The following is a 57,671-nucleotide window of genomic DNA, read 5'->3' as shown; positions in this document are numbered from 1 at the left end:
TTGCTTTTTTTGTTTTATCTCAAATAAATAAATTAATCTAAAATAGCAGAATATAAAAATACTCTTTTGGTGCTAAATTAGATTAATTTGATATGTTATTTAAAAGTGGTAAGCGACACGTAACATAGGGCTACTCGCGGTCGCTCCTGAACCAGCAACACCAGATGCATCATTACCATATTTATTTTTCCAGTATTGATAAGCAATCCCAGCTTTCAATTTTGGTTGATTGGCAGATTTATCTTTAAGTAAAGAATACATTAAAGACATGTCTACAAAGATTTCACTGGCGGTAGGCTCACCAAAAGGATCTTTCCCTTTGGTACTCATCCAAACACCTATGCCTTGATAATTCCAATTCGATTGCATAATAGGAAAATCCCAAAGCACTTGAAGTGCTAAGTAAGGATCATAGGTATATTTTTTACTCAGTACATTAGCATCATTGCTCTCATAATAGCCTAGCAAACTGAGATTAAGATAGCCTGGTGTATTTAATGTAACACTTGGACCAGCAACATACATTTGTCGATTTGAACCATAATCATCATTCTTTGTATTCCAGTCAAAACCTACTGTAAAACCATATGTCTTGAACCAACTAGAATCATTCAGTTTGTGTTGCGTGATACTTGGGATATCTAAGGTATGACGATAAATTGCATATGCCTCTTGAGCTCCTCGTCCAGAAGCTTTGTTTGCATTTGGTTCAGCTGAGGATTGATGCATATTGAGTTGAAAAAAATTGGTGCCATATTTATAGCCGCTTAGGTGTACAAGACTAAAAATATATTTGTCAAAATCACCGTCTTTAAATGGTTCTGAGAAATCTTGACCATAACTGACAGCCAGTGAAGTATCACTCCAATTTGCCGCTTGAACTGCAGTGCCTAATGCAAAGCAGATTGATCCAGTGAATAACCCCTTTAAAATATAATTCACAGCTAAATTCCCTCTTAAAATAAATAAGCCGACAGTGAAACTGTCGGCTTAAGTGGTGGATTAACGAATATTATGCTTTTCCAAAATTGGTAAAACATGATCACGGAAATACGGAAATTCGCGGCTATAATCGAGGAATGAAAGTGTCGTTCCTCTAAAACCAGCTTCATTTAAATCTAAAATACCTTGCGCAACTTGTTCAGGTGTACCGACTAATGGAAAGCCACCATGGCCTACACTCATTGCATCACGTATCGATTGTTGAACCTCTTTTGGGAAACTTTGAGCATGTGCAAACATTAAGCTCATCAGATTGTCAACGGCAACAGTATCAGCATTGTTTAATTGACGATCCCATTCTGCTTTGGCTTCCTCTTGTGTAGGTCTGCAAATGACATGGGAGAAGGTCATCACATTGACTTCTCTGTTTACGTCGCGAGCTGCTTGTTTAAGCTCATCAATTTCAATCTTGCTTCTGCCCAAGTCTGAAGCTGGTGTAAAAAGAAAGTCCGCATTATTAACGGCAAATTCACGTCCATTTTTTGAACCAGCAGCATTGAAGATAGGCGGATGTACAAGTGGTTTTGGTTTTCCATAAGTTCCTTTGGTTTTGAAAAACTTACTTTCAAAATCAAATTTTTCTTCACTGGTCCATACTTTTTTAATCAGGTCATACCAGTCTTGTGCATAACCATAACGAGTTTCGTGATCATCAGGTAAATGTAGACCGAGTGCTTCATATTCAGGTTTATTCCAGCCTGCAACAATGTTGAGTCCAATACGACCTTGACTAATCTCAGATAGCGTTGCAATCTGCTTGGCAACTACAACTGGATGATTGGGGACAGTCTGAATTGTCGCAAAAACTGTAATGTCTTTGGTTAAAGCCAATAATGCGGCCGCCCAAGTCATGGTCTCTAAAATTGTTCCCTGAAAGTCTGTTTCACCGCCATAGCCTGTAAAGCGAGCAATCGGTAACATGAAGTCGATACCAGCTTCATCTAGCATTTTTCCAAGTTCGAGATTCTTTTCCCAGCTCGCACTCCATCGATCTTCAAGAGTTGAAATGGTCATTCCACCTGAGCAGTTAGAAGCAAATGAGCCGAGTAGAAAGCGATTATCATTGAAAAAGTGATGTTGATTCATTTTAAAAAATCCTTAAATTTCGTGAATTCGCTATACACCAGCAAATGCTTGATGAAGATTTGCTTGTTTATATTGCCCGTTATGGAACACCAATGGATTTCCAAGCTGATTACGGCAGGCTTCAATTTGTCCCACAATAATGTAGTGATCCCCAGCTTCATGAAGCTCATACTGACGACAAACAAAAGTGGTTAAGGATTTATTTAGAATGGGGATGCCCATATACTCATCAACGTCATCTAAGCCTTCGAATTTGTCATCAGAAGATTTTGAGAAATGCTTAGACTCTTGATACTGATCTTCACTCAAGATATTGATGGTAAAATATTCTGCCTGTTTGAAATCTTCGAAATGTGTCGCAGATTTTGCGATGTTCCATAAAATTAAAGGTGGATCAAGCGATACAGAAGTAAATGAGTTCGCTGTCATTCCAATTTTTTTATGATTTGAATCTAATGCAGTTACTACTGTAATCCCAGTTGCATACTGACCTAAGAGTTGGCGTAACGAGCGTTGCTCCAACTGTATTACAGGTGTCATTTCATTTAACATGATCATAATCCTTCATCTTAATTCTGATTGTCAGAATGAGTTCCTTTATTCGCCAATCGGTTTATTTTCACTGGATGGCCAAGTTGGCATCAGTTCATTTGAGGGTAAAGTTTCATCTAAAAGTTTCTTGGCAGTTTCAACACCTGCAACAGGTAGTCCAGTTGGATCTAATACGCCAATTTGCACCAGTAAACTTGCCTGATCCCAATAGATATGCTCATGACATAGTTTCGGTCCACGGAACTTAATAATGCCAAGCATTGGAATCTCTACATATTTTCCCGTCGGTTTAATTCCAGGAATTAACCAATCAATTTCCTCATCATGAGTAAAACTCATAATGAATTCATCAACGACTTGAGTTGCGCCTACAGTTCGTGAAATAGGCGTCAGTTTCATATCTTTTGGATTGTTATGAACAAAATGGTATTGATAGAAGCGAGCTAATTGTTTGTAGCCGACGCCACCTGTCAATGTTGGAATGTGATTGACATAAGGCTCTGCCACCATTGTTGCCATCGTGTCTGGAACATTTCGAGTGTCAAATTCAAATCGAACATGCTCTTCCCATAGCGCAGCAAGGTCGTAATTTGGTCCTATTGCTTTGCGTAAAGCTGTAATGGTTCTTTCATGTGCCATGAGTGCACTAGGCTTGTGATAATGCATACTCTGTGGGCGAGCAAAGGCATGATCGACATCTGGATAAATATATGTTTCGACTTTTGAGTTGTTTTGTAGAGCAAGTAGGATTTGATCACGAGTGTTAGAATCACAGAACTGATCTTGTTCAGCAAAATGAAGAACCAGTTTGGATTGAATGTTGACTGCTTCTTCTAGGTTTTGCTCGATTCCTACACCGTAGTAAGAAACAGAACACTTTAAATCTGGAATGCGGCAAGCTGCGAGATATGCCAATTTACCGCCTAGGCAGTATCCGACCAATCCAGTACCTGCATCTTGATCAACTGTTTCAAGGGATTTGAGTGTTTCAATTGTAGATTTGATATCCTCAATACCCAGATCTTGATTAAATTGAGTATATAAGTCATATGCTTTTTGAAAGTCTTCTTCGGTATAACCGAGTTCTACATTAGGTTGAATACGCCAAAATAAATCAGGAACAATAACGGTATAACCTTCTTCAGCCAAAAAGTCTGCCTTTTGACGCATAACTTCATTAACACCGAAAATTTCCTGACATAACACAAGACCAGGACCTTTACCTGCTTCAGGTACTGAAAGATATGCTTTAAACGAACCTGCTGATGAATGTACATCAATATATGAACCAGCCATCTCGATAATCTCCTTTACTGTTGAACTTATCATCGGCATCAGCAGGATTTTTGACTATCCAAATAGAGTTCAAGTTTTATCCGTTTTAGGTCCCTTCATCGATATGCATCTGTTAAAAAAGCTACCACTTGCTTACTTTTAAGCAGCTTGAGTCGTGGAGAAGGTGCTAAAATATAGTAGGCATATGAGGATCGATTCAGTGGATATTTTTCCAATTTCATTAAAATTGCAGCAGCAACCTTGTTTGATTGTCGGTGGAGGGCATATTGCATATCGCAAAGCACTGTTACTGCAAAAATCAGGAGCAGAAATTTCGGTTATTTCACCTGAGATTGAGGCGCAACTTTTAGAGATTGTCGAGAAAAGCTCTGGTCAATACATTCAAGCTCATTTTGAAAATCACGATTTAAAATTAAACGATTACCGTTTAGTGATTGCTGCCACAGATCAGCCTTTAGTGAATCAACAAGTTTTTGAAGAATGTGAAAACTTAAATGTATTGGTGAATAGTGTTGATGATCCACCACATTGCCGATTTATGGTCCCTGCAATTGTTGATCGCTCTCCACTTGTTATTTCAATTGCGAGTAATGGGACATCCCCAGTATTGTCCAGACAGATTAGAACTCAACTTGAGACTGTAATCCCGCATGGAATCGGAACATTAGCTAAAATCTCTGGTGAATGGCGACAACGTGTAAAACAAAAAATTGAAAATCCTGATGAACGCCGTATCTTTTGGGAAGAGCTGTATGCTGGACCTTTCAAAGAGCGTGTATTTAATAATAATCTGGCTGAAGCAGAAAAAATTATTCATCAGTCTTTAATAGAATGGAACAAACCCAAAGGTGAAGTTTATTTAGTTGGGGCAGGTCCAGGTGATCCCGAGCTTCTAACACTCAAAGCTTTAAGGTTGATGCAACAAGCAGATGTTGTGATTTATGACCGTTTAGTTTCTGGTGCTATTATGGAGTTATGCCGCCGGGATGCTGAAAAAATCTATGTGGGTAAAGCAAGGTCAAATCATGCTGTTCCACAAGAAGGTATTAATGCTTTACTCGTGAAATATGCGAATGAAGGCAAACGTGTCTGCCGTTTAAAAGGAGGAGATCCTTTTATTTTTGGGCGAGGTGGTGAGGAAATTCAAGAACTCTATGAGGCAGGAATTTCATTTCAGGTCGTTCCCGGAATTACCGCAGCATCAGGGTGTTCAGCATATGCGGGTATCCCTTTAACTCATCGTGATTACGCACAAAGTGTTCGCTTCTTGACTGGACATTTGAAGGAAGGTTCTCCTGAACTTCCGTGGAATGAACTCGTGTATGAACACCAAACATTGGTACTGTACATGGGGCTTGTTGGATTAGAAAAAATCTGTGAAAAGCTTATTCAACATGGTCAACGAGCAGACATGCCTGTTGCTTTAATTTCTAAAGGTACGACACCAGAACAAAAAGTTGTTGTGGGGACTTTGGCAGATATCGCTTCGAAAGTGTTAGAAAATCAAATTCAGGCGCCAACTTTGACCATTATTGGTGAGGTGGTGAAATTAAGAGAACAGTTGAAATGGCAAGACGAACTGTAAAAGTCTGCTATAAAGTTGAGAAATTATTGTGATTCATGTTGTTTTATACGAACCAGAAATTCCTGCAAATACAGGAAACATTATCCGTTTATGTGCAAATACAGGAGCACAATTACATTTGGTCAAACCGCTAGGTTTTGAGCTGGATGATAAGAAGTTAAAGCGTGCTGGATTAGATTACCATGAATGGGCTCGCATGCAGATTTGGGATAATATCGAAGCTTGTCTGGAAAATCTAGCAAGTCAAGGTGTCGATCAAGATTCGATTTATCCTTTAACGACCAAAGGTACCGAAACACCACATACCTCGAATCTTAATAGACCCGTTGCTTTACTCATGGGGCCTGAAACGCGCGGACTACCTGAACATGTCCGTATGATGTTCCCAAAGCAACATTGGATTCGTTTGCCCATGGCGCCAAATTCTAGAAGCTTAAATTTATCTAATGCTACGGCAGTGATTGTTTATGAAGCATGGCGACAACAAGGATTTAAAGATTTAACTTAAGTCAGTAAGGTCATCGAAAGGTGACCTTTTTTAATGCATAAAAGTTTAGTAAAACTTGGCTCATATGATGAAATATTCATTAAGAATAAAATTAAAATAATGATTTTAAATACGATTTGATTTTATATTTCGGGAATTCAATTTTTTTGAGTAAAAGTCTAAAAAATATACAAAACGGTCAAATTTTTTCATTTGTTAATGAAGTTAATATTTATATAAAACAGAGTGTTAGGTTTGATTTTTGTTGATCTTAAACTAGCTGTCATCCAAATGAGATATTAGAAATTCGACCAATTGGTATATTTGTTGCTTAGTTAAAGTGAATATATGGTTCCGATAAATTTGATAGACGAACTGTGATTTGTACTTAAACGAAATGAATTTATCATTGTACAGCCAATGTCTAAAGATGTTCGACATTGGCTCACATTACCAATGGGGTGGTATGTGATGAAAGAGAATTGGTTTTCCAAATTTACTCCTTTTCAAGGAGATATTGAAAAAACTCCCGTTGCCATGAACGAGTACTTGCCTGCAGGACAAAGTATTGTACTTGGACTTCAACATACATTTGCCATGTTTGGTGCAACAGTGTTGGCACCGCTGCTCATGGGGTTTGATCCTAGTCTAACGATCCTGTTATCTGGTATTGGCACGATATTATTTTTCCTTATCACAGGTGGGAGAGTGCCAAGCTATCTTGGGGGTAGTTTTGCTTTTATTGGTGCTGTGATTGCTGTAACAGGCTATACCGGTTCAGGGTTAAATCCAAATATTGGGATTGCCTTAGGTGCAATAGTGGTATGTGGTATTTTCTATGCCTTGATGGGTTTGCTTGTAATGAAAACGGGTTCTCAATGGATGGAGAATCTTTTACCACCAGTTGTTGCTGGTGCAATCATTATGATAGTTGGATTAAATTTAGCACCTGGGGCGATTAAAGCTGTATCAGGTAATGAGTTTGATACATGGATGGCTTTGTTAACCGCAATGTGTATTGGTGGTGTCGCAGTATTTACAAGAGGAATGTTGAGACGATTATTGCTATTGGTGGGTTTGATAGTTTCGTATCTTGTATATTTTGTTTTAGCTAACATGATGGGAATGGGTAAACCAATCGATTTTAGCTCGGTTTCAAATGCGGCATGGTTTGGTTTACCAACTTTATATCAACCTGAATTTCAAATGAATGAAATTCTGCTGATTCTACCTATCGCATTTATTCTTATTGCTGAAAATCTTGCGCATTTCAAAGTTGTAAGTGAAATGACAGGCAAAAATATTACGCCTTATATGGGTAGAGCATTTTTGGCAGATGGGGTATGTACCTCTATGTCTGGTGCTATAGGAGGAACTGGATTAACTACATATGCAGAGAATATTGGGGTCATGGCGGCAACGCGTATTTACTCTACAGTGGTTTTTGTAATTGCGGGTATTGTCGCCATTATTCTGGGATTATCACCAAAATTTGGAGCACTCATTAGCACATTACCTGTCGCAATTTTGACAGGGACTTCAATGATTGTTTTCGGCTTAATTGTAATCGCTGGTGCGAAAATCTGGATCGAAAATAAAGTCGATTTTACTCAAAACGGCAACATTATTGTGGCATCAGTGACTGTGATTATGGGCGCAGGGAACTATTCGATTATGGTTGGTGGACTTGATCTCGGCGGCATTACAACGGCGACATTTGCTGGAATTATTCTAAATCTGATTTTTAATCGAGCTAAGCAAAAGCAGAATCAAATAGTAGCAGACGTTGTACCAGAAAAAACTTAAGTTTGAGACTTAGCTTTTAAGACAAATTTTAGTCAATCCTAAATTGTCGAAAGTTTCAGCAAGATAATGAAAACGTAAAAGATGTATACCTGATACAAGGGGATAAAAATGGGAATACCAGTAATTGATTTAGCAGGCGTAGATATAAACAAACCAGAAAGTGAGGCGACTAAACGTGCAGTTGCTGAACTGAGAAAAGCTGCGATGCATTCAGGTTTTTTCTATATGAAGAATCATACAGTTCCTTTAGAAATGATGACGCGACAGTTTGCATTAGCAAAAGAATTATTGGCGCTTCCAGAAGACGTTAAGCAAAAATATGATGTACGTAATTTTTTTGGATTCCGTGGTTTTGATAAACTAAATGGTCAGCAATTAGACCCTTACGGCAAGCCAGATTATAAAGAAGGGTTTTATTGTGGTCGTAATTATCCTCAAGATCATCCTTTTGCAATCGCTAAATATCAAAACTATGGTCCAAATCAGTGGCCTGAAGAATTACCTCAATGTGAATTGATTTGTCAGGAGTACATCGATGAAATGTATAAACTGGCAAATTTTCTGATGCAACTTTTGGCATTAACGTTAAATCTGCCATCGAACTATTTTGATGCTTCTAGTAAAGATCCTATGGGAACATTACGTATGTTGCGTTATCCACCTACACCTAGAGATGATGATGAAACATATGGCGTTGGCGCGCATACAGATTGGGGGTCAGTCACCATTTTGGCACAAGATCAAATAGGCGGATTAGAAGTGTGCATGCCTGACGGAGAGTGGGTTGCAGCACCACCAATTGAAGGAACATTTGTAGTTAATCTAGGTGATATGATTCCAAAATGGACCAATGGTCTATATCACTCCAATCCACATCGAGTAAAAAATAGTTTTTCAAATGGTGCTTATCGTTACTCAATTCCATTTTTTTATGAACCAGACTATCACGCTGTGATTGAGCCAGTTCCAGGAACATTGAAAGAAGGTGAATTACCTTTATATGCACCATGTACAGTAGGGGAGCATTTAGAAGAAATGTATAATCGTTCGTATAAAAAAGCGGAAGAGAATGCGGTAGCTTAAATATCGCGATACAAAAAAAGCATTATCAATATAATGCTTTTTTTAATTATTTTAATGATTTATGAGCGATATTGATTGATAAAGTCCTCAGAACTTAGTCCTTTTTTAGCATGATGAATTGATGCTCTTTCCGCATATATTTGTCTGATATAGCGTGCTACTTCGCAGCTATCTGCAAACATATTATATTTCCAACCCAAACCATAGGACCATAAATTAATATTATCCACGGTCATGATTTCAATATTTGTATCCTCATGATCTAAATAATGGTCAATCATCTTGCGAATGACCTCTTTGGTACAGCTTAATTTATATGCATGCCACTCATCATGAGGACACGCATTTTTTGGTGGCTGCCTAAATGGGTATTGAATGCCTCTTCCAGGGCGATTAAGACCGTGACCTTCCCATGGGCTGTATTCTTGGGACCATGTATTTAATGGCCCGTTTGGAACCGCAGGACGTATTTGCCCCCAATGCACCAAATTTTGATTTAACCAATCATCTGCAAAACTATCGCAGTTGAAAGGATCAAGTTTTCTAATCGCTTCTTGGTCATGTTGAAATGAGATATAAGATTCGATTGGATTTTCGATTTTGAAAATACAGTGGCTATAGTCCATCGCCATTTTAAATGGAATACCTTGATGATTGACTAAAGCTGCAACTCTTTCTACCCGGCGATAATCTTCAGACCAATTATCTACGTGATTTTCGAAGGTAATGGTTATACCCTTATTTAGGGCATACTCATAAAAATATAAATAGGCATCAGCAACTTGTTGATCATTAAGATAGTTGAATTTACTGTCTTTTGCTGCAAGCATAATGTTGTGGTATTTGGCGCCTACGGCACATGTAAGCTCGATATTTTCTTTGAATATTTTTTCATGTTCTCCCCAAATATAGCATCCGTAACCTGAATAAACTGAGATATTGTATTTTTGACTCCCTTTAATGTAATCATCAATCATTTCACGATGAGTCGGAATGTGATCGATAAAATCCCACACGCTCGATTCTGCAAGTAGGTCGAATTTTTCCATTATTGATGGTTCTTCAAGAGATACTGGATGCTCAAATGATGAGGCTTGTATGCCTAGTCCAGCACAGCCTAATGGAAACATTTTTTTCATAAATTCAATACCAAAAATATATAATTAAATCAGTGAATTGATAATGCAAAAAAAATGCCTTAATCCTTTAATATTTCAATCTATTACATTATTAAAATGGCTTTTTTAAAATATCAGTTGTCTAATACGAGCATAAATTTATCGAAATAAATTAGATACGGGGATGTATGATTAAAAACATTAAAAAATACAGCTATGGAATTATAGTAATCATCTGTGCAGGAATGACGACCTCTAAAGTAATGTCACAAAATGAAAATAAAGAACAAGCGGATTTAAATAATATTAATCCATTGACTCAACAAGAAATCGATCAAGCATTAGCTCAGATGAAAGTAAAAATGTTCAAAAATTTGGAAAATTGGAGTACGGCGTTAAAACGAAATGATTTCGAGCGGACAGGAAAAAATTTGGTGTTAAAAAGTAAGAAACAGCTTGAATTATGTCATATATATCAAGCTTCTGTAGATGAAACATATTCTTTAGCGCAAAAAAATCGCCATCGTATGTCTATAGATGAACAGAAAATTGTGGATGATCGAAACAGGTTTATTGAGTATTTGGGATTCAAAGATAATCAAATTGATACTAAATTAGGTTTTAGTTGTCGATTAATTTAAAAAAAAGCACGGATGAAAAATCCGTGCTTTTTAAACTCTAGAAACGGTAACCAATTTTAAAGCTATATCCAATAGCTGTATTGTCTTTAAAATCTGCATCATAGCGATCGGTTCCGAACCAACTAGCAGATTGAGCTTTTGCATCACCTAACCAAAAATATCGTGCACCCGCTTGAATGAATGTATTTTTATTAAAGCTGTACTGACCACCTAATCCTGCACTCCAAAAACCTTCAGATGGACCTAAGGTAGAAACATATTCACCTGCACCAGAGTCCCATCCTCCGATAATGGTCAATGCGAGTTTTTCATTTAATTTTCTTGCGATACCGAATGTTGCAGATATTTGATCTTTTTCATAAGCGATTAAGTCGAAACCACGAGGTCCTTTACCTTGTCCCTCAGTAATCGAAGAAGTTAAAACTCCAAATTTGTATGGACGGATTTTGAACTCAGACCAATCTACCCAACGTAAATTGATATAAGCTAATGTATCAGCCATGATACCTGATTGGAAATCAAGGTTAACTGATTGTGGAGTTGATGCTGAGGTTTTACCTTCTGCATATTGGTAGTCGGTACCAAGTGCCCCAATTTTATCTACAATATGCCACCCTGGATGTACAATAGGTAATGTATCTGTAATCACTTCAGGCATACTTTCTTCAGCTTGAACTGAATAAGAAATTTTTGATCTGTAGGTTAATGAAGCTCTTAATGCTATTTCAGGAATTTGAAATGCAGCACCCGCTAGCCAACCAAAAGCACCTTCTTCAGGCATACTTGCTTTATAGCCTTGATAATCTTTTCTTGTATCACGACCAAGAAGATCTCTTGAACCTGTACCTTTTTCCTTAAAAGTACTACACAGTGCTACACCACTAGTCTGTGAATTACATAAATAACCACCTAATAGACTGTAAGCAGTTCCTTGTAAACTAAGATCACCTTTTACTGTTTGATAAACTGGGCCTGCATAAAAATTAAGGTGTTCATTAGGTTGGAAGCCTACGACTAGAGATAAACTATTTGTCGATACTTCAGCCTCTGTACTGCCATACTCACTGTGAAATGCACCATATTTTGTCGCAGATTCAAGGTCACCTAATGGCAATCGTCCTGAGCTGTTGACTCTGGAATGTTTTTTATCAGAATTTGAATAAGAGGCTTTTGCTCCGAAAGGTTGGTCATAAATTAAACCTAATGAAATATTGTCAGTCACTTGAAATTTTAAATTAATATTTGCAAATCCGAACGTGTCTGCAATATCACTTAAATTTGAGCCCGCAATTTCCCCACCTGCATTAATATCATCTGCTGTAGGCATATTCCAACCATTCGGGTCTCTTAATCCTGCAGATGCAGGACCCGAAGGTTCAGTTCTCATTGTTCCTGAAAGATCAGCATCCAAAATTGAGTAACTAAAATCTACATAGTTTCCTGGCTGTAAAAAGCCATTCATCGATTGGCCTGAACGATCCATAGCTGCAGCATAAGCGCCCGCGGTTGGAAACATTGCGACCAAAATCGCCCCAGTAAGTGTATTCAAACGCATTATTACATTCCCTGTGTAATGAATATTATTAGAGCTTTTACTCAAATATTTTGCTCTTTATACACATCGTGTAATTTTTGGTCAATGAGTATCCTGACAAATATGTAATTTTTTGCCAATCATTTTTTATTTAATTTCATGTATTTGCGTTTAAATGTGTTATTTGTCTCATTATTTTGAAATAAAGCTGCATATTATGATGTAGAGTTTATTTTTTAAATAATAAATTTTGATTGATGTTTGATCATTTTGGTCAATTTCCATGATAAAAAAAGGCGCCTAAGCGCCTTTTCTAAAAAATCAATTTTTAACGATCATTAAACTCATCATGTTGTGGAGCAGGGTATTTAAAGCCTTTGGTTTTATAACCTAAATACAAAATACCACCAATCGCCCAAATCAAACCATATTTAAGCGATGCTTGATCGACCTCTAACCACAATGCAAATACTGCAATAAAGCCGAGTAATGGTACGATAACGAAATTAATAATTTCTTTCGCTGTTTTAGTACGACCATCGCGTAACGCATAGCGTGAGATAACAGATAAGTTCACAAAGCTAAATGCTGTTAACGCACCGAAGCTAATTAATGAAATGACAAAGTCTAAATCCATAAAACCAGCGGTTAATGCGACTGCACCTACAATCATGATGTTATATGATGGAGTGAAGTTTTTAGGGCTGATGTGACCAAAAATTTTCTTATTGATGACACCATCGCGTCCCATAACATACATAAGGCGTGATACACCTGCATGTGCAGAAATACCTGATGCCATAACAGTAATGATGGCAAATGCAAGCACATAAGACTGGAACAAAGATCCACCAACCAACAACAAAATTTCAGGTTGAGTTTCTGCAATATTCTGGAAGTATGATCCCGGATTATTAGGGAAATAGATCTGCATGAAGTAAGTGCTGACGATAAAGATAATCCCTGCAATTAAAGCAGTTAAGAAAATTGCTTTTGGTAGCGTTTTCTCAGTATCTTTAGTTTCTTCAGCGAGAGAACTGAGTGAGTCAAATCCTGTAAATGAGAAGCAGAGTAATGTTGCACCTGTGATCAAGGCACCCACTGAAGTTAACTCATTCCAAAATGGTTCTAAACTCCAAAGTTGGTAGCGTTGTTCAGCAGAGATTGGACCATCCGCGTTATATCCCATTTGGAGCTTGGTATAGACCATCCATGTAAATACAGCGATCACAATTAATTGTACGAATACAATTAAGCTGTTGAAATTTGCAACAAATCGCGCACCACGAAGGTTAATACCTGTCATAAATGCTGTTAACACAATGACCCAGACCCAATGATTGACATCAGGGAATAAAGCCTCAAGATAAATCACCGCAAGGATGATGTTGACCATGGGGGAGAGCAGGTAATCTAACCATGATGACCAGCCAACCATAAAACCAACGTTAGGGTGGATAGATTTTTGAGCATAGGTATACGCTGAACCTGAAGATGGATATCTACGGATCATATGACCATAACTCAATGAAGTCAGTAGGATTGCAACAAGTGCAAAAATATATGATGTAGGAACGTGGAAATTACTTTCTTCTGATACCAAACCGAAAGTATCAAACAACGTCATTGGCTGAATATAAGCTAAACCGATAATAATGATATGCCAGAGTCCTAGCGTTTTTTGCAGTTTAGCTGCCGATTGAGTCCCAGTTATATTAGTCAACGGCTTTATCCTCTTAATCGTTGATCAAGGATCAGTCAAATCAATTAAGGATCGTTTGAGACGAACGATCCCCCCTAATGTTTTTTCAAAAGTGCGCCAATCTAAACCATATTGGTGCAGTTTGTCAGTAGTTTGTGTGAGTTTTTTAGCAGGATTTATGCCAAAAGTATTGAACTCATGAGTTAAAACAACTAACAAATGAAAAGCCTGATGTCTAAAAAAACATCAGGCTAGTTTTAAGCGTATCTTTACTTATTTTGAGAAATTTACCAAGCTTTTTCTAAGATAGATTTCAAATCTTTTAATGTTGCTTCTTTAGGGTTGAAAATGATTGATCCGTCATTTAACGCTTTTTCGGCAACTTCATCTAATTGAGATTGCGTAACTTTGCCTGTCTCACGTAATGTACGTGGCAGTTTAGTTAAATCATAAATGCGATCACGCATTGTGTTGATAATCGCAATAGCTTTATCTGCACGTTGATTTGCTGGTGTCTGTGCATAGATATCAGTACCTGCAAGCGGTAATAACAGATCAGCAATCTTATCGCCATTCACATCCTTGTTGTAATCGAGCACATAAGGGAGGAATAAGTTCATGCACAAACCATGTGGTAAGTGAGCAACTGCACCTAGAGCGTGTCCAAGAGAGTGAACAATACCGACCATTGCATTTGAGAATGCAATTCCAGCCATGGTTGATGCTTGAGCAAGTTCTAAACGGGCATCAGCATCTTTTGGATTTTCCAAAACTTTAAACAAGTTTTCACTAATTTTTTTAATTGCAGCAGTAGCGTAAGCATCACTGATAGGATTCGCTGCCAAACACGTATAGGCCTCAACTGCATGTGTCATTGCATCCATTCCTGTCATTGCTGTGAGGTGTGGAGGTAATGTTAAAGTCATACGTGGATCTAAAATTGCAGCACTAGGCATTAAATATTTTGAAGCAAATGCCATTTTTTGATTATTCGCTGTATCTGAAACCACAGCAACCATCGTGACTTCAGAACCTGTACCTGATGTTGTTGGGATAACAAAAAAAGGCTTTAATGGGCGAGGTAGGTTGTGAGCTCCTGAATATTTCAGCAGATCATCACCTCCTTCGGAGACGAGAATATTGGCAGCTTTAGCTGTGTCGATGACTGAACCACCACCAATTGCAATGATGGCATCGCATTGATTGTTACGATACATCTCAGTCACGGCTTTTACTGTTTCTAAACTTGAGTCCGGTGGAACTTCATCAAAAATTGAGCCAATTTTTACTTCTGTCGCTGCAAAAGCAGCTTCCACTGGTTCAAGTAGACCATTGGCACGTACGCCTTTGTCTGTGATGATGAGTGGTTTTTTTGAACCCATTGAATCTAGCTCAAATGGAATGTGTTCAAGCGCAGCATTACCAGCAATCACTTTAACTGGACAGAAAAATTCATAATATGGTTTAGCCATGCTTAAGCACTCCCTTTAATATATGACTGAGCAACTTTGAGATAAATATTTGCTGCACCTGTCAATTTTTCTTTTAATGACAGATTGACCGGATATTCTTTGACTGCAAGTTCAGCGACTAATTTTGGAAGAATAAGGGCTTCCATTTTATTCAGACAACGCACTAAACGTATTGCATGACCTAAATCGCCATCAGCAATCATACGGTCATTTGCAAATGCTTGTGCAGTACTTTCTTGGAAAGAAAATACCAAAAAAGCATGATGCATATGTTTAAAGGTAATCGTTAAATCTGGTTTTTTTGATGCATGGTCGATTAAGACAAGTTGATGTTGTGGATTCACTTGTGCAATAAATGCTGCATCACTGTTGAAAACGTCCATTGAAATCGTGAAGCCGACAGGAAATTTAGCAATTTCCTGTTTTATTTCTTCATCGACTTGACTTGCCATCGCTAAGCCTCTGCCAATCACGTCAAGCATGAGTTTGACATAAGCTTGTTCTAGCGCGGGCTTTACAGAGTTAATAGAAATCACTCACTTGTCCCTTATCACATAGTTTTATAATTTAGAGTAAATACTCTAAAATTATATAATGACAAAGTAAAGGAGTTTTAATGATCTTTCACGATAATTTGACTGAACAGGTCACTTTTTTCTAGATAGGCAATGAGGTCTTGAACTAGCGTATCAAAACTTGGGTAGGGATTTATTAAGTCAGAGATTCTGACCATTTCAAGACCTGCATAACCACAAGGATTAATGGTTTGGAAGCCTTCCAAATCACAATCTATATTAAGTGAGAGTCCATGATAGCTGCGACCTTTTCTGATTTTAAAGCCGAGAGATCCAATTTTTCTACCATCAACATAAACACCAGGTGCATCTGGTTTAGCATAGGCTTCGATATCGTATTTTTTTAATAAATCGATCATGACATTTTCTGCATAGCTGACCAAAGTACGGACATTCCAGCCTAATCGATTTAAATCAAACATAAAATATGCAACCAATTGACCTGGACCATGCCAAGTGACTTGTCCACCACGATCAGTTTGAACAACTGGGATATGGCTAGGCACTAATATATGTTCTGGTTTGCCAGCTTGTCCTTGGGTAAGCACAGAATTGTGCCGCAAAATCCAAAATTCATCTGCTGTTTGTTCGTCACGCTGTTCTGTCATCAGCTTCATTTCTTGGAAGCGATCTTCATAAGAAGTGGTTTGGGTATAGTGACGAATAATCAATTGAGGTTTGGTTTTGACATCCACGGAGGTTGAGGCTCACATTCAAAAATAAGTTTTATTATAGACAATATTGTTGAATTAAGTGTGACCTAGGCACATACTTGATGAATAATTAACAAACATAAAAAAAACACGCATGAAGCGTGTTTTTTTATTAAAGTGCAGTTTTAATTAAAGGGCAAGCAGCCAAGTCTGCATAAACTTGATGTACTTGCTCAAGCTCTTCAAAACGAAGTTGCGCAGTAATTGAATGATACTTGCCTGTACGCGATGGTGTAATTGTCATTGCATTACCATCAAAATCAGGGAAGTGTTTAACAAAAATGTCATTCACTGCTTTGCGTAAATCCTCACCTGCAAGACCAATCAATTTAATTGGATAGTCCATCGGAAACATCCAAAGATGCTCTTGTAATTCGCGTGATGGAGTGCGATCGATCATGTCAGTCATAGGACACCTCATTAGTAAAAATACCTGCTATGAGCAGGTATTTAGAATTATTTGCTACACGCTTTATATTATGGGGGAGTGTCCCCCATATTCAAGCCTGTATTATCCTATGGATAGATTAGTCATTCTCAAGGAACGAACGTAAATGTTCAGAACGCGACGGATGACGTAATTTGCGTAACGCTTTTGCTTCAATCTGACGAATACGTTCGCGTGTTACATCAAACTGTTTACCAACTTCTTCCAAAGTGTGGTCTGTCGGCATATCAATACCAAAACGCATCTTCAAGACTTTAGCTTCACGTTCAGTCAGGTTTTCAAGTACCTCACGTGTTGCTTCTTTCAAGCCTTCAGAAGTGGCAGCATCAACTGGTGAAGTGATGTTACCATCTTCAATGAAGTCACCAAGATGAGAGTCTTCATCATCACCGATCGGTGTTTCCATTGAAATCGGTTCTTTAGCGATCTTAAGCACTTTACGAACTTTGACTTCGTCCATTTCAAGGCGTTCACCTAACTCTTCAGGTGTAGGTTCACGTCCCATTTCTTGAAGCAATTGACGAGATACGCGGTTGATCTTGTTAATGGTTTCAATCATATGGACAGGGATACGAATTGTACGTGCTTGGTCAGCAATTGAACGTGTAATCGCCTGACGAATCCACCAAGTTGCATAAGTCGAGAACTTATAACCACGACGGTATTCAAACTTATCTACGGCTTTCATCAAGCCAATGTTACCTTCCTGAATCAGATCGAGGAACTGTAAACCACGGTTGGTATATTTTTTTGCGATGGAGATGACCAAACGTAAGTTCGCCTCAACCATTTCTTTTTTAGCACGACGTGCTTTTGCTTCACCAATCGCCATACGTTTAGAAATATCTTTAATTTCGCGTACAGTAAGGTCGAGATCTTTTTCGATATCAGCGATTTTTTGTTGGAAAGCAAGAACGTCAGGGCGTACTTTCTCTAAGTATGGTTTTTGGTCAGCAGTGGCTTTAGCAATTTGCTCATCTAACCAAGCTGGGTTTGATTCTTGACCAGGGAACGTTGTACGGAATTGAGTACGATCCATACGACCACGACGAACTGCGTAGCGCATTACTTCACGTTCTGCTGTACGAATTTGTTCATGCGTGCCACGAATCATTTCAGAAATGATGTCAAACAAACGTGGTGTGAACTTAAACATCATAAAGACGGTTGCGAGCGACTCAAGAGCTGCTTTACCTTCTTTACTGTTACGACCATGTTTTGCGATCGCATCTTTAGTTGCATTCCACGCAGCTTCTAACTCTGCAAAACGCACTTTTGCGATTTCAGGGTCTGGACCTGAATCACCCTCAGAATCATCATCACTTTCAGACTCTTCTTCATCATCGTCATCAAGTTTTACATCTTTAGTTGGTTTAGTCTCTGTTTCTTCTTCAAGATCAGCATCAACTTCTTCTAAAACTTCTGGAATTTCTTCATCAGACTCTGGATCTAAATAGCCTGAAAGGATATCGGCTAAACGACGCTCGCCAGTTTCGTAATCTTTATATTCTTGTAATACAACTTCAACCGCATTTGGCCAATAAGCAATTGAGTTTAAAATGTCACGAATACCTTCTTCGATACGTTTTGCAATCTGAATTTCGCCTTCACGAGTCAACAGTTCAACTGTTCCCATTTCTCGCATATACATACGAACAGGGTCAGTTGTACGACCAGGCTCATTTTCTACAGATGCTAAAACTGCAGCTGCTTCTTCTTCAGCAACTTCGTCAGTCGTTTCTGCGCTACTACCATCAAACATTGCATCGTCAGATTCTGGCGCACGTTCGTGTACAGGAATACCGACGTCTTGAAGCATCTGAATGATATCTTCAATCTGTTCGCTTTCAGTGATCGAGTCTGGGAGATGATCGTTAACCTCAGCGTAGGTTAAGTAACCTTGTTCTTTGCCTCGGCTAATCAGAGCCGCTACTTGTGAAGTAGGGGAATGCATATCGCTCATCTTTGCTCTCTTCTCGTTGAATCTGTGGCGGGGAAAAACCGTGCATTCTAGCACAATTAACTTATCTTTAGTATCGTATTAACTCAGTATAATTGGTTTTGAAAACCAATGAATTAAGTTGTTTAAGTCAATATTGGGTCAAAATTGTTCATTTCAAGCACATCATGCTTTTTATTTTAAACCAGCAATAAGGATTTGATCCTTGATTAAATAATGACATATTTTTTTGTCCAAAAAAAACTAAAATTTGTATAAATATCAGCGAAAAATAAAATAAAACTTGACAAGTATTCTGAACAAAGATAAATAGCGCCTAGCCCCATTCATTTTTTCACATATGAGGTAGTTTTAGTGTCTTCTACAGATTTTGAACTAGATGATAACTACGGTGATGATGATGTTAGTTTTGATGAAACTACGAGCAAAATTAGCGCCAAAGAATCATTAGAAAAGCGTCGCTTGATTGATGACTTACTTGCACAGCGTCGTTTAGATCGTGAATTGAAAGATCTTGAATATGATTTTGACGATGATGATTTCGACGATGATGAAGACTAAATTAGATTGGGTATCCTGATCTAAAATGTTATTCTACGGAATTAAGATACAACCTTTGGAAATACAATGAGTGCATTAGATTTAGACTTGTTAAGTGACTACTTAGATGGCGACCAAAATGAGCATGGTCTAGATTTTGCTGCAACTCATGGTTTTTTGTGTGCGACAGCTGTAGGTCCTCAATTTGATCGTTGGTTGGATGAGTTATTTGACAATAATCAAAAGAAAGTGCCTACAGAGATCGTAGCTCAAATTAAACTTTGGTTAGAAGATTTACGTCAAAAACTTGCCAATGAAGAAGGTATCGAATTTCCTTTTGAAATTGAAGAAGCAGATGTAGAGTCAAGCCTTGGGGATTGGAGTGTAGGCTTTGTCGATGCAATGTTCTTAAATGAAGATGCATGGTTCACACCTGAGTTTGAAGAGCAATTGGTTGATCTCACTCTGCCAATTATGGTGTTTAGTGGAGTTGACGAAGAAGATCCTCAAATGGAGTCTTTCCGCCGTAACGGTCAATTAATGGATGAGCTTGCAGAAGAAATTCCAGATAACTTGAATGAATTGTATTTGATGTATCATACGCCGAACTAATTAAAAAGCACCGTAAGGTGCTTTTTTATTTTGAGTTCTTTCTTTTTTGTCTACGGTACACAATCCAAATGATTATGCTGATCACAATAGCAATAATTAGATAGCTTACTTGGCTAAATATTTTGTGCATCATTTCAGTATTATTTCCAAAATAATAACCCACATATGCTAAAAAGGTGGTCCATATAACCGTGCCTAAACCACTATAAAACATAAACTTTGCAAAAGGCATTTTGCTCATGCCTGCAGGTATGCTAATCAGAGATCGTACTGCTGGAACCATACGTCCAAAAAAAACGATTCGATGTCCATATCTTTCAAACCATTCTAATGATTTATCAACATCAGCTACTTTAATAAATAAATACTTGCCATATTTCTCAACGAACGCATAGAGCTTTTGATCAGAGATCTTACGTCCTAACCAATACAGCGTAGCGGCAGCTAAGAGCGAACCTATACTTCCTGAAAAAATGACACCGATCAAAAGTAATTGACCCTGAGAAGCGGTATAGCCAGCTGAAGGCATAATAATCTCTGAGGGTATAGGTGGAAACACATTATCGAGAAACATCAATAGAGCAATGCCGAAATAGCCCAATTGCTCCATCACTGAAATGATCCAATCTTTCATAAGTAATTTGTATTTTAAAGTTAAACCTATACTAGATGTTTTTAAGAAAAAATACAGTGAAATTAAGTTAATGCATTAGTTTAGGATGTTGAATTTGTATAAGTGTATGAACATAGACTTCTCGTAGGATATAGCTAACGAGAAGGGGAGCTATGCTGATGATGAAGATAAGACTCATTGAATCTCTCATCTGAAAACCGATTGCCAAAGCAATAATTGCGCCGATACAAGCACCTAATGTTACGATAAAATAATGGGATTGGTTACGTATATGCAATTTAACATCAGAATTATGTGAGTCGATATATATAAATTTTAAATGTGTCGGTACAGCCGATACACGATCTAAATGATTATGGTGAGCAAAATTTCGTTGAACAGGAAGATATTTGAATGGCATTCGATTCATGACTTTCATCCTTGAGCTAAATTTATTTCCTTCGTATTAAATTTATCTGAATGACTTCATGGTTTTGTGTCGTTATAAAATAACTTTGTAATGGTGATATATCAGAATTGAAATTTTGTTTGTTCAATGTAAAAAGCGTCATCTACACTGTAATGTAGACAACGCTTTTGTAAGTTAAATAAAATATTTTTTATTTAGAGGCGTTTACGTTTTGCAGCAATAATCTGAGACTGGCGCATACGGAAACCTTCTTTCTGCTTTTCTGTTGTTTTATCGATACAATAAACACATGATACGCCATGTTCGTAGCTTGGTAATGCTACTTCTTCAGGGGTTAATGGCCAACCACAAGCATGGCACTTCACATTTTGACCTTCTTCCACTCCGTGTGTAACCGCAGTACGACCATCAAAAACAAAGCATTCACCTTCCCATAAACTTTCTTCAGGAGGGGTTTCTTCTAAATATTTAAGAATACCACCTTTGAGGTGATATACCTCTTTAAAGCCTTCTTGAAGAAGAAGTGAAGTTGATTTTTCACAACGAATCCCGCCTGTACAAAACATGGCAATCTTTTTATCTTTATGCTGTTCAAGATTGTTTTTTACATATTCAGGGAATTCGCGGAACGTTTCAGTTTTCGGATCAATTGCCCCTTTGAATGTGCCTGCTTTGTATTCGTAATCATTTCTTGTATCGACTAAGATCACGTCATCACGTGCAATGAGTTCGTTCCATTCTTTAGGGTCTAGATAGTGACCAACCAAGTCGCGTGGTTTCACTGGAACACCTAAAGTCACGATTTCTTTTTTATGTTTGATTTTCATTTTACGGAATGGTTTTTCGTCACTGTGTGACTCTTTATATTCCATGTCATTAAATCCTTCATTTAAAAGGAATTGATGAATGACGTCAATTGCATGACGGTCACCTGCAACTGTTCCGTTAATCCCTTCATGGGCAACAATAAGAGTACCGCATAGGTTGATGGTTTTTACCAACTCAAGTAATTTTTGTTGAAGTGCTAGAGAATCTTCAACTTCTTTAAATTGATAAAGTGCCGCAACAACCCAACCAGTGGTCGCTTGCTGTTCTACAGGTGCAAGCTGTTCTACAGTAGCGTTCATGGAGTACTCCAAATGTATTAATATAGGGATAAAATCAGGCGCGTATTCTAACGCGATTTTTGAAAATATGCGAGAAAGCCATAGAAAATTTATGGTTTTATATGAGGAAAATATTTTGAATACAGCGCGTCGAATCCCTTCATTAACACCATGTGCGGGACGTTGTTCAACAGTGTTTGGTGATGCGGTATGTCGTGGTTGTCGACGTTTTAATCATGAAGTGATTCAATGGAATACTTATAATGAAGAACAACGACTGAGTATTTGGAAGCGTTTAGATCAACAACTGGATCAAATTTTGGTTCCAATGCTTCCTCATGCTGAACTTTCTGAGGTGGAAAAATTCATTGAATCAAAAAGAATTCGAGTTTTAGAGAATGCTTCGAAAGGTCGAAAATTGTATCACGCGCTTAAAATTTGCGAAAAAAACAAGCATTTAGCAGAGCAAAGTGGTTTAGGTATTTCAGCTCCACATGTTAAACCGATCTGGACTGAGTTTGAACGTCGGGTTCTAGCTTTGGCGAATGCCAGTTATGAATTAGCTTGGTTAAGAGCAGATGGGATTAGCCAAAGCTTGCAGTTGGTGGATGAAGAGTAATTCTATGATAATTTGTTATAAAAAAACTCGCTCAAGTAAGCGAGTTTTTAGTCAATCATTAAGCAACTTGGACAGGAATACAATTTGCTGTGTGATTCACAGTGTTATCTGGATTTGCATAAACCAAACGTGGTTTATGTGCATCAGCTTCTGCAACAGTAAAATCACCGAAAGTCGCGATAATAATAATGTCACCTAAATCTGCTTGGTGAGCAGCACCACCATTTACAGAAATAATGCCTGAGTTTTCTTCACCACGGATTGCGTAAGTTGTAAAACGCTTGCCATTAGTTACATTCCAAATATGAATTTCTTCATATTCACGAATACCAGCTAAATCTAGTAATACACCATCAATTGCACATGAACCTTCATAATGAAGTTCAGCTTGTGTTACAACTGCACGGTGGATTTTAGCTTTTAATAAACGAGATAGCATGGGAAGCGTCTCCTGAGTTGTTCTAAGATTGTTTTATTATCTAGAAACAACAGTTTTTTAATTTGGGTGAAGCATTTGAAAGCGCATTTTGCCCTCAAATTTTCATCGTGGCAAGAAAAATTGTTGAACAAAAATTAAATTTATCAACTACGGTTTGTAGGCATTTATTTGATTCATTGCCTGCTGAATTTCACCATTCACTAATAATTTTGTACGACTTAGTGCATGATGAATTGCATCATCAATGAGCGTTTGTTCACTTGAGGGTGCTTTACCTAGAACATGACCTGATACACGGTCTTTTGATCCAGGGTGTCCAATTCCAATACGTAAACGATGGAAGTTGGGACCTGTATGAGGAACAATGTCACGTAAACCGTTATGACCACCATGACCACCACCCGTTTTAAGGCGAATAATGCCTGGGTCCATATCAAGTTCATCGTGAGCAATAAGCATTGCTTCTGGAGAGATTTGGTAGAATTTTGCGAAGGGTACAACACTTTGACCAGAACGGTTCATAAAGGTTGAAGGTAATAAAAGTCGAACGTCTTGTCCTTCCACATTACCACGACCACTTAATCCATTAAATTTAGGGTCATTTTTAAGTGTTATGCCATATTGTTCTGCAAGACGTTCTACATACCAGAAGCCTGCATTATGGCGGGTTTGAGCATACTCTTTACCAGGGTTGCCCAAACCAACAATCAGTGAAATATGAGACACTAATTTACACCATCAACACTTATGCGCGTTTGAAGTCAGCGTGCATTGGAGTGTTTTTAGCTGGGTGACGTTGTAAAGCTTGGATTTTAACGCTTTCAACTTTACCATCAACATCAATTTCGATTACTTCTTCAAAGAAAGCGTTGTCTTCTAAGAATTTAACAAGCTGACGAAGCTCAAGTGTAATTGCTACAGGTGCAGCATCACCACCATAGATGATAGCAGGAACTTTAGATTGAAGACGAAGGCGGCGGCTCGCACCTTTCCCTTGTACTGCTTCTTCACGTGCTACTGCATTTAATACGAAGTTTGCCATGAGAGACATCCTATTTAAGTTAAGTGAACTAGATCTGCGACCGATCTAGTGATAGAAAGCCCTACCAAAAGGCAGGGCTTTAAAATTTTAGCGCTCTATTATAGATAAGAATCAAACATTGCGCTAATAGATTCTTCGTTGTTAATACGACGAATTGTTTCAGCAACCATACTCGCAACTGAAACTTGGCGAATCTTACCAAGAGCTAAAGCTTCTTCTGAAAGCGGAATTGTATCTGTCACAACAAGTTCGTCGATAACAGAGTTTTTCAAATTCTCGATCGCTTTACCAGATAAAACAGGGTGAGTAGCATATGCTACGACACGACGCGCACCAAAAGTCTTCAATGCATCAGCGGCTTTACATAAAGTACCAGCTGTATCAACCATGTCATCAACGATCACGCAGTCGCGATCTTTAACATCACCAATCAAATGCATCACTTGTGATTCATTTGCTTTTTGACGACGTTTGTCGATGATAGCTAAATCGATATCGCCCATTTGTTTCGCAACAGCACGAGCACGAACAACACCACCAACGTCTGGCGAAACAACCATAAGGTTGTCATGAGACTGTTGACGTAAGTCAGCTAAAAGCGCTGGCGTACCGTAAATGTTGTCTACAGGGATGTCGAAGAAACCTTGAATTTGGTCAGCATGAAGATCGATCATCACAACACGGTCAATACCTACAGTTGTTAGCATATCTGCTACTACTTTTGCGGTAATTGGAACACGTGAAGAACGAGGACGACGGTCTTGGCGAGCATAACCGAAATAAGGAATCACAGCAGTGATACGACCAGCACTTGCACGACGCAATGCATCTGCCATCACTAAGATTTCCATAAGGTTATCATTAGTTGGAGCACAAGTAGGCTGAACGATGAATACGTCTTTACCACGGACATTCTCAGTGATTTCGACAGCGATTTCACCATCAGAGAATTGACCTACAGATGCAGCACCTAGAGGGATATGCAAGTGGCTAACGACTTTTTGGGCGAATTGTGGATGCGCAGTTCCACTAAAAACGACAAGATTGGGCATGAAGCACCCTTGGCGGTTGAAATGTATAGAATGAGATGGCAGGGGCGGCTGGATTCGAACCAACGGATGGCGAGATCAAAACCCGCTGCCTTACCACTTGGCGACGCCCCTAATGCGGCAGAACTTTAATGGTTTTATATGGGTTTGTCAAGGTTGTTTGACTCAACTCATGATACCAATGTTCTGTCTTTTTGAACTAAATTGGCAGGGGCGGCTGGATTCGAACCAACGGATGGCGAGATCAAAACCCGCTGCCTTACCACTTGGCGACGCCCCTATCATTTAAACGATGATTTGATTCAATGGTGATTGTTCTAAACTATTCACTAAGTAAGCTTTACAAGGTGAATGAGCAAGAATGTCATCAATGTTCATTTCAGTCGTTACTTCAGTAAAAACACAAGCACCTGTACCTGTAAGTTTTGCAACACCGAACTGATCTAAATATTGCATTGCTTCATCGACTTCAGCATATAGACTTCTTGCCAGAGGTTCAAAGTTATTTCTGAAATCAGATGGCTTTATCTGATAGGCGCAAAATTTAGAGGTCTTCGTGTCTCTTGTCAACGATTTTTGTGAAAAAAGCAGTTGAGTGCTGATAAAACAGTCAGGTTTTAACACAATGTATTGTTTTTGATCTAAGTCTATGAATGTTAAGTGTTCACCAATACCTTCTGCCCATGCATTACGACCATGGATAAAGATGGGAACATCAGCACCCAGTTGTACACCAATTTCTGCTAATTGATCACGATTTAAGCCACATTGCCAAATTTGATTCATGATTAATAATGCGGTAGCCGCATTTGAAGAACCACCACCAAGTCCTGCACCCATCGGTATATTTTTTTCGATGTTGACATGGATGCCTAAATTTTCACTTTTGGCATAAGGTTTCAGCATCATAATTGCACGATAAATCAAATTTTGCTCAAGACTTACTTCTGATAAGCCTGCAATGGAGATAGATTGATTAGAGCTTGGTGTAAATTCCATCCAATCACAAAGATCTATCAACTGAAAAATGGTTTGCAATTCATGGTAACCATTTTCACGGCGCCCCGTAATGTGTAAAAACAAATTCAGTTTTGCAGGGGAGGGTACACGAATCATAAATAATCAAACTTAACGATTTTGAATTACCATTGTAATACGATTTTCAGTTCCATCTTCAAGTTGTTGCTTCAAAATCAAACGGTTTGGTTGTGTAGATTGACCGTTGTAAGATAATTGAATATGCCAACCTTGTTCTTTAATTTCACTGATTCGCATCGATTCGTCTTTTTGAATTTCAGCTTCTTCTGTTGCTTGCTTAGCTTGTACCCAATCGACTAAATAAGTAATTGGTGCTTCCCAACCTGTTGCACGAAACAATAACTCTTCAGGTGAGTTGGCTGTAATTTCACCAGTTTTGGCACTGTTCAGTGTCACTTGACCAGGTTGACCTGAGATTTGAGTTTTACCGACTCCAAGAATTCCGCTTAACTCGATATCAAACTGTTCATCTTTCTGTTGCCAAGTAAAAAAAGCACTGCCTGATTGCTTGGGGGTCTTAACGCCAATTTTACCCTGAAGATTAAATTGATTTGATTGTTCAAGGTTTTGCGTTGTTGGCAGTGATGGTTGAGTTTGAATTGATTGACAGCCAGCTAACCCAAGAAGCGCACTACTTGTGGCAATCAGCAATAAGGATTTTAAATTTAAGATCATACAGTATTAACTCTTTTTGATATTTTGTGGCAACAATAAACTATCGAGTTGATCCAATTGAGGATGATTTGGATGATTTTGATGGAGTTGATGTAACACTTGGCTAAATTCTTCCAGTGAACCCAGCATGTAAAGCGATTTAGCATATCGAATGCCGATATTTGGACTTTGGCTGAGTTGATATGCTTTCGCAAGTACACGGGTGGAAGTGTCAAAATCGTTTTGAAGAAAGCAGATATAGCCTAAGGTATCTAAGATAGATGCTTGCTCTGGGGCATTGTCTAAAGCTTGTTCGGCATATTGTCTCGCCTCATCTAAACGACGATTTTGCAACGCCAGAGTATATGCATACGCATTTAGATAAGTTGGACTATTGGGTTCAATCGTGAGTAATTTTTTAAGTAATTCATCTAATTGATCGCGATCCGTAAATGGATCAAGTAATAAGACTTGAGAATATAAAATTTCAGGGTCATCAGTTAAGTTTTTAGCAGCTTCTTTGAGTAAGCCCAAAGCAGCTTTGTTATTGCCCATTTTTTTGAGTATTTCAGCTTGTGCTTGGTATAAGAAACTCGCATGTTGAGGGTAATTCACTCGCTCCTGAGTCAGAAAGCGCAGCGCATCACTTAAGCGATTTTGTTTGTCATAGATTGAAATTAGATTTCGTCTAGAAACCATATATAAATTACCATCTACGAGTCGATAATAAGCTTTAGCTGTTTCAAAATGTTGTTTTCGTTCAGCATTCAATGCCAAATAAAAATAAGCATCATTTTGATATTGTCCAGATGCACGTAGTTCGACCAAATACTGTTCAGCAAGCTCATACTCTTTGAGATCAATTGAGGTTAGACCTGCGATAAAAAGTGCTTCTTCCGAATCTGGCCATTTTTTTATGATGCATTTTAATTTGCTTAAAGCCTGTTCATTTTTATCCAGTTTAATTAAGTAGCGGATTTCAGCCAGACTGAGCTCTAAATTATTACGATTTTTACGAGCACTTTTTTCAAACCATTTTAGCGTCTCTTCTTCGTTGCCTAAAGCCATGAGTAAGTTGGCTTTAAGTAAGATAAACCCAGTTGATTTGGGGCGTTTTTTTAATGCTTTATTTAAAGTAATTAAGGCATTTTCGATTTCATTATTTTGTGCTTGTAAACTCGCAATCAAGACGAGAATCGAAGGATTGTTACGCGTTTTACTATTATGTAAAGTATTTAATAAATATGCTCGATCCTCAGGTGATTCAGGAGAAATGCCTTCAAGAATTTGTTCTAAATCTGACTCAGGATCTAAATTTAAAATATCATCGAGCACATCCGCAGCAAGTTCATATTCGTGTGACTTTAATGCGATATGCGCAAGATAGAATTTTGCTGGTACATCTTTGGGTTCTTGCACGACCCAATGGGTTGCAATATCTAAAGCGGCTTGTAAGTCGTTTTGTTCGAGTGCGACGTTAAGTGCACGTTGTTTTAAAGCCGTTGAGCTAGTTTGGATCGCAAGTACGGTATAGTTGTGTAAGGCAGTCTGTGTGTCATGTGCCGCTAAAGCAAATTCTGCAACCATCGCCTGTTGTAAAACTTTATGATTTAAATTGGCGTGGTAAAATTCTCCAGATGCTCTAATATGAGCACTGTAAGTCATGCTACTCACCAACAAGAGTGTGGTAGAATACTGTCGAATTGTCATGCCGGTTATGCGGCTCATTGTTTGACGCAATTTTTTTATCCAAGTACTGCTTTTTATGACACCGTTATTGCACAATAGCATAAATTTAGCGAATTGATGATCTGATATGTCTTTCTTTGCATTGGGTGTCAACCATCAAACAGCCTCAGTTGAATTACGAGAGCAAGTTGCTTTTAACCCTGAAAAGTTAAAACTGTTGTTGACTGAACAAAGTCACCATGACCAACTTAACGATATGGTTGTGGTGTCAACCTGTAATCGTACTGAAGTCTACGCCATCGCCGAAAATGCGGACATGGTATTAGATTGGCTCGCTCAAAAAAATGGCATTGATGTAAAACAATTACAAAATCATATTTACCGTTATGAAAATACAGATGCTGTGACACATTTGATGCGTGTGGCATCAGGATTAGATTCACTTATGCTTGGTGAGCCTCAGATTATGGGGCAAGTTAAGTCTGCACTTAATCTAGCAAAAGAGTCTGAAGTTGTTTCACAAAATTTAAATCGTATTTTCGAATATGCATTTTATGCTGCTAAGAAAGTGCGTTCAGAAACAGCGGTCGGTAGTCATGCTGTATCCATGGGTTATGCGGTAGCACAGTTAGCACTACAAGTTTTTAGTAAGCCTGAACAATTAACTGTCATGGTGGTTGCAGCAGGTGAAATGAATAGCTTGGTTGCAAAGCACTTAGCTGAAATGGGCGTTGCTAAAATTTTAATTTGTAACCGTGGTCAGGAACGGGCGGAAATTTTAGCGCAAGAAATATCACATCGCGTTGCGGTTGAAATTATTCCTTTTGCTGATTTAGCTCAAAATTTACATCGCGCTGATGTGATTTCAAGTTGTACAGGAAGTTTACATCAGGTCATTTCCTATCAAGATGTTAAGTCAGCACTCAAAAAACGTCGTTACCGTCAAATGTTGATGGTCGATTTGGCTGTTCCTCGCGATATTGAATCTAAGGTTGAAAGTTTGGATGGTGTTTACCTTTATGGGGTGGACGATCTTCAAGGTGTTATTGATGAAAACTTAGCGCAGCGACGCCAAGCCGCTGTTGAAGCTGAAGTGATGGTCAATCAACTAGCAACACAATTGGTGACTCAGCAGAAAGTTTCACAAGCTGGAGCGACAATTAGTGAGTATCGTGCTCATGGAGATAAAGTTAAAGCATTTGAATTAAATCATGCATTGGATCGTTTAGCCTCTGGCGATGATGCAGCCATTGTCATGCAGGAAATGGCGCATCGTTTGACGCAAAAGCTATTACATCCTACTTCCATCTTACTCAGAGAAGTCGCTAAAGATGAAAATCCTGATGTCTATGAAACGATTAAAGAACATTTAGAAGATATTTTTAGTGCTCAGCGAAAACTAAAAAAATAAAAGCGGTCACTGACCGCTTTTATTTATTCATGTAGTAAGCGTAGTCCAATTTTTTTGGTTAGCTCATTCAGTTGTTGTCTTAAGTTTTTAGACTCGTTTAATGATTTTGCTGCTTTAAATTTGATTCTCAGATATTTTTCTTGAAGTGAAAGCGAGTATTCTGAGGCAAGTTTATCAGCCATTTCAGGGGCTTCAGTGAGTGTTTGAATATTGGTACGTTTTAAAATCTCAGAGAGTTCATGATGAAATGGGCTACATGCACCCAAAATATAATAACTCGCCAACTCTTGGTCATCTGGCAGATCATCAAAAATGACATTAAAGATTTTTAATACTTTTGCAAGCAATTCATCTTCAGGAATCACTGCGCGTAATACTTCAAAATGAATATAAAGAAAAGGATGGTACATTAACATTGCCACTGCGAAATCTTCATCTCGTGTGCGAATATTAAATGATAATGAAGCGTCAAGACTCACTTGAGGCTGCCACTTTTTATTGAATCCTAATTTCTCTTTGAAATATTGACGAATCAAATAGCGATACGAACCTTGCTTAGGCATCAGATTGGTGAGTTGATTTAACTCAGCCATGACCTGACTTTTACCTTCAGGTGTATTGATTTGATATTGTTGACTGAGAAGAGAAAAAGCAAACTCTGATAAGAGTGGTGATTGTTGCCAAAGTCGATTGAAAGTTTCAACACCGTCCTTACGAACTAATGAGTCAGGATCATGCTCCGCAGGTAGAATAAAAAATTTCAGTTCACGACCATCATTTAAGAGGGGAAGTGCAATTTCTAAAGTGCGTCGAGCTGCTTTTTGACCAGCCGAATCACCATCAAAAGCAATAGTTAACTGATTGTTTTGTTTAAATAATAGATTCAAATGATCAGCATTGCTCGCCGTCCCCAAGGTGGCAACTGCGCCAGGAATGCCAGCTTGCTGTAATGCGATGACATCCATGTAACCTTCAACCATTAACCAATGATTGGCTTTGAGCTTACGACCTTCATATAAGCCATAGAGTAGTTGGTTTTTATGGAAAACTTCAGAGTCAGGCGAGTTGATATATTTGGGTTTGATCTCGTCATTCAATGCTCGTCCACCAAATCCGACAACGCGACCTTTTGCATCACGTATAGGAAAAATGACACGTTCTCGTAGTAGATCAAAATCACGACCAGAATCACTGGTTCTGATCAAACCGAGTAGTTTTAATCCTTCAATATCTTGCGGAAATGCTTTTTCAAGATGTTGCCAATCTTCTGGCGCATAACCTAATCGCCAATACTTAATCGTGGTATCACTTAGTCCGCGTCGCTGAAAATACTGTTGCGCAATTTGGCTATTTGGAAGTTGTTTTTCATAAAATAAAGCAACATTTTCAAGAAGATCGTATAAATTACCTTCAGGTGCGACCTCAACTGAATTCAAGTCATCTGAATTAAATTGATACTCATCGAATTCATAGTTTTGAAATGCTTCAAAAGGATCTACATCAAAAGCTGAAGCAGGCGGAGAAATGATTTCTCCTGCATCTGCTTCAATGGGTGCCTGCGGTTGCTTTTCTGGGTTAGGTTTAATAGGTTCTCTCTTGTATGAGAGTTTTTTATTGTCTTGATTCTCTTTAGGTAATTCGATACCGGTTTGGCTTGCCAGGTCTTTAATCACCTCGATGAAATTGCGATTATCAATATCCATCATAAAGCGAATTGCATTTCCATTGGCTTGGCAACCGAAACAGTGGAAATATTGCTTATCACGGTAGACGTGAAAAGAAGGTGTTTTCTCTTGATGAAAAGGACAACAGCCTGAATAGGTACGACCTGACTTTTTTAATTTCACACGTTGGCTAATAAGATCGACGATGTCAGTTCGATCTAAAATTTGATCAATCGTATGTTGTGGAATTGCCATAATTAAAAAGCCAAAAGAATGAGGAATAAAGTGATTGAATTAAGTCTATCCTAAACACTTAAGACGATAAATAAATCCATGCAATAAAAAAGGTGGGTAATCCCACCTTTTTTGATTCATAAGAATGGATTATTGACGCTGTGGGTCGTACATACTTTCATTTGCTGGCGCACTTTCAACATTGTGATCTTTATTACCAAGCAAGCCAAAGCTTAAGCGATTCAATAAACCGGGTTGTGTATTGGTGTTGTCAGATTGCTCTGCTGATACTTCTGCCGTTGTTTGGCTGCGTGCCTCACGACCTAAAATACCCAAGGTTGCACGATTTAACCAACTTCCATCTTTACGTGCTGCGCGTAAATCGACCTCACCATTAGACTTCACAAGATGGGGGTAGTTTAGCTTTAGCACTTCAACGTATTGTTGAGATGTTGCCTTGTCACCGAGTTTATCGTATCCGTAAGCAATCGTTGCAAGCGCTTCTGGTACTTGAGGTGTTTGAGGGAAATGTTCCACAACCCATTGTCCACGCTCAACTGCTGCAAGCCAAGCTTTACGCTTTAAGTTAAAGCGAGCCGCATTCATTTCACTTTCAGCAAGTTCTTGACCAATAAATTTCATGCGCTGAGCAGCATCTACAGCATACTGACTACTTGGGAAACGACGAATGAAATCAACAAAATTTTGATATGCAACTTTTAAATAGCTGACATCACGATGAGCCTGTTGGAGTGATGTATAGCGGATGAGACCATCATAGTTTTGCTCCATATTCGCCACACCACGAACATAGTAAGCATAATCAACATTAGGATGTTGAGGATTTAAACGAATAAAACGGTCTGCTAGCGCAATAACAGCTTCATAGTCTTTTTGTTGAAAACGAGCATATAAAAGATCGAGTTGAGCTTGTTGAGTATATTGACCTGTAGGGTAATAAGTTTCAATTGCTTCTAATGATTGTGCTGCATCGCTATATTGACCACGATCTAATGCTTTTTGTGCTTTATCGAAATAAGATTGTTCGGTTGATTTAGGTCCAGTATCCACAACATCCTTCTTGGGATTACTACTACAGCCCACAAATGTTGCTGCTAAGCCTAGCGATAAAGCAAGCATCGTAACTTTATAACGTGGTAGCGACATAAAAATTCCTCTGTTTATACGGGCAATAGGCTACAATTGCACTATTAAACCACTTTTGTCCGAATGAGCAAATGACTTCAGCACAAACTTCTAATTCTAATTTCCCAGAAATCGACATCAATTTACTTGAAGATTCTGAGGATGCAGATAACCATACTTCAGCCCCAACTGCAACACGTTTATCGTTGCAATTTCAAGTGGATGAGAGTTCTCTTGGTCAGCGAATAGACCAAGTTGCTGCGCTCGCTTGGAACGAATTTTCGCGTGAAAAATTGAAACAATGGTTGAAGGATGGTCATTTGTTGGTAAATGGTCAAGTTGTGAAACCAAAATATAAAAGTGAAGGGAATGAGCTACTCACGCTTAATGTAGAGCTTGAAGCCCAAGTCACCAGTCAACCTGAAAATATCCCTTTAGATATTATTTATGAAGATGATGACATCTTAGTCATTAACAAGCCAGTGGGGATGGTTGTACATCCTGGCGCAGGAAACCCGAATGGTACTTTGGTTAATGCACTTTTATATCATTTTCCAAAATCAGCAGAATTATCTCGAGCTGGTCTAGTACACCGTATCGATAAAGATACTAGTGGTCTCTTGGTTGTAGCTAAAAATTTAGAAGCTCAATTTTCCTTAAGTAAACAGTTGGCGAAAAAATCAGTTTATCGAATTTATGATTTGATTTGTTATGGCAATATTATTGCAGGCGGTAAAATTGATGAACCGATTAAACGTCATCCCGTAGATCGTGTAAAAATGGCGATCTTACCAGGTGGTCGTGATGCCGTGACTCACTATAATGTGAAAGAAAGATTCCAAAATTTCACACGTGTTCAAGCACAATTAGAAACTGGACGTACTCATCAGATTCGTGTTCATTTCACTTATATTGGTTTTCCTTTGGTCGGTGATCCAGTGTATGTCAGTCGTGTCAAAGTACCTGCGGGTGCTTCGGAAAAACTTGCTACTCATTTACGAGAGTTTAGACGTCAAGCACTTCATGCATCAAAATTGGGGTTAGTACATCCACGGACAGGTGAAGAAATGATGTTTGAAGCACCATGGCCTGAAGATTTCACAGCATTACTTGAGACTCTTCGTACGGAAAATAAGGCTTACTAAATTAAAGGAAAGTTTACATGCAAATTGTGCAAGGTTTGCCCAAAGGTGTCGTGGTAGGACAAACAGAATTGAGTCACCCTCACGCACTGAAAACACCACAGACTGATTTAGAAGGTTTTAACTTGGCGTTGCATGTAAATGATCAATCAGAACGTGTTCATCGGCATAGAATGAGCTTGTTAAATGACTTTTCAGTCTATGGGGTGAATCGATTAACTTGGATGAACCAAACGCACAGTACAATCTGTCACGTTGTAAATGATGACATGAGCTTACACGCCCTAAATGGCGATGGTTTAGTGACACAGCAAAAACAACATGCATTAATGATGATGACGGCAGATTGTTTACCGGTGGTTCTCGGTAACAAAGATGGTACTGAAGTCGCTAATTTGCATGCAGGTTGGCGAGGATTGGCAAATGGCATTATTGAAAATACAGTCAATGCCATGAGCACTCAACCCTCTTGGGCGTGGTTAGGTGCGGCAATTAGTCAGCCATGCTTTGAAGTGGGTGAAGAAGTAATGCACACATTCTGCGATAGGATTCCAGAATTAAGTTCAGCATTTCAAAAGGGAGATCTAGAGGGTAAGTATTACGCAGATCTGTATGCGATTGCTCGCCATATATTGAAAAGTTTAGGGGTGGAACAGGTTCTTGGAGGTGAGCGGTGCAGTTACACGGAGGATCAAACATATTATTCTCATCGCCGTAATTCCAAAACTGGTCGCATGGCAACATTCGTATTTATGCACAGTAATCAATAAACTCATTTGATTTTTCAAAGTTTCATACCATGACCAAATTTCGTAAAAGCATCGCTATCGTTTATCACAGCCCATTTGGTCACACTCAGAAAGTCGCCGAACATATCGCCATTGGTGCACAAAAACTCAATATTGAGGTATTGCTCATCAATGTTACAGACGTGAACTGGGAGTTGAGTTGCTTGATCAAGCTGAATCTATTGTATTTGGCTGTCCTACTTATATGGGAAGTCTAACCTCAGCGTTGAAATTATTTATGGAGCAATCTTCAAAGCGTTGGCTAGCGAGAACATAGCAGGGCAAATTGGCAGCTGGTTTCACAAATGGTGGAGGATTAAGTGGATATAAGTTGGCTGTGCTTCAGCATATCAATCTTTTTGCAATGCAACATGGCATGATTTGGTCTGTACTACCGCTAATGTCTACAGGTAGATCGCATCAAGATCTCAATCGTATGTCTAGTTTTTTGGGGACTCATGACGCAGTCTGATAATGCGCCTGTGGAGGTAACACCTCCGAGTGGGGATATTGAAACGGCCACATGGTTTGGTGAACATTTAGCGAATACCGTATTCAGGTTAAATTGCATGGATTAAAAAATCATTTTCATCTAATTTAATTATTTATTGCTCGCTTGAAATGTAATGATGAAATGAAGTGAAGTTAACTAGGTTGTTGAAATTAAATTTATAATTGTTTATTCAGACAAAGAGCTGATCAATTAATTACAAAATAGTGTTAAATATTTCACATTAAATTTTAAAAATAATTATAATTAATCATCGAATAAAAAACGTGCGCCATTGGACTTGGTTGCCTAAAAATTACAAGGTTTGGAGTCATTCATGACCTACACTTCAAAAAATATTGGGTTCAATTCAGCTGTTTTAATGTTTGTTCTCATGTTATCACCACTGGTGCACGCTCAAACAACCATGGAAAAATTGGACGATCGGGAGTTGTCTGACATTTCTGGTCAAGCTTTATTAAGTATGAGTTATATCGATCCCAATGATGGGGCAAACAATATGCGAGGTAAAGGCGTTGGCTTTTATAAACTCGGAATGGAAGCAGATATAGAGCTCAATGCAAATATTAAGCATTTACAACTTGGCTGTGGTGGTATTAATGGAGCAGGTGGATGTGACATTGATATCGAAAATCTGAGTTTGAGTGGTGTGTCAGACACCAGAGAAGGTCGTGCAGGTTCTTCAGCCAAGTTAACCAATCCATTTTTAGAGTTTGCGGTAAAAAATCCAACATCGGCATCAACGCGAGAAGTCGTTGGATTGCGTCTCAGTGCTGAAAAAGTATTAGGTTTGCTGACGCTTGGTGATGAAAACTCTGACAAACCGAATGGCATTAACTCACTCAGTGGTTATTTAAAAATTAATCCGACCCAAGGTATGGCTTATACCAATGCTCGTAATATGTCCTATAGCGATACTAATTTAACGATCGATGGGAGAGTAAAGCCAAACATTTGTATACCAATCTTGGGATGTTTAGGGATTCCATTAGGATTTAAATCTGATGATTACAACCTCGCGTTACAAGAAACCTCAGCTCCATTAACACTGAATGGTGCTGTGATATCTGGCACTCGAATGAACTCTGCAAGGTTAAGTGGTATCGCGCATATCAATCCACTGTACTTTGATGGTGATTTAAAGGCTTCCTTAAATGTATCTCTTGGGTTATTAAATTTACAAAAAGAAGTGACTGGAAATATTACAGGTTTAAAAGCCAATATTACTGTTGATCAAAACCTAGGCTTTATCCATAAAATCATGCTCAACAACCCATTTTCACTTTCTCTACAAAATAGTGAGGTCTGGTGGCCAAATGCTGATGTTGCCGCAAAGCAAGGTTGGTGGATGGCATTTAATGATTCAATTGATATTGGGGATGTTACACCTGAGAAACGTATTGATATTACTAATGATGTATTAAAACAAGTGGTTGGACCTATTGGTGAATACATTACTCGAAATCCCATCGAATGTACTGTCTTGAATTGTCTTTTTGGGGATAAGTTAGGTGTAGGTAATGTCAATTTACCGAATACAAGTGTGAATTTTCCATTAAAAGACTTGCAACTAAAAAATCAAACCTTTGCTCCAAACTGTTATGGAAATTTAAGATTCTGTTAAATAGGTGATGTACTTGAGTTTTTGAGTTCGCATTTCATCGGATAAATGATTATTTACATCACATATTAATACTGTTGATTGTGATTTAAGTCTCTAAAAATATTCAATTTTATTATTATTTCTCTATTTCAATTCGTTAAGTCAAGTTTTGAGCCTCTTTATTTTTTTCATTAATTTATAGATAGTAATGCTGTTGCTTATGGATTAAGCCTGAATAAAAATAATACGGAGACTCTAATGTTGAAGAGTTTACTTGTTTCTATCAAATTGATTTTATCAACATCTTGCTTAGTGTTGATTCCTTTGTCTGCAACTGCTAATAACATTCAGAATGATTTAAAAATGATGACTGATGAAGAGTTATCTGCGACAAACGGTCAAGCTTTATTAAGTATGAGTTATATTGATCCCAATGACGGGGCAAACAATATGCGAGGTAAAGGCGTTGGCTTTTATAAGCTTGGAATGGAAGCAGATATAGAACTCAATGCAAATATTAAGCATTTACAACTTGGCTGTGGTGGTATTAATGGAGCAGGTGGATGTGACATTGATATCGAAAATCTGAGTTTGAGTGGTGTGTCAGACACCAGAGAAGGTCGTGCAGGTTCTTCAGCCAAGTTAACCAATCCATTTTTAGAGTTTGCGGTAAAAAATCCAACATCGGCATCAACTCGAGAAGTTGTGGGTTTGCGTCTCAGTGCTGAAAAAGTATTAGGTTTACTGACGCTTGGTGATGAAAACTCTGATAAACCGAATGGTATTAACTCACTCAGTGGTTATTTAAAAATTAATCCCACTCAGGGTATGGGCTATACTAATGCTCGAAGTATGACCTATGCCGATACTGGTCAAACCATTAATGGAAAAGTGAATGCAAGAATTTGTGTGATTTGTATTATTGCACCTACTCTGACACTCGATTTTAAATCGGATAGTTATAATCTAGCATTACAAGAAACGACAGCACCAATTCAAATCAATGGCACTACGGTCTCTGGTACTCGAATGAGTTCTGCACAGCTGACAGGTGTTGCCAATATTAATCAGTTGAATTTTGGTGGTGATCTCAAGGCTAATATCCAAGTGCTAGGGGTAGGATTGCTGAATTTGCAAAAAGAGGTCAGTGGTAACATTACGGGCTTAAAAGCCAACATTACGGTAGATCAAAATCTAGGTTTAATTCATAAAATCCCTGTAAACAATCCATTCTCACTCTCTGTTCAAAATAGTGAGATCTGGTGGCCAAATGCTGATGTTGCTGCACAGCAAGGTTGGTGGATGGCATTTAATGATTCGATCAATATTGGAGATGTTACACCTGAGAAGCGTATTGATATTACAAATGATGTGTTAAAACAAGTGGTTGGACCAATCAGTGATTATATCAGTCGAAATCCTCCATCTTGTAATGCACTTGATTGTCTGTTTGGTGACAAACTTGGTGTTGGAAATGTTCATTTGCCGAATACCAATGTAAATTTTCCATTAAAAGATCTACAACTTAAAAATCAAACCTTTGCTCCAAACTGTTATGGAAGTTTAAGGTTCTGTTAATAAAAAAACCGCTCATATGAGCGTTTTTTTTATTTATGAAAAATTCTTGCTTTATCACGCTGCCAATCGCGGTCTTTTTCAGTGGCACGTTTGTCGTGTAACTGTTTACCTTTAACAAGCGCAATTTCGAGTTTGACTAAACGACCTTTCCAATAGCACGCCAAAGGTACACATGTGTAACCTTTTTGATTGATCGCCCCTTGGAGTTTCTCGAGTTCACGACGTGAAAGAAGTAGCTTACGAGTACGTGTTGCTTCGGGAACGATATGAGTTGAAGCAGAAAGAAGAGGTTGAATTTGAGCACCAAATAAATAAGCTTCATTATTTTTGAAAATAATATAGCTTTCCGTGATACTCATGCGTCCAGCGCGAAGAGATTTTACTTCCCAACCTTGTAACGCTAAACCAGCTTCAAATTTTTCCTCAATAAAATAATCGTGACGTGCACGTTTATTTAGCGCAATAGTGCCACTATTATTTTTTTTAACTACAATCGATTTCGACATAATACAAATATTCCAAGATTAGGCCTATTTTGCCTCAAACTTGGCTTGAGGTGAAGTCATTTCACTGTCAACAAGTGTGCGTGTGAATTGAGTTTTTGTTAAACTATGCGCCTACATAATAATCTTAGAGTATAAATGGATGTCTAAAACTCGTGTCATCTATCCGGGAACATTCGATCCTATTACCAATGGTCATATTGATCTTGTCTCTCGTGCTGCAAAAATGTTTGATGAAGTTGTAGTTGCGATTGCAATTGGTCATCACAAAAATCCAGTGTTTAGTTTAGATGAGCGAGTTGCGCTTGCAAAATCATCATTAAGCCATTTAGATAACGTAGAATTTGTTGGTTTTGATGGTTTGTTGGTGAATTTTTTTCAAGAGCAAAAGGCAACAGCTGTACTCAGAGGTTTAAGAGCAGTATCTGACTTTGAATATGAGTTTCAACTTGCAAATATGAATCGTCAATTAGATTCAAATTTTGAAGCTGTATTTTTAACGCCGTCAGAGCAATACTCGTTTATTTCATCCACGTTAGTTCGTGAAATTGCACGTTTGAAAGGTGATGTGACGAAATTTGTGCCAAAAGCAGTTGTTGAGGCATTTGAACGTAAGCATCAGCAAGGTTGGTAGAGTGTCTTTAATTATTACGGATGAGTGCATCAATTGTGACGTTTGTGAGCCTGTATGCCCAAATGAAGCGATTTATATGGGTGAACTGATCTATGAAATTGATCCAAACCTATGTACTGAATGTGTTGGTCATCATGACCAACCCCAGTGTTCATTATTCTGCCCAGTAGACTGTATTCCTAAAGATTCTAATCATGTGGAATCTGAGGATGAATTGCTGGAAAAGTATAAAAAACTAATTGCTCAAAAAAGCACGAGCAATTGATCTCAAAGTTTGTTAAGATGCGCCACTTGAAGTGAGCCAGACGATCGCTGCTGTGGAGGTCTTCGTGACTAAAGCAGGGGAGGAAAGTCCGGGCTTCATCGGGCAAGGTGCCAGGTAACGCCTGGGAGGCGTAAGCCTACGGAAAGTGCAGCAGAGAGTAGACCGCCATTTTGCAACTGAACTTCGGTTTAGCCTAGAGAATGGTAAGGGTGAAAGGGTGCGGTAAGAGCGCACCGCATGACTGGTAACAGTTCATGGCATGGTAAACCCCACTTGAAGCAAGACCAAATAGGAATCCTTAAGGTATGGCCCATACTGGATTCGGGTAGGTCGCTTGAGCATATGAGTGATTGTATGCCTAGAGGAATGATCGTTCTAGACAGAACCCGGCTTATCGGCTCACTTCAACAAATTTTGATCAAACAGTGCCGATATTACTTGACGGATACATCAATCAAGTAGATAATGCGGCCACAGTTTACGGCTATGTAGCTCAGTTGGTTAGAGCACCGCACTCATAATGCGGGGGTCACAGGTTCAAGTCCCGTCATAGCCACCATTTTTATAGACCACACTCACTAGTGTGGTCTTTTTTTATGTGTGAAATCTTGAGTTTTCATTGGCACTGAATAAGCTGAGAATCTAGCTTAATTTTTGGAAACTCTTGTTCAAATTGTGCTAAAACGGCTGTCTGATTTACATTTGAAAACACAATATTTTGCAAGCTTTCAATTTTTTGCTCAGACAAATAAAGCTGTGCACAATGAAGAGCAACCGCATTCTCTTTACTCACGGCAAGTTTATGATCTTCAGGAATGACATCAATATGCACGAGCTTTTGTTGAGCACGGCTTAATTGAACTAGAGTTCGTTTTTGTTGCATGGTTATAAAGTTTTGAGCATTGATCCATTGAGCGACATCCATGCGTACACCGTGATAATTCACAAATATGGGATGAAGTTTGGCATCCGCTCACAAGGCTTAAAGAGCATATGAGAATGAAATATTGAGGATTGAGCATGATTTTGATGTCATTGAAACCTTACTATTACAATAAAATCATATAATTATGGATTAATTTTGTTCAAATAAGGTTTATTTGTATAAAGGGTGATCATTAGTGCTTTCGTATGCTTGACGATACAACGATAACTTAAGATAATGCGCACACAGTTTACGGCTATGTAGCTCAGTTGGTTAGAGCACCGCACTCATAATGCGGGGGTCACAGGTTCAAGTCCCGTCATAGCCACCATTTTTATAGACCATGCTCACCGCATGGTCTTTTTTTTATTTCTCAAAATGTTTTGAGATAATATCAAGTGTAGATTGTGCTTGATAAAAAGGCTGAATCAAACTTTGAATTAATTGTTCTAGAACGCCAAAATCATTTAACATGCTGATAAGCTGAGGTGCAAAACGATGTGCTTCGATCACTAAATCTTCTTGAGTTAGTCCAACAGCCGTGAGTAAAGCTTGTAAACTGTAATCACCAAAATATTCATAGAACTCATCAACCACTTCTAAAATGATGGACTGAATCTCAGAGGACTGGCGTAAATTTCTCCAGGTTTCATAGACCAGAATAAAAAAATCTTCGACATCAATGGCTTCAATCTGCTCAAGCTGAGCTGAAATTTTTTGAAATTGGAGATCTGACCAAATATGTTGAATGATTTCATAAAGTTCATTTTGAGGCAGTGTGATAATTTCGCCTAATTGAACCAATATTGCATTTGCAAGTTGGGATTCTAGTTTTAACTCTAATGTGTGTTGCTGATCTTGGAGAAAATTAAAAATCTTTGATTTGACCGTATTATTTTGAACTTTATTTTTTCGAAGCCTATCCAGCCAAGGTGTATATTTTTCTAAAATTTGATTTGCTAATTGAAGACTTACTGCATGCGCCTTCTCATTACTTAAAATTTGTTGTTTTAAACCATAACGTACTTGATCTAATTCAAGAATTTTATTTAGCCATAGCCCAAAATCTTGGTCAGAAATTAAATCTCCGATTAAAGCATTTGAATCCTTTAAATGAAGGTAAATACGTTGTGCAACTGCGCCAATAAACTCTAGTAAATCAGGTCCAAGATTTAATTCAAAAGCATATTTTGAAACAACAGCATGAAGTTGTTCAAGATTTACAATGTCTTTTAGTTTGATTCGATTGAACTGAGCATAAGCCTCTGAAACAAACGTGTCTAGTACAGCATTAGATTCAGCATTTAATAAATACTGTTGCGTAAACCGAATTTGCTCAAGCATAAGTGCTTGAGCAAATTGATTGAGTTGTGTCGAGTTAGACACCTGCTTTCCATCCATTTACGATTGGATAGCGGCGTTCGCGGCTAAATGCACGAGAGGATATACGTGGACCAATTGCACCCTGACGGCGCTTATATTCGTTGCGATCAACCAATCCAATGACTTTAGTCACGATATCTCGATCAAAACCTTTAGAAATAATATCTTCAAGACTCTGATCTTCTTCAATATATGCATATAAAATTGCATCAAGAACATCGTAAGGTGGTAATGAGTCTTGATCTTTTTGATCAGGGCGTAATTCAGCAGAAGGTGGGCGAGTAATCACACGTTCAGGGATTACAGGCGTATCTTCCAAACTATTACGGTATTTTGCTAACTCAAATACAATCGTTTTATAAACATCTTTAAGTACAGCAAAACCACCGACCATATCACCGTACAGTGTGCAGTAACCAACAGAAAATTCAGATTTGTTACCTGTAGATAAAACAAGATTACCAAATTTATTCGACAGACCCATTAATAAGGTGCCGCGTGCGCGAGCTTGTAAATTTTCCTCAGTTGCATCAGCAGGAGAATTGCCGAAGAATGGGTGTAATGTCTGCATAAAGCTGTTGACGATTGGGTGAATTTCCGCAATACCAAAAGTGACTCCCATACGTTTTGCCTGCTCAGTCGCGTCTTCAACGCTGATTTGAGAAGTATATGTATAAGGCATCATAACCGCTTGAACTTTATCTGCTCCAATAGCATCGACAGCGATTGCAAGAGTAAGCGCTGAGTCAATACCACCAGAGAGACCAAGAATGACGCCAGGGAAACCTGAGCGGTGTACATAATCTCGTGTTGCTAAAACCAAAGCTTGGTAAATTTCTGCAATCGTATCTAATGCAGGTGCTTTGATAGTGGCTTTAAAAGATTTAAGCTCTGCTTCATATTCAACATGAAAAAGGTCTTCTTTGAAGCTTGGTGCTTCAAGTACAACTTCACCGTTTGCATTTACAACGAAACTTGTTCCGTCGAAAATGAGATCATCTTGCCCGCCCACTTGGTTGACATAAACAAGATTGAGATTCAATTGTTTAGCTAACTCTTTAAGTGTAACAACACGGTGTTGAGGCTTTCCAACTTCGTATGGTGAGGCATTTAACACAAGAACAGTTTCAACATTTAGTTTGGCAAGTTGTTGAACACTCTCAAGTGTCCAGACATCTTCGCAAATTAATACACCGAATTTATGTCCTAAATATTCAAATACAAGGTGTTGATGACCCTCAGCGAAATATCTCTTTTCATCAAAAACACTATAATTTGGTAAATTTTGCTTGTTATAAATACCTAATACTTGCCCATCTTTCATAACGGCTGCAGAGTTATAGCGTGCACCCGAATCAGCTTGATTAACAAAACCAAATACCATCACAATGTCTTTCACTTCAGCCAGTTTTTCGAAAGCTGATGCTGTACGTTTGCTTAGGCTTGGACGAAGTAGAAGATCCTCTGCAGGATAACCAATGGTCGAAAGTTCAGGAAACACAATGATATTGGCATTTTGCTGTTTGGCTTCGTTAGCGAGTTCAATCATTCGTTGAACATTGGCTTCTAAATTGCCGACAAATGGAGAGAATTGAGCAAGAGAAACTTTAAAACTATTCATTTAAACCAAGTCCTATCCTATAGGTTTATATACAGCACGTGCTGATTTTATTGGAGTAATTATTCAGCTGTGTGTATGTGATATTACATAACTGCCAAATGGCTCAAATTTACATCATTAAAACATGATAAAAGATCTTATTTCTTGCACAGCAAAAACTACGATTCATATGTATTCTATCTAAAATAAAAGTAGATACTAGCTTTTGCCATTGTTTGTACATAAAAAATTAAATCGTAATGGATTTGCGACACAGTAAATCAGATGTCAAAGCTGATATGGTGTTTCTAATTTACAAATCAATAGCTTGAATAAAAAATATTCTTTTAATTTTACAATTTTTATTGATTCAAAATAATATTCGGAATCTTTTTCAAAAATATATCTCTAGCTATATCGCCTTGTTGTTCAATGTTGTAGTCATTGAAATTTTTTTTAGGGTCAAATTTATAGGCATAAGGATTATACTTTTTGAAGGAAATAAAATACGCACTTTGAAGAAAAGCGCCTTTGAGCAAAACATTTTGTCCTTGTTGGTGTTGTAAAATATGAGTCATCTCGTGAATGAAAATTCCTTGATAGATTTTATTTTCTTTCGAATAGTCAGTTTTGAAATGTTTGTTGCGAATATGCAAATAGCCCTTTGGCGCCATAAATACCGCTGAGGGTTGCCACGGTAGAAACGGATGATTCATGATTTTCACCCTGTTATAATCTATAAGATCACCAAAGACACTTTGGCTTAACGTGATTTCACCTTGGGTGAGTGATCTACATCTAAAAGCGTCAAATTTTATCCATTTTAAAATAAGTGGCATCCACAACATCATACTTATTTCTTAATCTACTTAAAGTTTATGTGACACTCAAAATATCACTAATTTGAATCATTACTTGTTAAAAATGGTGTTGACCTTTAATGATAATGAAATGGTATTTACTGATTAAAACTTAATAATTTTGTTAGACAATCTTGATGAATGAGCAATTATGCCATCTCTAAAGATTTATTATGCAAATGGCTATTTCGTCTTTTTATCTTAATTTTTTAGAAACGTCGAAGAATTCACATTATTTGAATTTATTCACTGAGATAAAAGAGAAGGTTCGCCATGTTATTAACTCAGCCACTAAAAAAAATTTCAAAATTTCTAAACGGTTCTAAATTTGATCCTGAGAATCAATCAAAAGCTATTCCAATTCGTCATATGAAATTTGATTTTGATCATCAAAAGATTGATCCAAAATTTTATTTGAATGCGGAATTAGCAAGTGCTTACTTTGCCTCACTTTCAATTTTTTTAACCTATGGTGAGGATCTCGTTATTGATACAGCACGTTATCATCGTGACTTTATTCAAGATCCATTACTGAAGCAAAGAGTGACAGCGCTGATTGGGCAAGAAGCTTTACATTCTAAACTTCATGAAGAATTAAATGACGCTTTTTTAAAGGCAGATTTGCCTGTCAAATTGTTTAGATTTCTGGCGCATCACGTTTTTGAATATGGTTTTAATCGGTTGCCTCAGCCAATGAAATTATCGCTTATGGCTGGGATTGAGCATTTTACCGCAGTGCTTGCTGAATACATGATGAATCATGAGCATATTTTCTTCGAATCTCAAGATGAGAAACAACGCGCAATTTGGATGTGGCATATGCTTGAGGAATCAGAGCATAAAGATATTGCATATGATGTGTTCCAACTTCTTTCGAGTAACTATGCTTTAAGAATAGCAGGCTTTTTCCCAGCGCTTATTACGATTTTAGTGCTGATTTCTGCTGCAGCCTTAATTGTGCCATTTTATCGTAAGCCATCAAATCTAATCAGTTTAAGTTATTACAAAGATATGTACCGAAGTGTAGGTTTGATTTTTGGTCTAAAAGATGGTGTTTATGGCAGTTCGCTCAAACATATTTTTGAATATCTCAAACCAGACTTCCATCCGAATGATCATGATACATCAGCATTTTTAGAGTACTACAAAGAACGTTTATTAAATCCAGTGGATGGTATTTTGACACCATACTTTACGAAGGAATTCATGCCAGCTTTAAAGGTATAAGAATAAGGATAGTTCATGCTTTTTTTTAAGAAGAAAATTAAACCGAGCCATCAGGCTTATGCTGTGGTAACGGGTGCGGGAAGTGGTATTGGACGCAGTTTTGCATTGGAAATTGCAAAACGTGGTGGTCAAGTGGTGTGTGCTGATATTAATTTAGCTGCAGCTGAAGAAACTGTTCAGCTGATTTCTCAGACCACAGGGCAAAAAGCATTTGCTGAATCCTGCGATGTGGGAAAAAAGGAAGATGTTGAGCGAGTGGCGAATCAAGCAGAAAACCTTTTTAATCATCCTGTGACACTTGTTATTAATAATGCTGGCGTGGGGTTAGGTGGTAAGTTTGATGAGATGACACTAGAAGATTGGCAATGGTGTATGCATGTCAACTTATGGGGCGTGATTCATGGTTGCCACTTTTTTGTACCGAAGTTTAAACAACAAGGTTATGGGGCAATTATTAATGTTGCTTCAGCAGCAGGATTTACAGCTGCACCTGAAATGACAGCTTATAACGTGACGAAATCTAGTGTACTTGCATTATCTGAAACGTTATCTGCAGAACTACATCAAGATAATATCCGTGTGAATGTGCTTTGCCCAACTTTAGTACCTACTAATATTATGAAGAATGGGCGATTACCTTCCAATTACTCGGGTTTAGCGGATGATTTATTGCAGAATCATGCATTTGTCACAAGCGATCAAGTTGCACAAAAAACCTTAAACAATTTAGATAAAGGCATTCTTTATACGATTCCACAACCAGACGCGAAATTATTTTGGTTGATGAAGCGTGCTTCACCGACCTTATATACCAAAATGTTAGGTGTAGGTTATCCATGGTTTAAGCGTTTTGTAAAATAATAGAGAGATAAAAGAATGACACTCGATAACGAATTAGAGAGCAATGCAGATTTAAAAATTCAAACTGCTGATCAATCTGAAAAAGCAGAAGTAAAAGTAAAGAAAAAAAATAACGCAGATAAAGAACTTAAAGTCGAACAATCACAAAAGGTGTATGACACGGTTGTTGTTGGTGCAGGTATTTCCGGTATCGCTGCGGCATATAAAATGAATCAGGCAGGATATCGCGACTACATTGTGCTGGAAAAAGCGAACCGAGTTGGTGGTACATGGCGCGATAATAATTATCCAGGATGTGGATGTGATGTTCCTTCAGCCTTATATTCTTTTTCCTTTTCGCCAAGTCACAAATGGAGTCATTTGTTTGCCAAGCAGCCAGAAATCTTAAGTTATCTTGAGGAAGTGGTTGAGAAGCATCAACTGACTGAAAAAATCCAATTTAATCATGAATTAAAAACAGCACGTTGGGATAACGAGAAGGCGCAGTGGTCGTTAGAAACTTCTCAAGGAAAGTATCTAGCAAAAACGGTAATCTTTACAACGGGACCGATTACTGAGCCTTCATTTCCAAAAATTAAGGGCATAGAAAGTTTCAAGGGGGTAATGTTTCATTCTGCAAGATGGAATCATGAGTACGATCTGAAAGGTAAACGTATTGCTGTTATTGGTACAGGTGCTTCAGCGATTCAATTTATTCCTCAGGTTCAGCCATTAGCGAAAGAACTCTTTGTGTTTCAGCGTACAGCACCTTGGGTGTTGCCAAAAGCTGATATGAATTTGAATGATCAAGCGAAATCACTGATCCAGAAATTTCCCGTGATTCAATCCACTTGGCGGAGCAGTATTGCCCAAATTTTAAATGGCATTAACTTTGGTTTGCGTAATCCGAAAGTGCTGAAGCCTGTGAATTTCTTAAGCAAACAATTATTGAAGTTGCAAATTCAAGATGATGAATTAAGAAAAAAAGTCACACCAAATTTTGATATTGGCTGTAAACGTCTTTTATTTGCCAACAATTACTATCCAGCATTGCAACAAGATAATGTGAAACTAATCAATGAGGGGTTGGTTGAGATTGATGGGAATACGGTTGTTGCGGCCAATGGTGAGCGTCATGAAGTAGATGTCATCATTTGGGGTACGGGTTTTGAGGTATCGCATCCGCCAATTGGTAAGCGCATTTATGATATGGATGGGAAGCTCTTAGCGGATCGCTGGAAAAATAGTTCACCAGAAGCTTATTTAGGTGCAAGTATTACCAATGTACCAAATGCATTTTTGGTGTTAGGACCAAATATTCTGGTTTATGACTCATTTATTGGTATTGCTGAAGCTCAATTAGATTATATTCTTGATGGCCTACTAAAGATCAAAAGGCAAAATATTAACAAGCTTGTGATTAAAGACGACGTTGTTAAGCGACATAATCAATTGGTTCAAAAGCATCTTAAAACCACTGTATTTAATGCAGGTGGCTGTAAGAGTTACTATTTGGATGAAAATGGTCGTAACTTTGCAGCATGGCCATGGTCTCTTGCAAAATTAAAACAGCAGTTAAGCTCATTAAACTTGGATCATTATTCACAACACTGATCAAAAAGCCTGATTTAATCAGGCTTTTTTTGTTTGTAGATATTCTATATATACGAGGTTTGTATTTCATCAGGACTGAAAACAATATTTTGTTGTTAATCAGATAATAAAAAACCACCCAAAGGGTGGTTTTTTGACTGTCGACGTAGTTCGAATTAACGAACGATATCGCGTTGAACTTCGCCAGTGTAAAGCTGACGAGGACGTCCGATCTTGTATGGGCCGCTGTGCATTTCTAACCAGTGGCTGATCCAACCAACAGTACGTGCAAGTGCGAAGATTACAGTGAACATTTCTGTTGGGATACCAATCGCTTTAAGGATGATACCTGAATAGAAGTCAACGTTTGGATAAAGGTTACGCTTGATGAAGTATTCATCAGAAAGTGCGATACGCTCCAATTCCATTGCTAAAGCTAACTGTGGATCATTGATACCTAAAGCACCAAGAACTTCATCACAAGTTTCTTTCATTACTTTAGCACGTGGATCGAAGTTTTTATAAACACGGTGACCGAAGCCCATAAGTTTAACTTCTTTAGTCTTCACTTTTTCCATGAAGCCAGCAACGTTTTCTACAGAGCCGATTTCATCAAGCATCTTAAGAACAGCTTCGTTTGCACCACCGTGAGCAGGGCCCCAAAGTGCAGAGATACCAGCAGCGATACATGCATACGGATTAGCACCAGTAGAACCAGCTAAACGTACTGTAGACGTAGAAGCATTTTGTTCATGGTCAGCATGAAGCGTGAAGATACGATCCATTGCTTTTGCAAGAATAGGGTTAACTTTGTAATCACGATCTGCTGGAGTAGCAAACATCATGTACAAGAAGTTTTCTGCATAGCTTAAGTCATTACGTGGGTAAACGAATGGTTGACCAACAGTATACTTGTAGCTCCATGCAGCAAGGGTAGGAATTTTAGCAATCAAACGGATCGCAGTAATTTCACGGTGATCAACATTTTCGATATCAAGGTTGTTGTGATAGAACGCTGATAACGCACCAACAACACCAACCATAATCGCCATAGGGTGTGCATCACGGCGGAAACCGTTATAGAAGCGGCTAACTTGATCGTGAACCATAGTGTGGTTACGAACTTTAGCGTCAAACTCTTCTTTTTGCTCAGCTGTAGGAAGCTCACCATTTAATAATAAGTAGCAAGTTTCTAAATAATCAGCTTTAGTAGCTAGTTGGTCGATTGGATAACCACGGTGTAATAGAACACCTTTATTACCATCGATAAATGTGATTTTAGACTCGCAAGACGCTGTAGCCATAAAACCAGGATCAAAAGTGAAGTGACCTGCGGCCAATACATCTTTAACGTCGATTACATCTGGGCCCAATGTGCCGCTGTAAATTGGTAATTCAATTTCTTTGCCATCAAGCTGTAATACGGCTTTTTTGCCAGTTGCTTCAGACATTCAATAGATCTCCTGTCCTGGTGAATGTTTTATCTAACCCGAAATAATCTGTTGTAATCCGTGAGTTAGACGGTTTCAAAATTTGCTCTAAGCTTAGTGAGTAGTCAAAAATTGTCAATTATACTTATGGATAAAAATGACGACCTAAAGTGACTGATTCTAAACTCAGTTAATCAGTAGGAATTTATCTGCTTTTCACTAGCGCCGCCGTATAATAAGACAATTTCAACGGTAGTGGCATAAAAAAAAAGACAAAAACGTGCATATTTTGATGATTTAAACTAAGTAATGCTTGATTATTAATACCTTTTATCAATATGTTAAAGGTTGTGAAAAGCGATTGTTTATAGAATTTGTCAGTTTTTTTAAGATGATAGACTGAATAAATACACCAAAAATGACAATGAAATATTTTTTTTCACTTTATTTACTAATTGATTAAAAAGTGTCTAATTTATAATGTTTCATTACATTTTAAGTGGTGAGCTCAACATTAGAAAATGAAGTTTATTTTGTAATTAATTTATAAGTGTATATGATTTTTATCCTTTTCTACATTTGAAATTACTCAATTGAATTAGATAAAAAAACAATGACCATGTGAGCAATATTCATTTTTCTAATTAGTTTTAAAAGTACAAATTATTTGAGATTTAATTTTCTTTAAATTTTTGAAAAATAAAATAAATATTATATTTCTTAAAAAAATATATTTTTGTAGTGAGTTGTGCTTTAGTCTAATTAAGACAAATCGAACATTTGAGTTCAGTAACACTAAATTAAAATAAATTGATATAAATATTAATGGCTTAGTGTTTGTATTTAAATAGAGAGATGACTTAACTGTAAGAAAGTAGATGTAAATGATTCTTATTTAAAAATATTTTATGGTTGACGCCTGCTTCGTAGGTTTGTAATTTGAAATTGCACGTTTTATAATTCCGTGTCGTATAAAGGTTTAGACAATTTATTTGTCTAACAAATGCCAGCTTTCCTTCGAATTAATTCCAACAAACTCCGGATGGAGTTTTTAACTACAGGATGCCCGCTGTGAAAAGCAACAGACCTGTCAATTTGTCCATGGGTCAAGTTTTAGACGTAAACTTAAAATCCCCTGTGGCTATTGCATCTATTTTACACCGTCTTTCAGGTGTCATCGTATTTTTACTCGTACCAGTTCTTTTATGGATCTTAGACAAATCATTGTCTTCTCCTGAGGGCTTTGCACAAGTTCAAGCTATTTTTGATAGCTTTATCGTGCGCTTCATCGTATGGGTATTTGTCGCTGGCTTAATCTACCACTTCATCGCAGGTATCAAGCATTTGCTTGCTGATATGGGTATCGCTGAAGAGTTACAAAGTGGTCGTGTAGCAGCAACAATCGCATTAATTTTATCTGCAATTGGTATCGTTGCATCATTTGTATGGATCGTTCTCTAATGAAAAGTGCTACTGGTTTAACGGGTTCAGGTTCTCGCGATTGGTTTATCCAGCGTGTAAGTGCTGTAGTTTTAGCTGTTTATACTGTTGTGGTGTTTGGTTGGATCCTTTGTAATGGTGGTTTCAACTTCGAACAGTGGTACGGCTTTATGATGACATTACCGATGAAGATTTTATCTTTATTGGCAGTCTTATCTCTTGTTGCACACGCATGGATTGGTATGTGGCAAGTATTCACTGACTATGTGACGACTCGTCAAATGGGTCCATCAGCATCAGGTTTACGCCTTGTACTGACTTCAGCAGTTATTATTGCTGTATTTGCATATGCGATCTGGGCAATCCAGATTTTTTGGGCGAATTGATAGGAAACAATCATGGGCGCTATAAACCCTAAAGAAGATTATACAAATATTCCACACGAAACTTTCGATGCTGTCATCGTTGGTGGTGGTGGTTCTGGTATGCGTGCTTCTTACCAACTTGCTCAAGCTGGTTTGAAAGTTGCGGTATTGACTAAAGTATTCCCAACGCGTTCTCACACTGTAGCTGCACAGGGTGGTATTGGTGCTTCTCTTGGTAACATGCAAGAAGATAACTGGCACTACCATTTCTATGACACAGTAAAAGGTTCTGACTGGTTAGGTGACCAAGACGCAATTGAGTTTATGACTCGTGAAGCGCCACAAGTTGTATATGAACTTGAACATCTAGGTATGCCATTTGATCGTAACGCTGACGGCACAATTTACCAACGTCCATTCGGTGGTCACTCTGCGAACTATGGTGAAAAAGCTGTTCCTCGTGCTTGTGCTGCTGCCGACCGTACAGGTCACGCACTTCTTCACACGCTTTATCAAAGCAACGTGAAAATGGGTACACAATTCTTCGTAGAATGGATCGCGCTTGATTTGATCCGTAATGAAGCAGGTGATGTACTTGGTGTTACAGCAATTGACCAAGAAACAGGTAAAATTGCAGTATTCCAAGCGAAAGCAACATTGTTCGCAACGGGTGGTGCTGGTCGTGTTTACCGCGCATCTACAAACGCATATATCAACACTGGTGACGGTCTTGGTATGGCTGCTCGTGCAGGTATTCCATTACAAGATATGGAATTCTGGCAATTCCACCCAACGGGCGTTGCAGGCGCAGGCGTATTGTTAACTGAAGGTTGTCGTGGTGAAGGTGCAATCCTTCGTAACAAAGACGGCGAACCGTTCATGGAGCGTTATGCTCCAACTTTGAAAGACTTGGCACCACGTGACTTCGTATCACGTTCTATGGACCAAGAGATCAAAGAAGGCCGTGGTTGTGGTCCTAAAGGTGATTATATCCTTCTTGATATGACGCACTTGGGTGCTGATACGATCATGAAACGTCTTCCATCTGTATTTGAGATTGGTAAGAAGTTCGCGAACGTTGACATCACAAAAGAGCCAATTCCTGTTGTACCAACAATCCATTACCAAATGGGTGGTATTCCAACTAACATTCATGGTCAAGTTGTTGTTCCTGAATCGCGTGAAACTACTCCGCTAGAAGCACATTACGACAAAGACAGCGATACTTATTCTACCAATGCTGCGGATCGCAATTTCACTAAACCAGTGAAAGGTTTCTATGCGATTGGCGAATGTTCATGTGTGTCTGTACATGGTGCTAACCGTTTAGGTACAAACTCATTGCTTGACTTAGTTGTATTTGGTAAAGCTGCTGGCGAACATATCATTGACTATGTGACTAAGCATCACGGTGATGAATATGCGCCGCTTCCAACAACTGTGCTTCAGCAAACTGTCGAGCGTATCCGTCGCTTAGATGAGTCAACTTCTGGTGAGAATGCGCAAGAAGTGGCTGATGCAATTCGCGATATCGTTCAAGATCATGCAGGTGTATTCCGTACAACTGAACTTCTTGAAAAAGGTGTGAAAGAGATTCTGGCACTTGAGCCTCGTATCCGTAATATCCACTTAAAAGACAAATCAAAAGTATTTAATACTGCGCGTATTGAAGCACTTGAAGTGGAAAACTTATACGAAGTTGCAAAAGCAACCTTAATCTCTGCTGCTGCACGTAAAGAATGTCGTGGTGCGCATACTGTTGTAGATTTTGAAGAATCTCCAGATCATCCAGCATATCCTTACGGCCGTCGTGATGATGAGTGGATGAAGCATACTTTATGGTTCTCTGCTGATAACCGTCTTGAGTACAAGCCAGTACGTTACAAGCCTTTATCAGTTGATGCTATTCCACCTAAACCACGTACATTCTAATTGGGAGAAGTAAGATGAGTAGAGGTACTCGTACATTTAATATCTACCGCTACGATCCTGATAAGGATAAAGCACCGTACATGCAAACATTCAAGCTTGAGTTGACTGATAAGCACCGTATGTTGCTTGATGCGCTACTTGCATTGAAAGTTCAAGACGAAACTTTAACGTTCCGTCGTTCATGCCGTGAAGGTATTTGTGGTTCAGATGGTGTAAACATCAATGGTAAAAATGGTTTAGCGTGTCTTTGGAACCTAAACGATTTGCCAGAAGTAATTACTATTCGTCCATTACCAGGTCTTCCAGTAATCAAAGACTTGGTTGTAGACATGAATCAGTTCTATGATCAGTACGACAAAATTCAACCGTTCTTGATTAATAATCAACCTGCACCACCTAAAGAGCGTTTACAATCTCCAGAAGAGCGTGAGCATCTTGATGGTTTGTATGAATGTATTCTTTGTGCATGTTGTTCAACGTCTTGCCCATCATTCTGGTGGAACCCTGATAAATTCTTGGGTCCTTCAGCATTGTTGAATGCATATCGTTTCATTATTGATTCGCGTGATACTGCTACTCAAGACCGTTTGGCTCGTTTAGACGATCCTTTCAGTTTATTCCGTTGTAAAGGTATCATGAACTGTGTATCAGTATGCCCTAAAGGTCTAAATCCAACAAAAGCGATTGGTCACATTCGTAGCATGTTGTTAGATCAAGCTGGATAATGCTGTTCCAAAAAAAAGCACACTTAGGTGTGCTTTTTTTTTAATCAAAACTTGATGTTAAATTTAGTTTTCGAGATATTTTGGTTGAAGTGGTTAGATTTGCCCCAATCATAAAAAAATATGCACTTTAGGGATAAATGAAAACGTTTTGCATCTGCAAATATCTTTTTAAAATGTTAAGATATCGGTTTTATGATCCAAGTTGCATGTATTTAAATCTATAATTTTAGGCTTTAGTCTAATAATTATGAATTTTAATAGAATTTATCTAAATGCACCTTATATTATCTCAATGGTTTATAGTTGTATTTAGCTAATTTATGAATGGTATGTGTCAATAAAATCAGTTTGAAGTGAAGTTCATGGTAGGATTTGAACAAAATTTTTAGCATGAATATTATTCAATCTGTACATTAAATCAACATTTTGTTGGTTTGGTGTTAAGCTGAAAGCAGGGATAATGAAATTGAAAAGTTGCTTTAGAAAAGACTAATATTTTTATTTTTTTCTAAGTCAATTTGCAAAAATTGCTCGGTAATTTTATCGAGTATAAAGATGAGTGATGATGCCAATGAGGGCGTTATGATTCGTCATTGGTATTAGAAACTCTCTAATGCTATACGCCCCATGGTCTTTTGTACCAGATGGGTGAATGTCAATTTACCGATTTGGCATTATCAATCATGGGCGAGCTTAGAAAGCTCCCTGTAATGTTTTGCAATAGGAAATGGGTCCACAAATGCAAGAAGTTGCTGACGCATTGCGTCTTGACACTGAACTTTCCGCTGACAGTGCAGCGTATATTGAAGAACTTTATGAGCAGTATTTAGTTGCTCCAGAATCAGTCGGTGCTGATTGGCAAGAATACTTTGGTAAGTTCCCAAAAGGGGATCAACCACACAGCAATGTACGTGAGCAATTCCTTTTATTGGGTCGTAACTCAAACCGTATTCAGCCTGTCGTTCAAAGTTCAGTTAGTTCTGAGCACGAGCGTCGTCAGATTGGCGTATTACAATTAATCGCTGCATACCGTAACCGCGGTCATCAAAAAGCAAAATTAGATCCATTAGGTTTGGCAAAACGAGAAGAAGTGCCTGATCTTGATCTAGCGGCTCATGGTTTAACCAAATCTGACTTAGATACTGTATTCAATACAGGTAATCTTGCAATTGGCAAAACTGAAGCAACTTTAGGTGAAATGGTCAATGCGATGGAGGCGACGTATTGCGCTTCTATTGGTGTTGAATATATGCACATTGTTGACACTAAAGAGAAACGTTGGATTCAACAACGTCTTGAAGGTGTGAAAGGTCAATTTGGTTTTTCAGCAGAACAAAAGAAACATGTTCTTGAACGTTTAACTGCAGCTGAAGGCTTAGAGAAATACTTAGGCAATAAGTATGTTGGTGCTAAGCGCTTTGGTGTGGAAGGCGGTGAATCTTTCATTCCGATGGTTGATGCTGTTATTCAACGCGCAGGTTCTGTGGGATGTAAAGAAGTTGTGATCGGTATGCCACACCGTGGTCGTCTCAACTTGCTTGTCAATATCATGGGTAAAAACCCAGCAGATCTTTTCGGTGAATTTGAAGGTAAATCACTTCACAAGAAAGGTTCTGGTGACGTTAAGTATCACCAAGGTTTCTCGTCAAACGTAATGACTCCAGGTGGCGAAGTTCATTTGGCATTGGCATTTAACCCATCACACTTAGAAATCGTAGGGCCTGTAGTTGAAGGTTCAGTACGTGCTCGTCAAGTTCGTCGTAAAGACATTGGTGGTGATGACGTATTACCAGTAATCGTACATGGTGATGCTGCATTTGCTGGTCAAGGTGTGAACCAAGAAACCTTCCAAATGTCACAAACACGTGGTTATACGGTAGGTGGTACAGTTCATATTGTTGTCAATAACCAAGTTGGTTTTACAACATCAGATCCACGTGATGCACGTTCTACTGAATACTGTACTGATATCGCGAAAATGATTCAGGCACCAATCTTCCATGTGAATGGTGATGATCCTGAAGCTGTATTGTTTGTTGCTCAACTTGCACATGATTTCCGTCATACTTTCCGTAAAGACGTTGTTATCGATATGTTCTGTTACCGTCGTCGCGGTCACAATGAAGCAGATGAGCCAGCAGCAACTCAGCCAATGATGTATCAAGTCATTAATAAGAAAACGACGACTCGTGCATTATATGCTGACAAATTAGTACAAGAAGGTGTAATTGATCGTGCGACTGCAGATCAAATGATCGAAGATTACCGTGCTGATTTAGAAGCAGGTAAACATGTTGCGAATGCACTTGTACTTGAACCGAATAAAAAAATGTTCGTTGACTGGACGCCATACTTAGGTCACGAATACACTGACGTTTGGGATACTACTTTCCCTGAAGAGCGTTTAAAAGAACTTGGTCGCAAAATGCGTGAGCTTCCTGAAGGCTTCGTGATGCAGCGTCAAGTTTCTAAGGTGATCGATGATCGTCTTAAAATGCAAACTGGTGAAATGCCATTGAACTGGGGTGCAGCTGAGACTCTAGCTTATGCTTCGTTATTGGACGAGGGTTATCTTGTTCGTTTAACTGGTGAAGATGTTGGTCGTGGTACATTCTCGCATCGTCATGCGAAGCTTCATAACCAAGTAGACGGTTCGACGTATATTCCACTTTGCCATATTAAAGAAAATCAGCCGCGTACAGCGATTTATGACTCATTATTGTCTGAAATGGCAGTATTGGCATTCGAATATGGTTATGCAACAACTCTACCTAAGAGCTTAATTATTTGGGAAGCACAATTTGGTGACTTCGCGAACTGTGCTCAAGTTGTTATTGACCAATTCATTGCTTCTGGTGAGACAAAGTGGGAGCGTGTTTGTGGTTTAACGATGCTTCTTCCACATGGTTTTGAAGGTCAAGGCCCAGAGCACTCATCTGCACGTTTAGAGCGTTTCTTACAGCTATGTGCTGAAGAAAACA

At 38.3% G+C, this 57,671-nt stretch carries 53 protein-coding genes, 4 tRNA genes, 1 other RNA gene and 1 pseudogene (1 of these 59 only partly in view); 27 read left to right on the top strand and 32 right to left on the bottom strand.

Going from position 1 to position 57,671, the window contains the following annotated elements; all coding sequences use genetic code 11:
• Positions 1-99: 99 nt before the first annotated feature.
• From AC1M87_RS04915 to AC1M87_RS04900, 4 genes are read right to left on the bottom strand one after another with little or no spacing between them, the layout of a single operon-like run.
• The gene (locus AC1M87_RS04915; protein WP_257219853.1) at positions 100-942 is read right to left on the bottom strand and encodes a hypothetical protein; all 843 of its coding nucleotides are present in this window, start codon (positions 940-942) and stop codon (positions 100-102) included.
• 60 nt (positions 943-1,002) lie between these two features.
• Positions 1,003-2,088 (bottom strand): LLM class flavin-dependent oxidoreductase, encoded by a 1,086-nt coding sequence (locus tag AC1M87_RS04910; RefSeq protein WP_481593100.1) that lies wholly within the window; start codon positions 2,086-2,088, stop codon positions 1,003-1,005.
• A gap of 30 nt (positions 2,089-2,118) precedes the next feature.
• The gene (locus tag AC1M87_RS04905; protein ID WP_481593099.1) at positions 2,119-2,640 is read right to left on the bottom strand and encodes a flavin reductase family protein; all 522 of its coding nucleotides are present in this window, start codon (positions 2,638-2,640) and stop codon (positions 2,119-2,121) included.
• A 45-nt stretch (positions 2,641-2,685) separates the two neighbouring features.
• Positions 2,686-3,936 (bottom strand): dienelactone hydrolase family protein, encoded by a 1,251-nt coding sequence (locus tag AC1M87_RS04900; RefSeq protein ID WP_035267873.1) that lies wholly within the window; start codon positions 3,934-3,936, stop codon positions 2,686-2,688.
• Positions 3,937-4,135: 199 nt separating this feature from the next.
• Between AC1M87_RS04900 and cysG the strand changes: the two genes are divergently transcribed.
• From cysG to AC1M87_RS04880, 4 genes are all read left to right on the top strand, one after another.
• A complete protein-coding gene (gene cysG / locus AC1M87_RS04895) occupies positions 4,136-5,521 on the top strand; it encodes a siroheme synthase CysG (RefSeq protein WP_481593098.1) in 1,386 nt (461 codons plus the stop codon).
• A gap of 28 nt (positions 5,522-5,549) precedes the next feature.
• Complete coding sequence (locus AC1M87_RS04890; RefSeq protein WP_035267879.1) at positions 5,550-6,029, top strand: tRNA (cytidine(34)-2'-O)-methyltransferase; 480 nt, start codon at positions 5,550-5,552, stop codon at positions 6,027-6,029.
• Positions 6,030-6,479: 450 nt separating this feature from the next.
• Positions 6,480-7,814 carry a solute carrier family 23 protein gene (locus AC1M87_RS04885; protein WP_481593110.1) on the top strand — a complete coding sequence of 445 codons (1,335 nt, stop codon included), beginning with the start codon at positions 6,480-6,482 and terminating at the stop codon, positions 7,812-7,814.
• A gap of 108 nt (positions 7,815-7,922) precedes the next feature.
• Positions 7,923-8,897, top strand: coding sequence for an isopenicillin N synthase family dioxygenase (locus tag AC1M87_RS04880; protein ID WP_481593097.1), 975 nt, complete (start codon positions 7,923-7,925; stop codon positions 8,895-8,897).
• A 59-nt stretch (positions 8,898-8,956) separates the two neighbouring features.
• Here AC1M87_RS04880 and AC1M87_RS04875 read toward each other — a convergent pair whose 3' ends face one another.
• Positions 8,957-10,036, bottom strand: a complete 1,080-nt coding sequence (locus tag AC1M87_RS04875; protein ID WP_481593096.1) for a hypothetical protein — start codon at positions 10,034-10,036, stop codon at positions 8,957-8,959.
• 167 nt (positions 10,037-10,203) lie between these two features.
• Between AC1M87_RS04875 and AC1M87_RS04870 the strand changes: the two genes are divergently transcribed.
• Entirely contained in the window at positions 10,204-10,656 is a 453-nt protein-coding gene (locus tag AC1M87_RS04870; RefSeq protein ID WP_481593095.1) for a hypothetical protein, read from the top strand.
• A gap of 37 nt (positions 10,657-10,693) precedes the next feature.
• On the opposite strand, the gene AC1M87_RS04865 is transcribed toward AC1M87_RS04870, so the two are convergent.
• From AC1M87_RS04865 to rpoD, 7 genes are all read right to left on the bottom strand, one after another.
• Entirely contained in the window at positions 10,694-12,211 is a 1,518-nt protein-coding gene (locus tag AC1M87_RS04865; RefSeq protein WP_035267884.1) for an outer membrane protein transport protein, read from the bottom strand.
• 307 nt (positions 12,212-12,518) lie between these two features.
• Positions 12,519-13,913 (bottom strand): APC family permease, encoded by a 1,395-nt coding sequence (locus tag AC1M87_RS04860; RefSeq protein ID WP_035267885.1) that lies wholly within the window; start codon positions 13,911-13,913, stop codon positions 12,519-12,521.
• Between the two features lie 266 nt (positions 13,914-14,179).
• Positions 14,180-15,364 (bottom strand): iron-containing alcohol dehydrogenase, encoded by a 1,185-nt coding sequence (locus tag AC1M87_RS04855; RefSeq protein WP_481591777.1) that lies wholly within the window; start codon positions 15,362-15,364, stop codon positions 14,180-14,182.
• A 2-nt stretch (positions 15,365-15,366) separates the two neighbouring features.
• Entirely contained in the window at positions 15,367-15,900 is a 534-nt protein-coding gene (locus AC1M87_RS04850) for a hypothetical protein (RefSeq protein WP_035267888.1), read from the bottom strand.
• Between the two features lie 77 nt (positions 15,901-15,977).
• The gene (gene lipB, locus AC1M87_RS04845) at positions 15,978-16,634 is read right to left on the bottom strand and encodes a lipoyl(octanoyl) transferase LipB (protein ID WP_481593094.1); all 657 of its coding nucleotides are present in this window, start codon (positions 16,632-16,634) and stop codon (positions 15,978-15,980) included.
• Positions 16,635-16,764: 130 nt separating this feature from the next.
• On the bottom strand, positions 16,765-17,052 hold the full coding sequence (locus AC1M87_RS04840; RefSeq protein WP_481593109.1) for a YbeD family protein: 288 nt from the start codon (positions 17,050-17,052) through the stop codon (positions 16,765-16,767).
• A gap of 127 nt (positions 17,053-17,179) precedes the next feature.
• Entirely contained in the window at positions 17,180-19,117 is a 1,938-nt protein-coding gene (gene rpoD, locus AC1M87_RS04835) for an RNA polymerase sigma factor RpoD (RefSeq protein WP_481593093.1), read from the bottom strand.
• A 297-nt stretch (positions 19,118-19,414) separates the two neighbouring features.
• On the opposite strand from rpoD, the gene AC1M87_RS04830 reads away from it, so the two are divergent.
• Together AC1M87_RS04830 and AC1M87_RS04825 are read left to right on the top strand one after the other, a co-directional pair.
• The gene (locus tag AC1M87_RS04830; protein WP_092766845.1) at positions 19,415-19,621 is read left to right on the top strand and encodes a PA3496 family putative envelope integrity protein; all 207 of its coding nucleotides are present in this window, start codon (positions 19,415-19,417) and stop codon (positions 19,619-19,621) included.
• Positions 19,622-19,687: 66 nt separating this feature from the next.
• Positions 19,688-20,212 carry a YecA/YgfB family protein gene (locus tag AC1M87_RS04825; protein WP_481593092.1) on the top strand — a complete coding sequence of 175 codons (525 nt, stop codon included), beginning with the start codon at positions 19,688-19,690 and terminating at the stop codon, positions 20,210-20,212.
• Between the two features lie 25 nt (positions 20,213-20,237).
• Here AC1M87_RS04825 and AC1M87_RS04820 read toward each other — a convergent pair whose 3' ends face one another.
• The 3 genes from AC1M87_RS04820 to trhO all read right to left on the bottom strand — a co-directional run bounded on the left by AC1M87_RS04820 (position 20,238) and on the right by trhO (position 22,382).
• Positions 20,238-20,846, bottom strand: coding sequence for a DedA family protein (locus AC1M87_RS04820; protein ID WP_481593091.1), 609 nt, complete (start codon positions 20,844-20,846; stop codon positions 20,238-20,240).
• Between the two features lie 67 nt (positions 20,847-20,913).
• On the bottom strand, positions 20,914-21,255 hold the full coding sequence (locus tag AC1M87_RS04815; protein WP_481593090.1) for a hypothetical protein: 342 nt from the start codon (positions 21,253-21,255) through the stop codon (positions 20,914-20,916).
• Positions 21,256-21,449: 194 nt separating this feature from the next.
• Positions 21,450-22,382 carry an oxygen-dependent tRNA uridine(34) hydroxylase TrhO gene (trhO, locus tag AC1M87_RS04810; RefSeq protein ID WP_035270894.1) on the bottom strand — a complete coding sequence of 311 codons (933 nt, stop codon included), beginning with the start codon at positions 22,380-22,382 and terminating at the stop codon, positions 21,450-21,452.
• Between the two features lie 91 nt (positions 22,383-22,473).
• Between trhO and AC1M87_RS04805 the strand changes: the two genes are divergently transcribed.
• Positions 22,474-22,980: a DUF1289 domain-containing protein gene (locus AC1M87_RS04805; protein ID WP_481593089.1), complete on the top strand. Its 507-nt coding sequence runs from the start codon at positions 22,474-22,476 to the stop codon at positions 22,978-22,980.
• A gap of 58 nt (positions 22,981-23,038) precedes the next feature.
• Here AC1M87_RS04805 and panD read toward each other — a convergent pair whose 3' ends face one another.
• From panD to AC1M87_RS04760, 9 genes are all read right to left on the bottom strand, one after another.
• On the bottom strand, positions 23,039-23,419 hold the full coding sequence (gene panD / locus AC1M87_RS04800; RefSeq protein WP_035269276.1) for an aspartate 1-decarboxylase: 381 nt from the start codon (positions 23,417-23,419) through the stop codon (positions 23,039-23,041).
• A 147-nt stretch (positions 23,420-23,566) separates the two neighbouring features.
• Positions 23,567-24,145: an aminoacyl-tRNA hydrolase gene (gene pth, locus AC1M87_RS04795; RefSeq protein WP_035269278.1), complete on the bottom strand. Its 579-nt coding sequence runs from the start codon at positions 24,143-24,145 to the stop codon at positions 23,567-23,569.
• Between the two features lie 19 nt (positions 24,146-24,164).
• Positions 24,165-24,461 carry a 50S ribosomal protein L25 gene (gene rplY, locus AC1M87_RS04790; protein ID WP_179997745.1) on the bottom strand — a complete coding sequence of 99 codons (297 nt, stop codon included), beginning with the start codon at positions 24,459-24,461 and terminating at the stop codon, positions 24,165-24,167.
• Between the two features lie 98 nt (positions 24,462-24,559).
• Entirely contained in the window at positions 24,560-25,513 is a 954-nt protein-coding gene (locus tag AC1M87_RS04785) for a ribose-phosphate pyrophosphokinase (RefSeq protein WP_035269283.1), read from the bottom strand.
• A gap of 36 nt (positions 25,514-25,549) precedes the next feature.
• Positions 25,550-25,624, bottom strand: a tRNA-Gln gene (locus AC1M87_RS04780).
• Positions 25,625-25,715: 91 nt separating this feature from the next.
• Positions 25,716-25,790 (bottom strand) — tRNA-Gln (locus AC1M87_RS04775).
• A 5-nt stretch (positions 25,791-25,795) separates the two neighbouring features.
• Positions 25,796-26,626 carry a 4-(cytidine 5'-diphospho)-2-C-methyl-D-erythritol kinase gene (ispE, locus tag AC1M87_RS04770; RefSeq protein ID WP_481593088.1) on the bottom strand — a complete coding sequence of 277 codons (831 nt, stop codon included), beginning with the start codon at positions 26,624-26,626 and terminating at the stop codon, positions 25,796-25,798.
• A gap of 12 nt (positions 26,627-26,638) precedes the next feature.
• Positions 26,639-27,223 (bottom strand): lipoprotein insertase outer membrane protein LolB, encoded by a 585-nt coding sequence (gene lolB, locus AC1M87_RS04765; RefSeq protein ID WP_481593087.1) that lies wholly within the window; start codon positions 27,221-27,223, stop codon positions 26,639-26,641.
• A gap of 6 nt (positions 27,224-27,229) precedes the next feature.
• Entirely contained in the window at positions 27,230-28,942 is a 1,713-nt protein-coding gene (locus AC1M87_RS04760; protein ID WP_481593086.1) for a tetratricopeptide repeat protein, read from the bottom strand.
• Positions 28,943-29,018: 76 nt separating this feature from the next.
• On the opposite strand from AC1M87_RS04760, the gene hemA reads away from it, so the two are divergent.
• The gene (gene hemA, locus AC1M87_RS04755; protein WP_481593085.1) at positions 29,019-30,302 is read left to right on the top strand and encodes a glutamyl-tRNA reductase; all 1,284 of its coding nucleotides are present in this window, start codon (positions 29,019-29,021) and stop codon (positions 30,300-30,302) included.
• 23 nt (positions 30,303-30,325) lie between these two features.
• On the opposite strand, the gene AC1M87_RS04750 is transcribed toward hemA, so the two are convergent.
• Together AC1M87_RS04750 and AC1M87_RS04745 are read right to left on the bottom strand one after the other, a co-directional pair.
• The gene (locus AC1M87_RS04750; protein ID WP_481593084.1) at positions 30,326-32,221 is read right to left on the bottom strand and encodes a DNA primase; all 1,896 of its coding nucleotides are present in this window, start codon (positions 32,219-32,221) and stop codon (positions 30,326-30,328) included.
• Between the two features lie 129 nt (positions 32,222-32,350).
• A complete protein-coding gene (locus tag AC1M87_RS04745; RefSeq protein WP_179997751.1) occupies positions 32,351-33,367 on the bottom strand; it encodes an outer membrane protein assembly factor BamD in 1,017 nt (338 codons plus the stop codon).
• Between the two features lie 71 nt (positions 33,368-33,438).
• On the opposite strand from AC1M87_RS04745, the gene rluD reads away from it, so the two are divergent.
• The 5 genes and pseudogenes from rluD to AC1M87_RS04720 all read left to right on the top strand — a co-directional run bounded on the left by rluD (position 33,439) and on the right by AC1M87_RS04720 (position 38,968).
• The gene (gene rluD / locus AC1M87_RS04740) at positions 33,439-34,491 is read left to right on the top strand and encodes a 23S rRNA pseudouridine(1911/1915/1917) synthase RluD (protein WP_481593083.1); all 1,053 of its coding nucleotides are present in this window, start codon (positions 33,439-33,441) and stop codon (positions 34,489-34,491) included.
• Positions 34,492-34,508: 17 nt separating this feature from the next.
• Positions 34,509-35,258: a peptidoglycan editing factor PgeF gene (gene pgeF, locus AC1M87_RS04735; protein WP_481593082.1), complete on the top strand. Its 750-nt coding sequence runs from the start codon at positions 34,509-34,511 to the stop codon at positions 35,256-35,258.
• 29 nt (positions 35,259-35,287) lie between these two features.
• Positions 35,288-35,854: pseudogene (locus tag AC1M87_RS04730) on the top strand (flavodoxin family protein).
• Between the two features lie 294 nt (positions 35,855-36,148).
• Positions 36,149-37,411, top strand: coding sequence for a hypothetical protein (locus AC1M87_RS04725; RefSeq protein WP_228133287.1), 1,263 nt, complete (start codon positions 36,149-36,151; stop codon positions 37,409-37,411).
• Between the two features lie 237 nt (positions 37,412-37,648).
• Positions 37,649-38,968 carry a hypothetical protein gene (locus AC1M87_RS04720; protein ID WP_481593081.1) on the top strand — a complete coding sequence of 440 codons (1,320 nt, stop codon included), beginning with the start codon at positions 37,649-37,651 and terminating at the stop codon, positions 38,966-38,968.
• Positions 38,969-38,997: 29 nt separating this feature from the next.
• Here AC1M87_RS04720 and smpB read toward each other — a convergent pair whose 3' ends face one another.
• Complete coding sequence (gene smpB, locus AC1M87_RS04715) at positions 38,998-39,474, bottom strand: SsrA-binding protein SmpB (protein WP_035269908.1); 477 nt, start codon at positions 39,472-39,474, stop codon at positions 38,998-39,000.
• A gap of 139 nt (positions 39,475-39,613) precedes the next feature.
• On the opposite strand from smpB, the gene coaD reads away from it, so the two are divergent.
• The 4 genes from coaD (at position 39,614) to AC1M87_RS04695 (ending at position 40,929) form a co-directional block, all read left to right on the top strand.
• Positions 39,614-40,105: a pantetheine-phosphate adenylyltransferase gene (coaD, locus tag AC1M87_RS04710; protein ID WP_035269911.1), complete on the top strand. Its 492-nt coding sequence runs from the start codon at positions 39,614-39,616 to the stop codon at positions 40,103-40,105.
• 1 nt (position 40,106) lies between these two features.
• Positions 40,107-40,370, top strand: coding sequence for a YfhL family 4Fe-4S dicluster ferredoxin (locus AC1M87_RS04705; protein ID WP_481593080.1), 264 nt, complete (start codon positions 40,107-40,109; stop codon positions 40,368-40,370).
• Between the two features lie 28 nt (positions 40,371-40,398).
• An RNA gene (gene rnpB / locus AC1M87_RS04700) (RNase P RNA component class A) lies at positions 40,399-40,780 on the top strand.
• Positions 40,781-40,852: 72 nt separating this feature from the next.
• Positions 40,853-40,929: transfer RNA gene (locus AC1M87_RS04695), tRNA-Met, on the top strand.
• A 57-nt stretch (positions 40,930-40,986) separates the two neighbouring features.
• Here the strand turns inward: AC1M87_RS04695 and AC1M87_RS04690 are convergent.
• Entirely contained in the window at positions 40,987-41,295 is a 309-nt protein-coding gene (locus AC1M87_RS04690) for a hypothetical protein (protein WP_228133291.1), read from the bottom strand.
• Positions 41,296-41,549: 254 nt separating this feature from the next.
• Between AC1M87_RS04690 and AC1M87_RS04685 the strand changes: the two genes are divergently transcribed.
• Positions 41,550-41,626: transfer RNA gene (locus AC1M87_RS04685), tRNA-Met, on the top strand.
• 35 nt (positions 41,627-41,661) lie between these two features.
• On the opposite strand, the gene AC1M87_RS04680 is transcribed toward AC1M87_RS04685, so the two are convergent.
• From AC1M87_RS04680 to AC1M87_RS04670, 3 genes are all read right to left on the bottom strand, one after another.
• Positions 41,662-42,681 (bottom strand): hypothetical protein, encoded by a 1,020-nt coding sequence (locus AC1M87_RS04680; protein ID WP_481593079.1) that lies wholly within the window; start codon positions 42,679-42,681, stop codon positions 41,662-41,664.
• Positions 42,674-44,299 carry an NAD+ synthase gene (locus tag AC1M87_RS04675; protein ID WP_481593078.1) on the bottom strand — a complete coding sequence of 542 codons (1,626 nt, stop codon included), beginning with the start codon at positions 44,297-44,299 and terminating at the stop codon, positions 42,674-42,676. The genes AC1M87_RS04680 and AC1M87_RS04675 overlap by 8 nt, the downstream gene beginning before the upstream one ends.
• Before the next feature lie 341 nt (positions 44,300-44,640).
• On the bottom strand, positions 44,641-45,129 hold the full coding sequence (locus AC1M87_RS04670) for a hypothetical protein (protein ID WP_481593077.1): 489 nt from the start codon (positions 45,127-45,129) through the stop codon (positions 44,641-44,643).
• 282 nt (positions 45,130-45,411) lie between these two features.
• On the opposite strand from AC1M87_RS04670, the gene AC1M87_RS04665 reads away from it, so the two are divergent.
• From AC1M87_RS04665 to AC1M87_RS04655, 3 genes are read left to right on the top strand one after another with little or no spacing between them, the layout of a single operon-like run.
• Positions 45,412-46,365: a metal-dependent hydrolase gene (locus AC1M87_RS04665; protein ID WP_481593076.1), complete on the top strand. Its 954-nt coding sequence runs from the start codon at positions 45,412-45,414 to the stop codon at positions 46,363-46,365.
• A 15-nt stretch (positions 46,366-46,380) separates the two neighbouring features.
• Positions 46,381-47,226, top strand: coding sequence for an SDR family NAD(P)-dependent oxidoreductase (locus tag AC1M87_RS04660; RefSeq protein WP_180027941.1), 846 nt, complete (start codon positions 46,381-46,383; stop codon positions 47,224-47,226).
• A gap of 15 nt (positions 47,227-47,241) precedes the next feature.
• Positions 47,242-48,819, top strand: a complete 1,578-nt coding sequence (locus tag AC1M87_RS04655; RefSeq protein ID WP_481593075.1) for a flavin-containing monooxygenase — start codon at positions 47,242-47,244, stop codon at positions 48,817-48,819.
• A 155-nt stretch (positions 48,820-48,974) separates the two neighbouring features.
• Here AC1M87_RS04655 and gltA read toward each other — a convergent pair whose 3' ends face one another.
• Positions 48,975-50,249 carry a citrate synthase gene (gene gltA / locus AC1M87_RS04650; RefSeq protein ID WP_035269948.1) on the bottom strand — a complete coding sequence of 425 codons (1,275 nt, stop codon included), beginning with the start codon at positions 50,247-50,249 and terminating at the stop codon, positions 48,975-48,977.
• A gap of 1,041 nt (positions 50,250-51,290) precedes the next feature.
• Here gltA and sdhC point away from each other — a divergent pair.
• From sdhC to AC1M87_RS04625, 5 genes are all read left to right on the top strand, one after another.
• Complete coding sequence (gene sdhC, locus AC1M87_RS04645) at positions 51,291-51,689, top strand: succinate dehydrogenase, cytochrome b556 subunit (RefSeq protein WP_179997761.1); 399 nt, start codon at positions 51,291-51,293, stop codon at positions 51,687-51,689.
• On the top strand, positions 51,689-52,054 hold the full coding sequence (gene sdhD / locus AC1M87_RS04640) for a succinate dehydrogenase, hydrophobic membrane anchor protein (protein WP_035268511.1): 366 nt from the start codon (positions 51,689-51,691) through the stop codon (positions 52,052-52,054). The genes sdhC and sdhD overlap by 1 nt, the downstream gene beginning before the upstream one ends.
• 12 nt (positions 52,055-52,066) lie before the next feature.
• Entirely contained in the window at positions 52,067-53,965 is a 1,899-nt protein-coding gene (sdhA, locus tag AC1M87_RS04635) for a succinate dehydrogenase flavoprotein subunit (RefSeq protein WP_035268510.1), read from the top strand.
• 14 nt (positions 53,966-53,979) lie between these two features.
• Entirely contained in the window at positions 53,980-54,690 is a 711-nt protein-coding gene (locus AC1M87_RS04630; protein ID WP_035268507.1) for a succinate dehydrogenase iron-sulfur subunit, read from the top strand.
• Between the two features lie 739 nt (positions 54,691-55,429).
• A protein-coding gene (locus AC1M87_RS04625) for a 2-oxoglutarate dehydrogenase E1 component (protein WP_035268518.1) crosses the window boundary here: on the top strand, positions 55,430-57,671 show its 5' portion. It continues 581 nt past the right edge of the window; only the first 2,242 of its 2,823 coding nucleotides appear in the window; its start codon is at positions 55,430-55,432; its stop codon lies off the right edge, out of view.

Source organism: Acinetobacter sp. 24-47-62 (genome assembly GCF_056779765.1).
This window is presented reverse-complemented; position numbering and strand designations above follow the sequence as displayed.

What these genes read in the sequence shown, in the direction of transcription:
- AC1M87_RS04910 (WP_481593100.1), bottom strand. Translation starts at nt 2,088, where the DNA reads ATGAATCAACATCACTTTTTCAATGATAATCGCTTTCTACTCGGCTCA.
- AC1M87_RS04905 (WP_481593099.1), bottom strand. Translation starts at nt 2,640, where the DNA reads ATGTTAAATGAAATGACACCTGTAATACAGTTGGAGCAACGCTCGTTA.
- AC1M87_RS04900 (WP_035267873.1), bottom strand. Translation starts at nt 3,936, where the DNA reads ATGGCTGGTTCATATATTGATGTACATTCATCAGCAGGTTCGTTTAAA.
- AC1M87_RS04885 (WP_481593110.1), top strand. Translation starts at nt 6,480, where the DNA reads ATGAAAGAGAATTGGTTTTCCAAATTTACTCCTTTTCAAGGAGATATT.
- AC1M87_RS04880 (WP_481593097.1), top strand. Translation starts at nt 7,923, where the DNA reads ATGGGAATACCAGTAATTGATTTAGCAGGCGTAGATATAAACAAACCA.
- AC1M87_RS04875 (WP_481593096.1), bottom strand. Translation starts at nt 10,036, where the DNA reads ATGAAAAAAATGTTTCCATTAGGCTGTGCTGGACTAGGCATACAAGCC.
- AC1M87_RS04870 (WP_481593095.1), top strand. Translation starts at nt 10,204, where the DNA reads ATGATTAAAAACATTAAAAAATACAGCTATGGAATTATAGTAATCATC.
- AC1M87_RS04865 (WP_035267884.1), bottom strand. Translation starts at nt 12,211, where the DNA reads ATGCGTTTGAATACACTTACTGGGGCGATTTTGGTCGCAATGTTTCCA.
- AC1M87_RS04855 (WP_481591777.1), bottom strand. Translation starts at nt 15,364, where the DNA reads ATGGCTAAACCATATTATGAATTTTTCTGTCCAGTTAAAGTGATTGCT.
- AC1M87_RS04840 (WP_481593109.1), bottom strand. Translation starts at nt 17,052, where the DNA reads ATGATCGATCGCACTCCATCACGCGAATTACAAGAGCATCTTTGGATG.
- AC1M87_RS04825 (WP_481593092.1), top strand. Translation starts at nt 19,688, where the DNA reads ATGAGTGCATTAGATTTAGACTTGTTAAGTGACTACTTAGATGGCGAC.
- AC1M87_RS04820 (WP_481593091.1), bottom strand. Translation starts at nt 20,846, where the DNA reads ATGAAAGATTGGATCATTTCAGTGATGGAGCAATTGGGCTATTTCGGC.
- AC1M87_RS04815 (WP_481593090.1), bottom strand. Translation starts at nt 21,255, where the DNA reads ATGAATCGAATGCCATTCAAATATCTTCCTGTTCAACGAAATTTTGCT.
- trhO (WP_035270894.1), bottom strand. Translation starts at nt 22,382, where the DNA reads ATGAACGCTACTGTAGAACAGCTTGCACCTGTAGAACAGCAAGCGACC.
- AC1M87_RS04805 (WP_481593089.1), top strand. Translation starts at nt 22,474, where the DNA reads ATGGTTTTATATGAGGAAAATATTTTGAATACAGCGCGTCGAATCCCT.
- panD (WP_035269276.1), bottom strand. Translation starts at nt 23,419, where the DNA reads ATGCTATCTCGTTTATTAAAAGCTAAAATCCACCGTGCAGTTGTAACA.
- rplY (WP_179997745.1), bottom strand. Translation starts at nt 24,461, where the DNA reads ATGGCAAACTTCGTATTAAATGCAGTAGCACGTGAAGAAGCAGTACAA.
- AC1M87_RS04785 (WP_035269283.1), bottom strand. Translation starts at nt 25,513, where the DNA reads ATGCCCAATCTTGTCGTTTTTAGTGGAACTGCGCATCCACAATTCGCC.
- ispE (WP_481593088.1), bottom strand. Translation starts at nt 26,626, where the DNA reads ATGATTCGTGTACCCTCCCCTGCAAAACTGAATTTGTTTTTACACATT.
- lolB (WP_481593087.1), bottom strand. Translation starts at nt 27,223, where the DNA reads ATGATCTTAAATTTAAAATCCTTATTGCTGATTGCCACAAGTAGTGCG.
- hemA (WP_481593085.1), top strand. Translation starts at nt 29,019, where the DNA reads ATGTCTTTCTTTGCATTGGGTGTCAACCATCAAACAGCCTCAGTTGAA.
- AC1M87_RS04750 (WP_481593084.1), bottom strand. Translation starts at nt 32,221, where the DNA reads ATGGCAATTCCACAACATACGATTGATCAAATTTTAGATCGAACTGAC.
- AC1M87_RS04745 (WP_179997751.1), bottom strand. Translation starts at nt 33,367, where the DNA reads ATGTCGCTACCACGTTATAAAGTTACGATGCTTGCTTTATCGCTAGGC.
- rluD (WP_481593083.1), top strand. Translation starts at nt 33,439, where the DNA reads ATGACTTCAGCACAAACTTCTAATTCTAATTTCCCAGAAATCGACATC.
- pgeF (WP_481593082.1), top strand. Translation starts at nt 34,509, where the DNA reads ATGCAAATTGTGCAAGGTTTGCCCAAAGGTGTCGTGGTAGGACAAACA.
- AC1M87_RS04725 (WP_228133287.1), top strand. Translation starts at nt 36,149, where the DNA reads ATGTTTGTTCTCATGTTATCACCACTGGTGCACGCTCAAACAACCATG.
- AC1M87_RS04720 (WP_481593081.1), top strand. Translation starts at nt 37,649, where the DNA reads ATGTTGAAGAGTTTACTTGTTTCTATCAAATTGATTTTATCAACATCT.
- smpB (WP_035269908.1), bottom strand. Translation starts at nt 39,474, where the DNA reads ATGTCGAAATCGATTGTAGTTAAAAAAAATAATAGTGGCACTATTGCG.
- coaD (WP_035269911.1), top strand. Translation starts at nt 39,614, where the DNA reads ATGTCTAAAACTCGTGTCATCTATCCGGGAACATTCGATCCTATTACC.
- AC1M87_RS04690 (WP_228133291.1), bottom strand. Translation starts at nt 41,295, where the DNA reads ATGGATGTCGCTCAATGGATCAATGCTCAAAACTTTATAACCATGCAA.
- AC1M87_RS04675 (WP_481593078.1), bottom strand. Translation starts at nt 44,299, where the DNA reads ATGAATAGTTTTAAAGTTTCTCTTGCTCAATTCTCTCCATTTGTCGGC.
- AC1M87_RS04670 (WP_481593077.1), bottom strand. Translation starts at nt 45,129, where the DNA reads ATGATGTTGTGGATGCCACTTATTTTAAAATGGATAAAATTTGACGCT.
- AC1M87_RS04665 (WP_481593076.1), top strand. Translation starts at nt 45,412, where the DNA reads ATGTTATTAACTCAGCCACTAAAAAAAATTTCAAAATTTCTAAACGGT.
- AC1M87_RS04660 (WP_180027941.1), top strand. Translation starts at nt 46,381, where the DNA reads ATGCTTTTTTTTAAGAAGAAAATTAAACCGAGCCATCAGGCTTATGCT.
- AC1M87_RS04655 (WP_481593075.1), top strand. Translation starts at nt 47,242, where the DNA reads ATGACACTCGATAACGAATTAGAGAGCAATGCAGATTTAAAAATTCAA.
- gltA (WP_035269948.1), bottom strand. Translation starts at nt 50,249, where the DNA reads ATGTCTGAAGCAACTGGCAAAAAAGCCGTATTACAGCTTGATGGCAAA.
- sdhC (WP_179997761.1), top strand. Translation starts at nt 51,291, where the DNA reads ATGCCCGCTGTGAAAAGCAACAGACCTGTCAATTTGTCCATGGGTCAA.
- sdhD (WP_035268511.1), top strand. Translation starts at nt 51,689, where the DNA reads ATGAAAAGTGCTACTGGTTTAACGGGTTCAGGTTCTCGCGATTGGTTT.
- sdhA (WP_035268510.1), top strand. Translation starts at nt 52,067, where the DNA reads ATGGGCGCTATAAACCCTAAAGAAGATTATACAAATATTCCACACGAA.
- AC1M87_RS04630 (WP_035268507.1), top strand. Translation starts at nt 53,980, where the DNA reads ATGAGTAGAGGTACTCGTACATTTAATATCTACCGCTACGATCCTGAT.